The sequence below is a fragment of the Altererythrobacter litoralis genome, from assembly GCF_036324225.1.
Classification (GTDB): Bacteria; Pseudomonadota; Alphaproteobacteria; order Sphingomonadales; family Sphingomonadaceae; genus Erythrobacter; species Erythrobacter litoralis_A.
This window is the reverse complement of sequence record NZ_JAZDQV010000003.1, coordinates 72,400-126,085: the sequence shown is the minus strand read 5'-3', so window position 1 is coordinate 126,085 and position 53,686 is coordinate 72,400. Positions and strand designations below refer to the sequence as shown.

General features: G+C 62.4%; 63 protein-coding genes and 2 tRNA genes (2 of these 65 running past the window's edge). 28 read left to right on the top strand and 37 right to left on the bottom strand.

Going from position 1 to position 53,686, the window contains the following annotated elements; all coding sequences use genetic code 11:
- The 4 genes from VRS74_RS04310 to VRS74_RS04295 all read left to right on the top strand — a co-directional run.
- Window positions 1-764, top strand: the 3' portion of a protein-coding gene (locus tag VRS74_RS04310; protein ID WP_354144008.1) for a TrbI/VirB10 family protein. The gene continues 355 nt to the left of window position 1, outside the view; the window shows 764 of its 1,119 coding nt (coding positions 356-1,119); its start codon lies beyond the left edge, outside the window; it ends in the stop codon at window positions 762-764.
- A gap of 11 nt (window positions 765-775) precedes the next feature.
- The gene (gene virB11 / locus VRS74_RS04305) at window positions 776-1,774 is read left to right on the top strand and encodes a P-type DNA transfer ATPase VirB11 (RefSeq protein ID WP_354144007.1); all 999 of its coding nucleotides are present in this window, start codon (window positions 776-778) and stop codon (window positions 1,772-1,774) included.
- A gap of 76 nt (window positions 1,775-1,850) precedes the next feature.
- Window positions 1,851-4,004: an RNA degradosome polyphosphate kinase gene (locus VRS74_RS04300; protein ID WP_354144006.1), complete on the top strand. Its 2,154-nt coding sequence runs from the start codon at window positions 1,851-1,853 to the stop codon at window positions 4,002-4,004.
- The gene (locus tag VRS74_RS04295) at window positions 4,001-5,569 is read left to right on the top strand and encodes a Ppx/GppA phosphatase family protein (protein WP_354144005.1); all 1,569 of its coding nucleotides are present in this window, start codon (window positions 4,001-4,003) and stop codon (window positions 5,567-5,569) included. Before VRS74_RS04300 ends, VRS74_RS04295 begins: the two co-directional genes overlap by 4 nt.
- Window positions 5,570-5,575: 6 nt before the next feature.
- On the opposite strand, the gene VRS74_RS04290 is transcribed toward VRS74_RS04295, so the two are convergent.
- Complete coding sequence (locus VRS74_RS04290) at window positions 5,576-6,352, bottom strand: queuosine precursor transporter (protein WP_354144004.1); 777 nt, start codon at window positions 6,350-6,352, stop codon at window positions 5,576-5,578.
- Between the two features lie 61 nt (window positions 6,353-6,413).
- Here VRS74_RS04290 and VRS74_RS04285 point away from each other — a divergent pair.
- Window positions 6,414-6,490, top strand: a tRNA-Arg gene (locus VRS74_RS04285).
- Window positions 6,491-6,529: 39 nt separating this feature from the next.
- On the opposite strand, the gene VRS74_RS04280 is transcribed toward VRS74_RS04285, so the two are convergent.
- From VRS74_RS04280 to leuC, 10 genes are all read right to left on the bottom strand, one after another.
- Window positions 6,530-7,315, bottom strand: a complete 786-nt coding sequence (locus tag VRS74_RS04280; protein ID WP_435521369.1) for an NUDIX hydrolase — start codon at window positions 7,313-7,315, stop codon at window positions 6,530-6,532.
- A gap of 393 nt (window positions 7,316-7,708) precedes the next feature.
- On the bottom strand, window positions 7,709-8,038 hold the full coding sequence (gene grxD, locus VRS74_RS04275; protein ID WP_354144002.1) for a Grx4 family monothiol glutaredoxin: 330 nt from the start codon (window positions 8,036-8,038) through the stop codon (window positions 7,709-7,711).
- A 31-nt stretch (window positions 8,039-8,069) separates the two neighbouring features.
- The gene (locus VRS74_RS04270) at window positions 8,070-8,309 is read right to left on the bottom strand and encodes a BolA family protein (RefSeq protein WP_354144001.1); all 240 of its coding nucleotides are present in this window, start codon (window positions 8,307-8,309) and stop codon (window positions 8,070-8,072) included.
- 4 nt (window positions 8,310-8,313) lie between these two features.
- On the bottom strand, window positions 8,314-8,637 hold the full coding sequence (locus tag VRS74_RS04265; protein ID WP_354144000.1) for a DUF1476 domain-containing protein: 324 nt from the start codon (window positions 8,635-8,637) through the stop codon (window positions 8,314-8,316).
- A gap of 27 nt (window positions 8,638-8,664) precedes the next feature.
- Window positions 8,665-9,144 carry a cytochrome c gene (locus VRS74_RS04260; RefSeq protein ID WP_354143999.1) on the bottom strand — a complete coding sequence of 160 codons (480 nt, stop codon included), beginning with the start codon at window positions 9,142-9,144 and terminating at the stop codon, window positions 8,665-8,667.
- 24 nt (window positions 9,145-9,168) lie between these two features.
- Complete coding sequence (locus VRS74_RS04255; protein WP_354143998.1) at window positions 9,169-10,167, bottom strand: NADPH:quinone oxidoreductase family protein; 999 nt, start codon at window positions 10,165-10,167, stop codon at window positions 9,169-9,171.
- The gene (gene leuD, locus VRS74_RS04250; RefSeq protein ID WP_354143997.1) at window positions 10,164-10,781 is read right to left on the bottom strand and encodes a 3-isopropylmalate dehydratase small subunit; all 618 of its coding nucleotides are present in this window, start codon (window positions 10,779-10,781) and stop codon (window positions 10,164-10,166) included. Before leuD ends, VRS74_RS04255 begins: the two co-directional genes overlap by 4 nt.
- Window positions 10,781-11,617 (bottom strand): N-acyl homoserine lactonase family protein, encoded by an 837-nt coding sequence (locus tag VRS74_RS04245; RefSeq protein WP_354143996.1) that lies wholly within the window; start codon window positions 11,615-11,617, stop codon window positions 10,781-10,783. Before VRS74_RS04245 ends, leuD begins: the two co-directional genes overlap by 1 nt.
- 27 nt (window positions 11,618-11,644) lie before the next feature.
- Window positions 11,645-11,797 (bottom strand): isopropylmalate isomerase, encoded by a 153-nt coding sequence (locus VRS74_RS04240; protein WP_354143995.1) that lies wholly within the window; start codon window positions 11,795-11,797, stop codon window positions 11,645-11,647.
- Between the two features lie 39 nt (window positions 11,798-11,836).
- Complete coding sequence (gene leuC / locus VRS74_RS04235) at window positions 11,837-13,270, bottom strand: 3-isopropylmalate dehydratase large subunit (RefSeq protein ID WP_354143994.1); 1,434 nt, start codon at window positions 13,268-13,270, stop codon at window positions 11,837-11,839.
- 119 nt (window positions 13,271-13,389) lie between these two features.
- Here leuC and VRS74_RS04230 point away from each other — a divergent pair, with 119 nt between their 5' ends.
- Together VRS74_RS04230 and VRS74_RS04225 are read left to right on the top strand one after the other, a co-directional pair.
- Window positions 13,390-13,788: an acyl-CoA thioesterase gene (locus VRS74_RS04230; RefSeq protein WP_354143993.1), complete on the top strand. Its 399-nt coding sequence runs from the start codon at window positions 13,390-13,392 to the stop codon at window positions 13,786-13,788.
- A 17-nt stretch (window positions 13,789-13,805) separates the two neighbouring features.
- Complete coding sequence (locus tag VRS74_RS04225; protein WP_354143992.1) at window positions 13,806-14,327, top strand: sterol desaturase family protein; 522 nt, start codon at window positions 13,806-13,808, stop codon at window positions 14,325-14,327.
- A gap of 1 nt (window position 14,328) precedes the next feature.
- On the opposite strand, the gene VRS74_RS04220 is transcribed toward VRS74_RS04225, so the two are convergent.
- The 11 genes from VRS74_RS04220 to VRS74_RS04170 all read right to left on the bottom strand — a co-directional run bounded on the left by VRS74_RS04220 (window position 14,329) and on the right by VRS74_RS04170 (window position 18,979).
- Window positions 14,329-15,102 (bottom strand): DUF2189 domain-containing protein, encoded by a 774-nt coding sequence (locus VRS74_RS04220; protein WP_354143991.1) that lies wholly within the window; start codon window positions 15,100-15,102, stop codon window positions 14,329-14,331.
- Between the two features lie 103 nt (window positions 15,103-15,205).
- Complete coding sequence (locus VRS74_RS04215) at window positions 15,206-15,553, bottom strand: YbaN family protein (protein WP_354143990.1); 348 nt, start codon at window positions 15,551-15,553, stop codon at window positions 15,206-15,208.
- 14 nt (window positions 15,554-15,567) lie between these two features.
- Window positions 15,568-15,975 carry a SufE family protein gene (locus VRS74_RS04210; protein WP_354143989.1) on the bottom strand — a complete coding sequence of 136 codons (408 nt, stop codon included), beginning with the start codon at window positions 15,973-15,975 and terminating at the stop codon, window positions 15,568-15,570.
- Between the two features lie 24 nt (window positions 15,976-15,999).
- A complete protein-coding gene (locus tag VRS74_RS04205) occupies window positions 16,000-16,233 on the bottom strand; it encodes a hypothetical protein (protein ID WP_354143988.1) in 234 nt (77 codons plus the stop codon).
- Window positions 16,234-16,262: 29 nt separating this feature from the next.
- The gene (locus tag VRS74_RS04200; RefSeq protein ID WP_354143987.1) at window positions 16,263-16,544 is read right to left on the bottom strand and encodes a hypothetical protein; all 282 of its coding nucleotides are present in this window, start codon (window positions 16,542-16,544) and stop codon (window positions 16,263-16,265) included.
- Window positions 16,541-16,861: a hypothetical protein gene (locus VRS74_RS04195; protein WP_354143986.1), complete on the bottom strand. Its 321-nt coding sequence runs from the start codon at window positions 16,859-16,861 to the stop codon at window positions 16,541-16,543. Before VRS74_RS04195 ends, VRS74_RS04200 begins: the two co-directional genes overlap by 4 nt.
- Entirely contained in the window at window positions 16,858-17,187 is a 330-nt protein-coding gene (locus tag VRS74_RS04190; RefSeq protein WP_435521368.1) for a hypothetical protein, read from the bottom strand. The genes VRS74_RS04195 and VRS74_RS04190 overlap by 4 nt, the downstream gene beginning before the upstream one ends.
- Window positions 17,188-17,210: 23 nt before the next feature.
- Entirely contained in the window at window positions 17,211-17,588 is a 378-nt protein-coding gene (gene pspC, locus VRS74_RS04185) for an envelope stress response membrane protein PspC (protein WP_354143985.1), read from the bottom strand.
- Window positions 17,585-17,881, bottom strand: coding sequence for an envelope stress response membrane protein PspB (pspB, locus tag VRS74_RS04180; protein WP_354144146.1), 297 nt, complete (start codon window positions 17,879-17,881; stop codon window positions 17,585-17,587). The genes pspC and pspB overlap by 4 nt, the downstream gene beginning before the upstream one ends.
- A gap of 10 nt (window positions 17,882-17,891) precedes the next feature.
- Window positions 17,892-18,824 carry a phage shock protein PspA gene (pspA, locus tag VRS74_RS04175; RefSeq protein WP_435521367.1) on the bottom strand — a complete coding sequence of 311 codons (933 nt, stop codon included), beginning with the start codon at window positions 18,822-18,824 and terminating at the stop codon, window positions 17,892-17,894.
- Window positions 18,821-18,979, bottom strand: a complete 159-nt coding sequence (locus VRS74_RS04170; RefSeq protein WP_354143984.1) for a hypothetical protein — start codon at window positions 18,977-18,979, stop codon at window positions 18,821-18,823. Before VRS74_RS04170 ends, pspA begins: the two co-directional genes overlap by 4 nt.
- Before the next feature lie 163 nt (window positions 18,980-19,142).
- Here VRS74_RS04170 and pspF point away from each other — a divergent pair, with 163 nt between their 5' ends.
- The 9 genes from pspF (at window position 19,143) to rbfA (ending at window position 28,725) form a co-directional block, all read left to right on the top strand.
- Window positions 19,143-20,210, top strand: coding sequence for a phage shock protein operon transcriptional activator (pspF, locus tag VRS74_RS04165; protein ID WP_354143983.1), 1,068 nt, complete (start codon window positions 19,143-19,145; stop codon window positions 20,208-20,210).
- 146 nt (window positions 20,211-20,356) lie between these two features.
- Window positions 20,357-21,208, top strand: coding sequence for a hypothetical protein (locus tag VRS74_RS04160; protein WP_354143982.1), 852 nt, complete (start codon window positions 20,357-20,359; stop codon window positions 21,206-21,208).
- A 56-nt stretch (window positions 21,209-21,264) separates the two neighbouring features.
- The gene (locus tag VRS74_RS04155) at window positions 21,265-22,209 is read left to right on the top strand and encodes a hypothetical protein (RefSeq protein ID WP_354143981.1); all 945 of its coding nucleotides are present in this window, start codon (window positions 21,265-21,267) and stop codon (window positions 22,207-22,209) included.
- A 195-nt stretch (window positions 22,210-22,404) separates the two neighbouring features.
- Window positions 22,405-22,965: a ribosome maturation protein RimP gene (gene rimP / locus VRS74_RS04150; RefSeq protein ID WP_354143980.1), complete on the top strand. Its 561-nt coding sequence runs from the start codon at window positions 22,405-22,407 to the stop codon at window positions 22,963-22,965.
- A complete protein-coding gene (gene nusA / locus VRS74_RS04145; protein WP_354143979.1) occupies window positions 22,965-24,629 on the top strand; it encodes a transcription termination factor NusA in 1,665 nt (554 codons plus the stop codon). Before rimP ends, nusA begins: the two co-directional genes overlap by 1 nt.
- Window positions 24,610-25,377, top strand: coding sequence for a DUF448 domain-containing protein (locus tag VRS74_RS04140; protein ID WP_354143978.1), 768 nt, complete (start codon window positions 24,610-24,612; stop codon window positions 25,375-25,377). Before nusA ends, VRS74_RS04140 begins: the two co-directional genes overlap by 20 nt.
- Before the next feature lie 16 nt (window positions 25,378-25,393).
- Window positions 25,394-27,904 (top strand): translation initiation factor IF-2, encoded by a 2,511-nt coding sequence (gene infB / locus VRS74_RS04135; RefSeq protein WP_354143977.1) that lies wholly within the window; start codon window positions 25,394-25,396, stop codon window positions 27,902-27,904.
- Window positions 27,901-28,320, top strand: coding sequence for a PaaI family thioesterase (locus VRS74_RS04130; protein ID WP_354143976.1), 420 nt, complete (start codon window positions 27,901-27,903; stop codon window positions 28,318-28,320). The genes infB and VRS74_RS04130 overlap by 4 nt, the downstream gene beginning before the upstream one ends.
- Window positions 28,321-28,323: 3 nt before the next feature.
- On the top strand, window positions 28,324-28,725 hold the full coding sequence (gene rbfA, locus VRS74_RS04125) for a 30S ribosome-binding factor RbfA (RefSeq protein ID WP_354143975.1): 402 nt from the start codon (window positions 28,324-28,326) through the stop codon (window positions 28,723-28,725).
- A gap of 9 nt (window positions 28,726-28,734) precedes the next feature.
- On the opposite strand, the gene VRS74_RS04120 is transcribed toward rbfA, so the two are convergent.
- A complete protein-coding gene (locus VRS74_RS04120) occupies window positions 28,735-29,310 on the bottom strand; it encodes a YceI family protein (RefSeq protein WP_354143974.1) in 576 nt (191 codons plus the stop codon).
- A 160-nt stretch (window positions 29,311-29,470) separates the two neighbouring features.
- Here VRS74_RS04120 and VRS74_RS04115 point away from each other — a divergent pair, with 160 nt between their 5' ends.
- Window positions 29,471-30,310, top strand: a complete 840-nt coding sequence (locus VRS74_RS04115) for an enoyl-CoA hydratase (protein ID WP_354143973.1) — start codon at window positions 29,471-29,473, stop codon at window positions 30,308-30,310.
- On the opposite strand, the gene VRS74_RS04110 is transcribed toward VRS74_RS04115, so the two are convergent.
- Complete coding sequence (locus VRS74_RS04110; RefSeq protein WP_354143972.1) at window positions 30,307-31,911, bottom strand: AbgT family transporter; 1,605 nt, start codon at window positions 31,909-31,911, stop codon at window positions 30,307-30,309. The genes VRS74_RS04115 and VRS74_RS04110 overlap by 4 nt on opposite strands.
- A 124-nt stretch (window positions 31,912-32,035) precedes the next feature.
- On the opposite strand from VRS74_RS04110, the gene VRS74_RS04105 reads away from it, so the two are divergent.
- The 6 genes from VRS74_RS04105 (at window position 32,036) to VRS74_RS04080 (ending at window position 37,773) form a co-directional block, all read left to right on the top strand.
- Window positions 32,036-32,614 carry a thymidine kinase gene (locus VRS74_RS04105; protein WP_354144144.1) on the top strand — a complete coding sequence of 193 codons (579 nt, stop codon included), beginning with the start codon at window positions 32,036-32,038 and terminating at the stop codon, window positions 32,612-32,614.
- A gap of 24 nt (window positions 32,615-32,638) precedes the next feature.
- Window positions 32,639-33,322 (top strand): site-2 protease family protein, encoded by a 684-nt coding sequence (locus VRS74_RS04100; protein ID WP_354143971.1) that lies wholly within the window; start codon window positions 32,639-32,641, stop codon window positions 33,320-33,322.
- A complete protein-coding gene (truB, locus tag VRS74_RS04095) occupies window positions 33,322-34,221 on the top strand; it encodes a tRNA pseudouridine(55) synthase TruB (RefSeq protein WP_354143970.1) in 900 nt (299 codons plus the stop codon). Before VRS74_RS04100 ends, truB begins: the two co-directional genes overlap by 1 nt.
- 12 nt (window positions 34,222-34,233) lie before the next feature.
- Window positions 34,234-34,503 carry a 30S ribosomal protein S15 gene (rpsO, locus tag VRS74_RS04090; RefSeq protein WP_354143969.1) on the top strand — a complete coding sequence of 90 codons (270 nt, stop codon included), beginning with the start codon at window positions 34,234-34,236 and terminating at the stop codon, window positions 34,501-34,503.
- A 229-nt stretch (window positions 34,504-34,732) separates the two neighbouring features.
- Window positions 34,733-37,027 carry a polyribonucleotide nucleotidyltransferase gene (gene pnp, locus VRS74_RS04085; protein ID WP_354143968.1) on the top strand — a complete coding sequence of 765 codons (2,295 nt, stop codon included), beginning with the start codon at window positions 34,733-34,735 and terminating at the stop codon, window positions 37,025-37,027.
- 68 nt (window positions 37,028-37,095) lie between these two features.
- The gene (locus tag VRS74_RS04080) at window positions 37,096-37,773 is read left to right on the top strand and encodes a spermine/spermidine synthase domain-containing protein (protein WP_354143967.1); all 678 of its coding nucleotides are present in this window, start codon (window positions 37,096-37,098) and stop codon (window positions 37,771-37,773) included.
- A 102-nt stretch (window positions 37,774-37,875) separates the two neighbouring features.
- Here the strand turns inward: VRS74_RS04080 and VRS74_RS04075 are convergent, their stop codons facing one another.
- From VRS74_RS04075 to VRS74_RS04060, 4 genes are all read right to left on the bottom strand, one after another.
- On the bottom strand, window positions 37,876-38,688 hold the full coding sequence (locus VRS74_RS04075) for a DUF481 domain-containing protein (RefSeq protein ID WP_354143966.1): 813 nt from the start codon (window positions 38,686-38,688) through the stop codon (window positions 37,876-37,878).
- Window positions 38,685-38,822 (bottom strand): hypothetical protein, encoded by a 138-nt coding sequence (locus VRS74_RS04070; RefSeq protein ID WP_354143965.1) that lies wholly within the window; start codon window positions 38,820-38,822, stop codon window positions 38,685-38,687. Before VRS74_RS04070 ends, VRS74_RS04075 begins: the two co-directional genes overlap by 4 nt.
- Before the next feature lie 11 nt (window positions 38,823-38,833).
- Complete coding sequence (locus tag VRS74_RS04065; protein WP_354143964.1) at window positions 38,834-39,358, bottom strand: DUF1993 domain-containing protein; 525 nt, start codon at window positions 39,356-39,358, stop codon at window positions 38,834-38,836.
- Between the two features lie 66 nt (window positions 39,359-39,424).
- Window positions 39,425-40,108 (bottom strand): GcrA family cell cycle regulator, encoded by a 684-nt coding sequence (locus tag VRS74_RS04060; protein ID WP_354143963.1) that lies wholly within the window; start codon window positions 40,106-40,108, stop codon window positions 39,425-39,427.
- 102 nt (window positions 40,109-40,210) lie between these two features.
- Between VRS74_RS04060 and VRS74_RS04055 the strand changes: the two genes are divergently transcribed.
- Window positions 40,211-41,104 (top strand): ABC transporter permease, encoded by an 894-nt coding sequence (locus VRS74_RS04055; RefSeq protein ID WP_354143962.1) that lies wholly within the window; start codon window positions 40,211-40,213, stop codon window positions 41,102-41,104.
- A gap of 9 nt (window positions 41,105-41,113) precedes the next feature.
- Here VRS74_RS04055 and hspQ read toward each other — a convergent pair whose 3' ends face one another.
- Window positions 41,114-41,494 (bottom strand): heat shock protein HspQ, encoded by a 381-nt coding sequence (gene hspQ, locus VRS74_RS04050; protein WP_354143961.1) that lies wholly within the window; start codon window positions 41,492-41,494, stop codon window positions 41,114-41,116.
- A gap of 160 nt (window positions 41,495-41,654) precedes the next feature.
- Here hspQ and VRS74_RS04045 point away from each other — a divergent pair.
- Window positions 41,655-41,744, top strand: a tRNA-Ser gene (locus VRS74_RS04045).
- Window positions 41,745-42,118: 374 nt separating this feature from the next.
- Here the strand turns inward: VRS74_RS04045 and VRS74_RS04040 are convergent.
- Genes VRS74_RS04040 through VRS74_RS04030 form a run of 3 tightly spaced genes read right to left on the bottom strand, consistent with a single transcriptional unit; the run spans window position 42,119 to window position 44,348 of the window.
- Window positions 42,119-43,723, bottom strand: coding sequence for a recombinase family protein (locus VRS74_RS04040; RefSeq protein ID WP_354143960.1), 1,605 nt, complete (start codon window positions 43,721-43,723; stop codon window positions 42,119-42,121).
- A 2-nt stretch (window positions 43,724-43,725) separates the two neighbouring features.
- On the bottom strand, window positions 43,726-44,127 hold the full coding sequence (locus VRS74_RS04035) for a DUF2924 domain-containing protein (RefSeq protein ID WP_354143959.1): 402 nt from the start codon (window positions 44,125-44,127) through the stop codon (window positions 43,726-43,728).
- A complete protein-coding gene (locus VRS74_RS04030) occupies window positions 44,124-44,348 on the bottom strand; it encodes a DUF3489 domain-containing protein (RefSeq protein ID WP_354143958.1) in 225 nt (74 codons plus the stop codon). Before VRS74_RS04030 ends, VRS74_RS04035 begins: the two co-directional genes overlap by 4 nt.
- A gap of 201 nt (window positions 44,349-44,549) precedes the next feature.
- On the opposite strand from VRS74_RS04030, the gene VRS74_RS04025 reads away from it, so the two are divergent.
- Window positions 44,550-45,476 (top strand): ParB N-terminal domain-containing protein, encoded by a 927-nt coding sequence (locus VRS74_RS04025; protein ID WP_354143957.1) that lies wholly within the window; start codon window positions 44,550-44,552, stop codon window positions 45,474-45,476.
- A gap of 17 nt (window positions 45,477-45,493) precedes the next feature.
- Here the strand turns inward: VRS74_RS04025 and VRS74_RS04020 are convergent, their stop codons facing one another.
- The 5 genes from VRS74_RS04020 to ppsA form a co-directional block, all read right to left on the bottom strand.
- On the bottom strand, window positions 45,494-46,195 hold the full coding sequence (locus VRS74_RS04020) for an IS6 family transposase (protein ID WP_354143956.1): 702 nt from the start codon (window positions 46,193-46,195) through the stop codon (window positions 45,494-45,496).
- Window positions 46,196-46,205: 10 nt separating this feature from the next.
- The gene (locus VRS74_RS04015; RefSeq protein ID WP_354143955.1) at window positions 46,206-46,688 is read right to left on the bottom strand and encodes an NAD(P)/FAD-dependent oxidoreductase; all 483 of its coding nucleotides are present in this window, start codon (window positions 46,686-46,688) and stop codon (window positions 46,206-46,208) included.
- Between the two features lie 24 nt (window positions 46,689-46,712).
- A complete protein-coding gene (locus tag VRS74_RS04010) occupies window positions 46,713-47,126 on the bottom strand; it encodes a protein tyrosine phosphatase family protein (RefSeq protein WP_354143954.1) in 414 nt (137 codons plus the stop codon).
- Window positions 47,127-47,221: 95 nt separating this feature from the next.
- Window positions 47,222-48,151 carry a 1-phosphofructokinase family hexose kinase gene (locus VRS74_RS04005; RefSeq protein WP_354143953.1) on the bottom strand — a complete coding sequence of 310 codons (930 nt, stop codon included), beginning with the start codon at window positions 48,149-48,151 and terminating at the stop codon, window positions 47,222-47,224.
- A 113-nt stretch (window positions 48,152-48,264) separates the two neighbouring features.
- Entirely contained in the window at window positions 48,265-50,697 is a 2,433-nt protein-coding gene (ppsA, locus tag VRS74_RS04000; protein WP_354143952.1) for a phosphoenolpyruvate synthase, read from the bottom strand.
- A 183-nt stretch (window positions 50,698-50,880) separates the two neighbouring features.
- Between ppsA and VRS74_RS03995 the strand changes: the two genes are divergently transcribed.
- The gene (locus VRS74_RS03995) at window positions 50,881-51,621 is read left to right on the top strand and encodes an ABC transporter ATP-binding protein (protein WP_354143951.1); all 741 of its coding nucleotides are present in this window, start codon (window positions 50,881-50,883) and stop codon (window positions 51,619-51,621) included.
- Window positions 51,618-53,686, top strand: the 5' portion of a protein-coding gene (locus VRS74_RS03990; RefSeq protein ID WP_354143950.1) for an ABC transporter permease. It continues 295 nt past the right edge of the window; 2,069 of the gene's 2,364 nt are visible here — the first part of the coding sequence; it begins with the start codon at window positions 51,618-51,620; its stop codon lies off the right edge, out of view. The genes VRS74_RS03995 and VRS74_RS03990 overlap by 4 nt, the downstream gene beginning before the upstream one ends.

Here is a 53,686-nt window from a genome sequence, read left to right as displayed (position 1 = left end):
CGATTGACGAAAGCTTGCCGGTTGTTTCGGTTGCTCCCGCAATCAACCCCTATTCCAGCCCGACCATGGTGTTCGATGCCAGCGCGTCGAGCCAGCAATTTGAGGCGCCCGCAGGACCAGGCGCCGGTGCGGAAGTGGCGGCACCCGGCGCCACGGGCAATTCCGCATCCGATTTTGCCAGCCGCATCGGTGGCGTGGGCGGAGCCGCGGCGCAAGCGCGCGCGATGAGCAATCCCTCAACCACGGTGACACAGGGCACACTGATCCCGGCCGTGCTTGAAACCGCGATCGACACCGACGTGCCCGGCTTCGTGCGCGCGGTGGTGAGCGAAGATGTGCGCAGCTTCGACGGCACGCGCATCCTGGTGCCGCGTTCGTCGCGGCTGATCGGGCAGTACCAGTCAGGCCTGCAGGGCGGGCAAAAACGGGCCTATGTGATCTGGACGCGCTTGATCCGGCCCGATGGCGCTTCGGTCAATCTCGCTTCGCCTGCAGTCGGGTTCGACGGCACAACCGGGCTCAAGGGGGAGGTGAAATCGAACTTCTTCCAGCGCTTCGGTTCGGCGCTGCTGCTCTCGGTAGTGGGCGGGCTTTCCACCATCGCGTCGGGCGGTGCCTCTGTGGTGCTCGGCGGCGGGCAGTCTGCTGCCGCTGCTGCGGTAGAGCAGGACGGCAAGGTCGGTCCAACCGTGCGCGTGCGCCAGGGTGAGCCGATCCGCGTGTTCACCGCGCGCGATCTGGACTTCTCACAGGTAAGCGGCTGAGCGCGCATCGCATGAGTGCGGAAATCCATCCCTTGCCTTCCGATGGCCTCGGCCAAGGCGAGCGGAGCGTCTATCTCGATGCCTATCTCGCGCCGTTCCGTCGCTGGCTCGACCTGGACACGGTCACCGAGATCATGGTCAACCGGCCGGGCGAAGTGTGGATCGAGGATGCCGCCGATCCCGGCATGAAGCGGGTCGAAACGCCGGAAATCGACGATGCGCTGGTGCAGCGCCTGGCCGAGCAGGTCGCGCGGGTCAGCCACCAGGGGATCAACCGCGAGCATCCCTTGCTCGGGGCGACTCTGCCCGATGGTGCGCGCGTGCAGTTCTGCGGGCCGCCTGCGGCGCGCAAGCATTGGGCCATGGCGATCCGCCGCCACCGGCGGCTCGATTTGCCGCTCGATGCCTATGACGCGGGCCCGCTGTCCAAACCTGCCTCGCCTGCCATGCCGAGCCCCGAGGTTGAGCCGATCGCTTACCTGCGAGAAGCGATCCGGCAGCGCCGCACGATCCTGATCTCGGGCGGCACCAGCACCGGCAAGACGACATTCCTCAATGCCATGTTGCAGGAAATCCCGCGGAGTGAGCGCGTGGTGCTCGTCGAAGATACACCCGAGCTCAAGCTACCCGGCGCGAACGGTGTGGGCCTGGTGGCAGTGAAGGGCGAATTGGGCGAAGCGAAGGTTTCCGCCAATGAGCTACTGCAGGCAGCGCTTCGCCTGAGGCCGGACCGGATCGTGCTGGGCGAATTGCGGGGCGCAGAAAGCGTCAGTTTCCTGCGCGCGATCAACACCGGCCATCCCGGCAGCTTTTCGACCATCCACGCCAACAGCTTGCGCGGCGCGCTGGAACAGCTTTCGCTGATGGTGATGCAGACCGGGATCGGCCTCTCGCGCAGCGACACGATCGCCTATGCTGCATCGGTGATCGACGTGATTGTCCAGCTGGGCCGCGATGGGGAGGGTAAGCGCGGGATCACCGCGATCGCCGACAGCAGCGCCCTGATATAGAACGCATTCCAGCAAACGCGCAGGCGAAACCGGCTTCGACTCTGGCGCGGGCACAAGCTACACTGGTGAACCGATCATGAGCAGCCACCCGATCATCGAACTGCCGCAGACGGCACCACGCGAAGCGAGCGAGCTTTATTTCAACCGCGAGCTGAGCTGGCTTGCCTTCAACGAGCGAGTGCTCGCTGAAGCGTCGAACACAAGCTATCCGCTGCTGGAGCGGCTGCGCTTTCTTGCGATTTCGGGCAGCAATCTTGACGAATTCGTGATGATCCGCGTGGCGGGCCTTGCAGGCCAGGTGCAGCGCGGGATCGACCGGCCTGCCATCGACGGTCGCACTCCTTCACAGCAATTGGCTGCGGTGCGCGAACGCGTGGCGAGCGTGGCGGCGCGTCAGCAGCAGGTGTGGGAGGAGCTTCATGCCCTTTTGGGTGAAGCAGGCATCCATGTCGCCGACGAACGACGCGTCGATCCTGAAGCGCTGGAATGGCTGCGCGAGTATTTCCTCGAAGAGATCCTGCCGGTCATCACTCCGCAGGCGCTCGACCCCGCACATCCCTTTCCCTTCGTCGCCAATCGTGGTTTGGGGTTGCTGTTCACGCTCACGCGCAATTCAGACGGGCAACAGCTGATCGAAATGATCCTGATCCCTTCGGCCTTGCCACGTTTCGTACGCGTGCCCGGCGAAGCGTCGATCTACATCAGCATCACCAGCCTGATCTGCCGATTTGCCGACCATGTCTTCCCCGGCTTCACGATCCATGGCGATGGCCTGTTTCGCATCCTGCGCGACAGCGACATCGAAATCGAGGAAGAAGCCGAGGATCTGGTGCGGACTTTCCGCAGCGCGATCCAGCGTCGCCGCCGGGGGCGTGTGATCCAGCTTGAGATCGAGGTCGATTTCGACCCGGTCGCCGAGCAGGTGCTGCTCGAACAGACCGGGGTGAGCGATGCGCTCGTGCTCAAGAGCAAGGGGATCATCGGGCTCGACTGCCTTAACGAGATCGTCGACGCCGACCGGTCGGACCTGAAGTTCCTCAGCTACACGCCGCGCTATCCGGAGCGGATTCGCGAGCACGATGGCGATTGTTTCGCCGCGATCCGCGAGAAGGACATCGTGATCCATCACCCCTACGAAAGCTTCGAAGTGGTGGTGGACTTCCTGCGCCAGGCGGCGAGCGATCCCGATGTCGTGGCGATCAAGCAGACGCTCTATCGCGCGGGCAACCAGTCTGCGATCATCAACGCGCTGATCGCGGCTGCAGAAGAGGGCAAGTCTGTCACAGCGGTGGTCGAGATCAAGGCACGCTTCGACGAAGAGCAAAATTTGATGTGGGCGGCGAAGCTCGAGCGCGCCGGCGTGCAGGTGATCTATGGCTTCGTCGACTGGAAAACGCACGCCAAGGTGGCGATGGTGGTGCGGCGGGAGGAAGACGGCTTCCGCACCTATTGTCACTTCGGCACCGGCAATTACCACCCGGTCACTGCGCGCATCTACACCGACCTGAGCTTTTTCACTGCAGCTCCGGAATTCGGACGGGATGCGGCCAAGCTGTTCAATTTCGTCAGCGGCTATGTCGAACCGCGTAGCACCGAGGCGCTGGTGATTTCGCCGCTCAACTTACGTGACGAGCTTTGCGCCGCGATTGAACGGGAAATCGCACATGCCCGGGCCGGTCGGCCTGCGGCGATCTGGATCAAGTGCAACCAGATCACCGACCAGGCCATGATCGACCGGCTCTACGAAGCGAGCGAGGCAGGGGTCGAGATCGATCTGGTGGTCCGTGGGATCTGCTGCCTCAGGCCCGGCGTGGAAGGTTTGAGCGAGAACATCAGGGTCAAGTCGATCATCGGCCGCTTCCTCGAGCACGGCCGGATCTATGCTTTCGCCAATGGCCATCCGATGCCCAGCGGCGAAGCGAAGGTCTATATTTCCTCGGCCGACCTTATGGAGCGCAATCTCGATCGCCGTGTCGAAGCGATGATCCCGATCCTCAACCACACGGTGCATGACCAGGTTCTGCAACAGGTGTTGCTCGCCAACATGCTCGACACTGAACAGAGCTGGCTCCTCGCCCCGGACGGCAGCTATGCGCGCATAGTGGCGGAGGACCGGCCGTTCAACTGTCACCACTACTTCATGACCAACCCTTCGCTGTCGGGCCGCGGCGAAGCGCTTGACCCCGATGCCATTCCCAAGCTCGCGCTGCGCAAGGGGCGCGCGGCATGACGGCACGCCGGAGGCGGGGAGACCGGGCAGGGAGCTTTTCCGGCAGCGAAGCCGAACGGGCGATCATCGACATCGGCTCGAACTCGGTGCGCCTCGTCGTCTATGGCGGCACGATGCGTGCGCCGATGGTGCTGCTCAACGAAAAGGTAGTGGCTCAGCTCGGGCGCGAGATAGCCACCACGGGGCGGATGCCCGAGGATTCGATCGCGCTCGCCATGCGCGGCATCCGGCGCTTCGCGCTGCTGCTCGAAGACCTGGAAGTCGACGATGTCGAGACGGTGGCGACTGCGGCGGTGCGTGACGCGGAAAATGGAACTGAATTCCTCGATCTGGTGCGCGCGGCGGGTTTCGAACCACGCCTGCTCTCGGGTGAGGAGGAGGCAGGCGTCAGCGCGGACGGAGTGATCGGCGCTTTTCCCGGGGCCAGCGGCGTAGTGGCCGACCTCGGCGGGGGCAGCCTCGAACTGGTGCGGATTGCCGACGAGATGAGCGACACCGCGACTTCGCTGCCGCTCGGCACTTTGCGGCTCGGCGAGTACCGCGGTGAAGGCGAAGATTCAAAGCCGGCTGCAATGCGCAAGCGGTTGGGCGCTGCGATCAAGCGGAGCGGGTGGGGCAAGCCCACCGGCACGCCGTTGTATCTCGTCGGCGGGACCTGGCGCGCGCTGGCTACCTACGCCATGGAAGCGAGCAAATACCCGCTCACGGATCCGCACGCGCTCGACCTGGCACCGGCCGAAGCGCTGGCGTTCGCGCGCCACTTGGTGCGCGCCGATCCTGAAGAGCTGCGCAACAATCCGCGCGTCACGGCTACGCGCGCTGCGGTGCTTCCCGACGCTGCGGTGCTGTTGCAGGCGCTGCTTCGGCAGCTCGCGCCATCGCGTGTGGTCTTCTCATCATGGGGCCTGCGCGAAGGTCTACTCTACGGAAGGTTGCAGCCGCACCAGAAGGCACAGGACCCGCTGCTCGCGGGCATGGCGCATTTTGCCAGCCATCGCGGCGCCCCCCCGCAATTGGCAACCCGTGTGGCCGGATGGACGGTCGAAGCGGTGCCGACCGGTGCTGCGGGGACCGAGCGGGTGCGCCTTGCGGCTACAATGCTCGCGCTGGCTTCGATGCAGATCGAACCCAATTTGCGGATGGAACTTGCGATCGACTGGGCGCTTCAGAAACGCTGGCTCGCTCTGGATGCCGCGGGCCGTGCGCAGATGGCGGCGACGATTGCGGGGAACGGAAATCGGCTCGAACTGCCGCGTGAACTGAAACGGCTGGTCCCTCCCGAAGCGCTTGACGAAGCGCTCGATTGGGGTCTCGCGATCCGCCTCGCGCGGCGAGTGGGGGCGCGATCGCGCAAGTCACTGCAGGTCAGTCGTCTGCTGCGCGATGGGGAGCGGCTGGTGCTGCGGCTGCAGCATGGCCATCGCGATTTGTACGGCATTCCCGTCGAGAAGGACCTCGCCTTGCTCGCCGGGAGGTTGGAGCTTGAGCCGGCGGTGGAGATCGTGCCTGACGATACCGTCTGGGCACTGCCCGAGACAGGCGAGATTTTCCAACCGGTCAAATAGCGCAGGTCAGCCAGCGCGGGTCGTGGTGGCGAAGGGCGAGAAGTCGGTCTCGGTGTCGTAGAGATCGATCCCTTCACGCCGCTTGAGCGCACCCACGACCACATAGGTTACCGGCGTGAGCAATGCCTCCCATGCGGTCTTGATCAGCCATTGCGATATCACCACCTGCACCAGCGTTTCAGGCGGCCAGCCGGCCAGCCCCCAGAAGGCGAGCGGGTAGAAGATCAGGCTGTCGAGCCCTTGCCCGACCACGGTGGAGCCGATCGTGCGCATCCAGAGGAAGCGCCCCTTGGTCCAGAGCTTCATCTTGGCAAGCACGTAGGAATTGGCGAATTCGCCGACCCAGAACGCGGTCATCGACGCCAGCACGATGCGCCAGCTGTTGCCGAACACGTTCTCGTAATCGCTCTGGAACGGCCAGCCATCGGCGGGCGGTAGCGCCACGACTACCCAGGCCATGAAGGCCATGAAAAGCAGTGCGGCAAAGCCGGTCCAGATCACACGCCGCGCGCGGGCATAGCCATAGACCTCGGTCAGCACGTCGCCGATGATGTAACTGATCGGGAAGAACAATACGCCCGCGCCGAAGATCCATGTTTCGCCGCCGGGCAGCGAGATATAGCTCGGCTTGCTCGCGCCGATCAGGTTCGACAGCAGCAGGATCGCAACGAAAGCCGCCATGACCAGGTCGTAATAGCGGAAGCTCGCAGGAGCGCGGCTCGTCGCCTGGATCCCGTCGTTCGGGTCGGTATCAAACGCGGCGGCGGGGTCGGGTTTTTCCATCGCTGTGGGCTTTAGCTCGATTTGATTGCGCGGCAAAGCACGCTAATGCGGGCATCGGCGCGCGCCCGTAGCTCATCTGGATAGAGCGCGAGACTTCTAATCTTGAGGCAGCAGGTTCGAGTCCTGCCGGGCGCGCCAGATTTTCTCATGCCGCCGCGTCACGCTGCCTGAGGGCGACTATCCCCGTGCGACGCTTTCGAGCGGTTCGCCGACGACCGGATAGCCCAAATCCTCGCCGATATAGAGCCAGGGCTTGCCATCGCTTTCGCCAAGAAAAGGCGTGATGGTGCGCACCGGTATCGCTTCGGCCTGTGCCCGCGCCTCTTCGAAAGTGGCGAATTGCGCCAGCCGTTCGAGGTTGCGGCGAGTGGGAAAGATGACCTTGATGTCGCCGCTTTCGGCCGCGTCAAGCGCGCCTTGCGCCGTGGTCCAGAACAGATGCGTATTCTCGGACAAATCGGCTTCGATTTCGACCGCGCCGGTGCCCAGATTGGCGAGGTAGAAGCGCGTGTCATACACGCGGGGGATGCGCTCGTTCTTGGGGAACCAGCGCGCGAAAGGGGTGAGCTGGGCAAGGTCGAGCGACCATCCGAACTGATCGAGCACCGGTGCCAGCGCACCGGTTTCGAGCAGCAGCTCGCGTGCAGCGCGGGCGCGATTGGCATCGATTTCGCCGATGAGCCCGATCGCAAGGCCCGTTTCCTCGAGAGTTTCGCGCACAACCGCAATCTGGTGCGCTGCCTCGTCAGGGTCGAGCGTGCCGGCAAATTGCTGGCCCAGCTCGTAATCTGCGGCGTCCACCCGCCCGCCCGGGAATACCGCCATGCCGCCTGCGAAAACCATGTTGCGCGAACGGATCGTCATCAGGATTTCGGGGTGACCACCCGCCGGTCCGTTGCGGAAGATCACGACAGTGGCGGCCGGTATGCCGTCGGGCGATTGCGGGGTCGGTTCAGTCATCATGAGTCTTATGCGGGGAGTTGGCGGCGCTTGCCAACCGGCAAATGAGCGAGGTGTCGGGATTCTTGACAAGGTTAGCGAGACCTTGCTGCGCATTAACCATCGTGTCCTGCGGTAATCCTGGCTTCACCGATTCTGGCACGCTTGGTGCAAAGAGAAATGTACCCGAACAGTCTTCGATGAAAGAGGCAGCGCCCCAGTCTCCTGGTAATGCCTCCCCGAAAAAGAAAGCCGCCCCACAGGTACCCCCGGGGCGGTTTTTTTGTGCATGATCCAAAAACTGGCGGGATCGGCGAGCCAATAGCGAGCCGCCAGGGCGACCGCCCGTCCGCAGCGATCCGGCCTTCAGGCCGTATGAGCGAGGAAATCGCGCGCCCGGGGACGGGCGTGCGAAAATTATGAAGCTTTGGCGACCTGCTGCTCGTCGAGCATTTGCTGGAGTTCGCCAGCTTCGAACATTTCCATCATGATGTCGCTGCCGCCCACGAATTCGCCCTTCACATAGAGCTGGGGGATAGTCGGCCAATCGGAATAGGCCTTGATCCCCTGGCGGATCTCCATGTCTTGCAGCACGTCCACGCTTTCATAGGCGACGCCGCAATGATCGAGGATCGCTACTGCGCGGCTCGAAAAGCCGCACTGCGGAAACAGCGGAGTGCCCTTCATGAACAGCACGACATCATTGTCGTTCACGAGGGAAGAGATGCGCGAGTTGACGTCGGACATGATAGTCGGGACCTGCTGATGGTGGGTTTCGTCAGTCGGAAGTGGGTATGGCGGTGGTGAGTTGCAAGGCATGCAGCACACCGCCCATGCGCCCGCCAAGCGCTTCGTAGACCATCTTGTGCTGCTGAACCCGGTTCTTGCCCGCAAATTGCGGGGCAACGACCCGGGCTGCCCAATGGTCGTTATCGCCGGCGAGATCGGTCATTTCGACTTCGGCGCCGGGCAGGGTGGCCTTGATCATGGTTTCGATTTCGGCAGCCGACATCGGCATCGAGTCAGGCTCCGCCCATCAACTGGCGACGCGCCTCGACCGTCTTTTCCTCAAGCTTGGTGCGGATATCGGCTTCGCTTACGTCGCAGCCGGCAGCCGTGAGATCGCCCAGCAGCTTGCGCACGACGTCTTCGTCGCCAGCCTCTTCGAAATCGGCCTGCACGACGGCCTTCTTGTAGGCGTCGGTCTCTTCCTCGGTCAGCCCCATCAGCGCTGCGGCCCATTCGCCCACCAGGCGGTTGCGCCGCGCAGCGATCTTGAAGGCGGTTTCCTCGTCGAATGCGAACTTGGCTTCTTCGCCGCGTTCACGATCGTTGAAATTGGTCATCTTGAGATCCTTGTTTTATGCAAAGTTTCAGCCTTGTGGCTTTGCACGGAATGCGTCGTGGCACGCTTGGCATGCGGCTTTCGTGCTCGCAAGGGCTGTGTTGAAGGCTTCACGGTTATCGCTGCGTGCGGCGTCCGCCAGCGCAGCGGTTGCCGCCTGATATTCGGCAATCCGGGCTGCGAAAGCCTCCTCGTCCTGCCACACCGCTGGCAAGGCTTCCGTGCCTTCAATGCCAGCCGTCTCCGGCGCAAAGAGAGTTGGAAGCGCCTGTGCGAACCGCGCAAGGCCTTTGGTTGGCAGGGCAGCTTGCGTCAGCGGAGCGTCGGCATTGGCTGCAGCGCTCAACCGCGCGAGTGTGAAGACCGACATTGCCATTCCGCCCTGACGGGCAGCCACGAGGTCGCCGGGCGAAACGCTGGCCGGTTCGCTTGCTCGCGACTGTGGCGCCATCGCCGCCGCCATCAGCGCGGCGCACGCGCTGCCCAGGAAAATTGCCTTGCCCAGCATCGCCAACTCCCTTCGTTGCCGTCCTCAGTCCATGGTCACCACGAGCTTGCCCACCGCCTGGCGGCTTTCGAGCTTGGCGATCGCCTCGCCGCCGCGTTCGAGCGGGAAAGTCTCCGACACCAACGGGTCGATCTTGCCGTCCTTCATGAGTTGGAACAGCTCTTCGACCTGTTGGCGGAACTTGACGGGCTCGCGCGCTGTGAACGCGCCCCAGAATACGCCTGCGATGTCGCAGCTCTTCAGCAGCGTCAGGTTGAGCGGCATCTTGGCGATCCCGGCCGGGAAGCCGACCACTAGGAATTTACCTTCCCATGCGATCGACCGCAGCGCGGGTTCGGAATACTGCCCGCCGACGATGTCATAGACGATGTTTGCGCCTTCGGGCCCGCAAGCAGCCTTGAAGGCATTCGCGAGTTCCTTGGACGCATCCTTGTCCATCTCGCCTTTGGGATAGATCACCACTTCGTCGGCGCCTGCCTGGCGCGCGATCTCGCCCTTTTCCTCGGACGAAACCGCAGCGACGACGCGTGCGCCGAAGGCCTTGGCAAGCTCGACTGCCGAAAGGCCGACGCCGCCCGCCGCGCCCAGCACCAGAACCGTGTCGCCAGGCTTGATATGCCCGCGATCCTTCAGCCCATGGATCGTCGTGCCATAGGTCATCAGCAGGCTCGCCGCTTTCTCGAAAGGCACGCCTTCGGGAACGGGAAACATGCGCCCGGCATTGACCACCACCTTTTCCGCGAGCCCGCCATTGCCGATCCCGGCCATGACCTTGTCGCCGACCTTGTAGCCTTCAACGCCTTCGCCAATCGCTTCGATCACCCCGGCGATCTCGCCGCCCGGCGCGAAGGGGCGCGCGGGTTTGAACTGGTAGAGGTCGCGGATGATCAGCGTATCGGGAAAGTTGATCGCACAGGCCTTCACGTCCACCAGCACTTCGCCCTTGCCGGGGACGGGCGCATCAACCTCGTCCAGAGTGAGCGTTTCGGGTCCGCCGACTGCGTGCGTTCTCAGGGCCTTCATGCCTGTTTCTCCATTGCCATGTTTTCCGTACCTCTCTCGATCCAGGGCATAGCTTCGCCCCGGCGTTGTTCGAATGCTCCGATCGCCTCGTCGCGCGCCAGCGTCAGGCCGATTTCGTCGAGGCCGTTCAGCAGGCAATGCTTGCGGAACGGATCGATCTCGAAAGTGAAGCGGTCCTGGAACGGCGTCGTCACAGTCTGGCTTTCGAGGTCAATCGTGATCTCATCCGTCTGCGCAACTTCCATCAGCCGATCGACGGCTTCTTGCGGAAGCACCACGGTGAGGATGCCATTCTTGAAAGCATTGCCAGAGAAGATGTCGGAGAAGCTGGGGGCGATCACCGCTTGTATGCCCAGGTCGCCGAGCGCCCATGCGGCGTGTTCGCGGCTCGATCCGCAGCCGAAATTGTCGCCCGCGATCAGGATCGGCGAGTCCTTGTAGTGCGGGTCGTCGAACAGATTGCCTTCCTGCGCGCGCAAGGTTTCGAAGGCGCCGCGGCCCAGCCCTTCGCGGGTGATCGTCTTGAGCCATGCGGCCGGGATGATGACGTCAGTGTCGACGTTCTTCGCGCCGAAGGGATAGGCGCGGCCTTCGATAATGCGGACCTTGTCCATTACTTCTCTGACTCCGGGAAAGCGGGCAGGCGATCCAAATGGCGTGGATCGTGCTGGATGATCACTGTCGCGTCGAGCGATTTTGCCATCGCGTTGAATCGCTCGAACGAAGCGAGCGTGTCCGCGCGACTGGTGTTGAAGGAGGGCACGCCTCGGTTCGCGATCTGCTCTTCGAAGTGATAGAGATCGCCCGTCAGGAGCACGTCGCCCATGTCCGGAAGGCGGACGAGCAGGCTTGCATGGCCCGGAGTATGGCCGGGCATCGCCTTGAACAGCACGCTGCCGTCGCCGAACACATCGTGGTCATGCGGGACGACCGTGACATTTCCGGCGTCCTCGCCCAGCCACGGCGCGAAATGCCGGGGGTCCATCAGCGCATTGGGCTCGCTGGTCGATGTGACCGCAGCCCAGTCGCCTGCACCGATTACCAGTGTCGAGCCCGGGAATTCTGTGAGCTGGGCAGCGTGATCGAAATGGTAATGGCTCACGCCGACAAAATTGATCTGGTCAGGGCGCAGGCCCAGATCGCCGAGTTGATCGACGATCGATCGCTCCATCGAAAGCGTGCCGCCTTCCAGCACCACGGTCTTTCCGGCCAAATCCGATGAGAGACCGGCGTCCCAAAGCAGATAGCGGCCGCCATTGCGGACGAGGTAGCAGCCGACCACGAACTCGCGGCTTTCGCCATCGTAGAGATGCGCATCGGAGAATGACGAGGCGTCTGGCATTTCGATCTTGCCGCAATCGAGCCGCCACATTTCGAGATCGGGAGAGTCTTTCGCCGCCAGCGGCGCTGCGAACAGAACGGCCGCAATTGCTGGTATCATGGCTCTCATTCAACTCTCCCCTGCTTCGATTCCCGGTCAGTCGGTTTCCGGTTGCTCGCCCGAAGGAACGATCGGCTTGGGCTCGTCCTTCTTCTTGCGCTTGTTGGCATAGAGCAGCGCCGCAGCAATAGCGGCGGAGCCGATGGCGGCAGCACCGATGGCTGCCTTGGTCTTGGACTTCTTGTTCATGGTTTCTCTATGGTGCCGCCCCGCCGCGGGGGCAAGGGATCATGCGGTGAACTGGCGCACATCGACGAGATGCCCGGCCACTGCCGCTGCGGCTGCCATCGCGGGCGAGACGAGGTGGGTGCGTGCACCGGGGCCCTGACGACCCACGAAGTTGCGGTTGCTGGTAGAAGCGCAGCGTTCGCCCGGCGGCACCTTGTCCGGATTCATGCCCAGGCAGGCGGAGCAGCCCGGCTCGCGCCATTCGAAGCCCGCGTCGAGGAAAATCCGGTCCAGCCCTTCTTCTTCCGCCTGGGCCTTCACCAGGCCCGACCCCGGTACAACGATCGCCCATTTTACGTTCTGAGCCTTCTTGCGACCTTTCAGCACGGCGGCGGCTGCGCGCAAATCTTCGATCCGGCTGTTGGTGCAACTGCCGATGAAAATGTTCTCGACCCGTATGTCCTGCACGCGCTGGCCGGGCGTAAGGCCCATGTAATCGAGGCTTTTCTGCGCCGCGACCTGCTTCGAAGGATCGGCAAAGCTGGCAGGATCGGGCACCACGCCGCCGATCGCAACCGTGTCCTCGGGGCTGGTCCCCCAGGTTACGGTTGGCTCGACTTCTCCGGCATCGATCGTCACCGATTTGTCGAAGTTGGCGCCTTCGTCGCTGCGCAAGGTCTTCCAATAGGCGATCGCTGCATCCCATTCCGCGCCTTTGGGGGCGAGCGGGCGGCCCTTGAGATAGCGGAACACCGTTTCGTCGGGCGCGATCAGCCCGGCGCGCGCACCTGCCTCAATGCTCATGTTGCAGACTGTGAGCCGTTCCTCGACGCTCATCGCTTCGAACACGGGTCCGCGATATTCGATCACATAGCCGGTGCCGCCCGCTGCCCCGATCCGCCCGATGATGTGCAGGATCAGGTCCTTGGCGGTGACGCCGGGTCCGAGGCTGCCTGTGACCTTGATCTCAAGCGTCTTCGATTTCTTCAGCTGCAGTGTTTGCGTTGCCAGCACATGCTCGACTTCGCTGGTGCCGATGCCGAATGCGAGTGCTCCGATCCCGCCATGGCTTGCAGTGTGCGAATCCCCGCAGACGATGGTGGTGCCGGGCAGCGAGAAGCCCTGTTCCGGCCCGACGACATGTACGATCCCCTGCGCAGGCGCGGCGGCATCGATATAGCGGATGCCGAAAGCCGGGGCATTTGCTTCGAGCGCGGCAAGCTGCTGCGCGCTTTCGGGATCGGCGATCGGGATGCGCTTGCCTGCGGCATCGACGCGCGGCGTAGTCGGCAAATTGTGATCGGGCACCGCCAGCGTCAGGTCGGGGCGGCGCACCTTGCGTCCGGCGAGGCGGAGCGCTTCGAAGGCTTGCGGGCTGGTCACTTCATGGACCAGGTGCCGATCGATATAAATCAGTGAAGTGCCGTCATCGCGGGTTTCGACGACATGCGCGTCCCAGATTTTTTCATAAAGTGTGCGCGGTTTGCTGGCCATGGCGTTTCATTCCCTTGCGAGGGGCGATTAGCGACACATAAGCAACACTGGCAAGCCGAATAGGCTCCACGAAATCGATAGTCATGGAAAGGAAAGCTTTGCATGCTTAACTGACACACATGTCAGCAACGCCATTTGCCTTTCCGATCAAAGTCCTTCCCGAAGATATCGACTTCATGGGGCATGTGAACAATGCCCGCTATCTCAACTGGGTGCAGGACGCAGTGCTGGCGCATTGGCGCAAGCTGGCTCCGGCCGAGGAAGTCGCCAGCAAGGCGTGGGTCGCGCTGAAACACGAGATTACCTATCGCAAGCCCGCCTTTCTTGAGGACGACGTGATCGCGCAGACGGTGCTTGAGCAATTCCAGGGCGCGCGGGCATTCTATCTCACTGTGATCCGGCGCGGCGAGGAAGTACTGGCCGAAGTCAAATCGAGCTGGTGTTGCATCGATGCGCAGACTCTGCGTCCAGCACGGATCGATGAACATTTGCGCGAGTTCTTTTTCCCCGAAGCCTGATCGACTATATATCGACCATGCCTGACTGGATTACCGCCACGCTGATCGTTCTTGCCACCGTCGTCGCGATGGAATGGGTCGCATGGTCGAGCCATAAATATATCATGCACGGCTGGGGATGGGGCTGGCACCGCGACCATCACGAGCCGCATGACAAGACTTTCGAGAAGAACGATCGTTTCGCCTTGGTCGGTGCAGCAATGAGCATTTCGATGTTCGCGCTCGGATCGCCGTTGGTGATGGGCGCCAGCGCATGGTGGCCAGCCACATGGATCGGGCTGGGCATCCTTTTCTATGGGGTCATCTACACACTGGTCCACGACGGGCTGGTCCACCAACGCTATTTCCGCTGGGTGCCGAAACGCGGCTATGCGAAGCGGCTGGTCCAGGCACACAAGCTGCATCATGCCACGATCGGCAAGGAAGGCGGTGTCAGCTTCGGTTTCGTCTTTGCGCGCGACCCTGTGCGGCTAAAGGCCGAACTCAAGGCTCAACGCGAGGCAGGAATTGCCATGGTTCGCGAAGCCGAGATCGGCTGAATCAGGGGCCGACCGCGCGCCGATACAGGTGCCAGGTTGCGTGGCCGAGCACCGGCAGCACGACGAGCAGTCCCAGGAATAAAGGGATCATCGCGATAAACAGCGCCACTGCGATCCACGCCGCCCAAGCCAGCATAACGAAGGTGTTGGTGCGCACTGTGGCGAGGCTCATGATGATCGCGGTGAGGAAGTCGACTTCGCGGTCGACCAGCATCGGCAGGCTGATCACGGTGATCGAATAGAAGGCCAGTGCCATCAGCGCGCCTAACGCGCTCCCGACCACCAGCATCATCATTCCCGCTTGCGTCTGGAACAGCTCGAGCGATTCAGAGCCGATCCCGGATTCCGCCAGGAAAATCGCAAAAATGCCGTGCGCCACCATCAGCCAGAAGCCGAAGGCCACGAACACGATCACGCCCATGCTCAGGATCTGTTCGTCGCCGCGCCCGCGCAACGCACCAAGCACGGCGCTCCAACTCATCGGCAGCCCCGCCTCGCGGCGCCTGCTGACTTCATAGAGCCCGACTGCGACGAATGGCGCGATCAGCGGGAAACCGGCGGCCGCCGGGATCAGCCAGGCGGCCTCGCCCCAAGTGAAGAGCGCGTAACAGACGAATAGGCCAGCCCCGACATAGATGCCCGCGAAGAACAGGCCGAAGGCGGGCTGCGCTATAAAATCGTGCCAGCCGGCGGCGAGCGCGGCCCGAAGGTCGGCGAGTTCGAGATTGCTTGCCACGGTCGCGGGTGCGACAGGGGCCTGGCCCGTCATGCCCATGCGAGTTTCTCCCCTACCCTGCATGAATGCGTGAGCGGGAAGGTGCATCAACTCTCCGGAACCATCAAGTCCTTGCGATTCAAGTGGCTGGACGGCGGCCGCCCTATTCGTTGCGGGTCGCGATCCAGCTGCCCGCGACCACCAGGATCGCGATAGAAATCAAGTACCACGGGTGGCCCAGCGTGGCCCAGGTGAAGACCACGCCCGCCGACATTGCGGTTATTGCTGCCAGCTTGGCCGGGCGCGCAATCGCGCGGCGTTCTTGCCAGTCCTTAACCTGCGGGCCCCAATAGGGGTGGTCGAGGATCCTCTGTTCCCACGCCGGGTTGCTCCGCGCGAAGCAGAACACTGCGACCAGTAGGAAAGGGACGGTGGGCATGATCGGCAGGAACGCACCCAGCGCTGCCAGCCCCACTGCGATGATGCCCCCCGCCGCGTAAAGCGGGCGCATGTCAGCCCTCCTGCCTAAGCATTGGCGAGCCGTGCGGCATGTTCGCAGACCAGCGCGATCATGTTGGGCACGCCCTGTGTGCGGTTGGACGACAGCTGGTTGCGCAGGTCGAAAGGCTCAAGCGCGGCGGTGACGTCCATTGCGGCGATCTCGCGGGCCGGCTTGTCCTGAACCGCAGCAATTACCAGCGCCACGATTCCTTTTGTGATCGCGGCATTGCTGTCAGCCAGGAAATGCAGGCGGCCTTCGCTTTCGGTGGGGTATACCCACACGCTTGCCGAACAGCCGCGCACCAGCGTGGCATCGGTCTTGAGCGCATCGGGCATGGGATCGAGCGTACGGCCGAGTTCGATCAAAAGGCGATAACGTTCATCGCCTTCAAGAAACTCGTATTCTTCGTAAATGTCGGAGAGGCTGCGCATGCGGGGGCATCTAGGCGCTTTGGCTCACAAATCCACCCCGCTTGCGATCGCTTCCAGCTTCTTGATGCGTTCCTTGAGGTCGGCAATCTCGATCCGGGCGGCGCTGTTGCCTACACCGGCTTCGATTTCGCGCGGATTTGCATCGAGCTCGCGCTGCTTGAGTGCCAGCCAGCCCTGCCATGCCTTGAGCAAGGCGAAGGCGACCACGCACAGGCCCACCAGCGACGCGGCGGCGATGATCAGTGTCGGTTCGAACATTTCCCTCATGTCCTCCTTGAACCTGCGGCTTAATTGGCCTGCCCGTCACGCAGGGCTTCGATTTCGGCGGCTATCCGCCGCGTTTCCTGCGCGTTGATCGAATTGCCATCGGTGGCGATCCGCTCAAGCACCTTGATGCGCTCGCGCAAATCGTCGACTTCGCGCTCCAGCTGCTTTTCGCGTGCGCTGGGCAAGAGTGGTTGGTCCTGCTCGTCGCGACGAAGACGTCGGCTGCCGACGTGGCGCGCGCGCAGGACGCGGGACATCGCCACGATCAGCACGATCAGGACGATTGCCGACCACATGCTCATTGCACCTTGCCTTCGTCACGCAGGCGCTCGATCTCATGGGTCAGTTGATAGCCGCTGTCGGTCACGATGCGTTCGACATTGGCGAGCCGGTCCTTCATCGAGCCGAGTTCAGCGCGCAGCTGGGCATTTTCCTGGCTGATGAGCCTGACGCGCTCGACCGCATCCTCATTCTTCTGCGGGTAAACAGCCTTGCCCCAGCTGTTCTCCAGCGGATAGCCGTACTTCACCCTGATCCAGGTGTTGATGACCCACGCGAACGACATAGCGACTACGCCAATGCCCATCACTGCGGGAGTGATCACTCCAAAATCCATCATGCCTTCTCCCTGTTCCGATCGAGGCTCAGCGGTACGCCTGCATCGGCTTCGTCTACCCGGCGCGTATCGCGCAGCGCTTCGATCTGGGTTGCTATGTCATAGCCGCGGTCGGTGACGATGCGTTCGAGCACCTGCACCCGATCTTCGAGCCGTTGGACCTGGCTGGCGTATTGTGCTGCCCGTTCCGCAGTGTTCTGGGCGGTCGTGTCGATTTGCAGCCGGGCGATCTTTTCCTTGTGCTTGGTCCAGACGCCCATGATCGCGATGCTGCAACCCATGAAGATTGCGACGACCGGGATCATGGCTCCTACAACTCCAGCGTCCATTTCCTATCCCTCCCTTGCAATCCTTAGCGCAGGCGCTCGATTTCGGCGGTGAGGCGCGGGTTGCTGCTGACGTAATAGGTTTCGACATCGGCCAGCCGCCGGTCGACATCGCGGAAGCGGGCGCGGATTTCACGGGCGGTGCGCTGCGGGCTCTGCCGTACGCGCTGCCAGTACTGCTGTTCCTCCCGGTCGACATAGAGGTGCGGCGGCTTCTTGCTCAGTACCAGGCCGGCTACGAAATAGGCGGGTAGCAGGATCGGAGCGACCGTGAACAGCAGCAGCAGGAAGCCGAGCCGCACCCACAGCGCGTTCACACCGGTATAATCAGCGATCCCGGCGCAAACACCCATCAGCTTGGCATTGTGCTTGTCGCGATACAGCGTCGTGCGGGGGCTGTTCATTTCGAGCTTCCTTTCTTCTCGGCGAGCAGGTTCTCAAGCTCGCGCAGCTGCTGGTTGTCGATTTCGCGGTCATGGCTGAGCCGGGCCGGCTGGAAATCGGGGTTTTCGCTGGCGACTAGTCGCTCGACCGTGTCCATCCGTTCGTCGAGGCGCTTGGCGAGCTGGTACAACTCTTCCAGCAGCACTTCGTCATCGGCGGTGATGGTCGCGGCGGTTTTCCAGCGAGTGATGTAGTGCAGGATGATCCAGGGAAGTCCGACGAACAGCGTCGTCATAACGATGACAAGATCCATATCCACGGTATCAGTCCTCCTTGCTCGCGCCGTCCTTGCCCAGCGCACGTTTCATTTCTTCGAGTTCTTCGTCGATCTTGTCCGAGCCCGCGAGTGCGGCGATCTCGTCTGCCAGCGAAGGCGTGCCCGACTGGTCGGCGATCCGCAGCGCTTCGGCACGGCCTTCGGCATAATCGACCCGGCGTTCGAGCTGGTCGAAACGGGCTAGCGCTTCATCAGTGCGCTCAGTGCTCATCAGCGTGCGCAGCTTGACGCGGTTTTCGGCACTTTCGAGGCGGGCGGCGATCGCGGTCTGGCGGCTGCGGGCTTCGCGCAGGCGATGCTGCAGCTTCTGGATGTCTTCTTCATAGGCACGCAGCGCGTCGTCGAGCACGGCGATTTCCTGCTTGAGCTGGTCGGCCATGTCGCCGGCCTTCTTCTTCTCGACCAGCGCGGCACGGGCCAGGTCTTCGCGGTCCTTGCTGAGCGCCAGCTGCGCCTTTTCGCCCCAATCGGCCTGGAGCCGGTCAAGCTTGACGACGTGGCGATGCATTTCCTTCTGGTCGGCGATCGTGCGGGCGGCGCTCGCGCGAACTTCCACCAGCGTCTCCTCCATCTCGAGGATGATCATGCGGATCATCTTGGCCGGGTCATCGGCCTTGTCGAGCATGTCGTTGAAGTTGGCGGCGATGATGTCGCGGGTCCGGCTGAAAATGCCCATGAAGGCTACTCCGTTGAAGAAATTCGTGTCGTCGTTCGAGCGCGTGTTCGACTGGGTCGGGGTCGGGCTCTGCCGCAGGCGCTCAATCTCGGCATCGAGCCGCGAACGCCGCTGGGGGCGTTCGGGCGAAAGGTGTTGGGCCGGAGCATTGGCGCCGCGACTGGAATTGGCGCCATCGGGGTTGCTCGCGGGGGGGACTGAGCGCTCCGGCCCGAACGGGGAATTTTCAGGTGGCTTGGTCATGCCATCTCGACCAGCACGCTCTGGTCGCCAGTAGTGGCGGCGAAAGCGGGCGTTGCATGCATCTGCGTGCTGAGAGCGACGAAAGCGACCATCGCTGCGATGCTCGCCAGCGCAGCCTGTCCCAGCTTGGTCTGGAAGAAGCGGCGATCGTACATGGTTCATAACCTCCCTTGTGGTACCCTCGTGGTACGTCCATCGAACAGCAAAGGGCGTGCCAAACCGAAAAAGGAACGAAATTACAGATAGTTATGAATTTTCTCTGAGTGCCGCGTTGGTTTCGATTGCCAAAGTTTGGGAAATTTCACTATAGATTGGGGGATGGAGCGCGAAACCCAGTTTATCGGCCAATCGAGCGCCTTCTTCGACGCGGTAGAGCGCGCCAGCCGCGCTGCGCCGATGAGCCGCCCGGTCCTGGTCATCGGAGAGCGCGGGACCGGCAAGGAACTCATCGCCGAACGCCTCCATCGCCTTTCGACTCGTTGGGACGAGCCGCTGGTCACCATGAACTGCGCCGCGCTGCCCGAAACGCTGATCGAGGCCGAGCTTTTCGGGCACGAAGCAGGGGCTTTCACTGGCGCTACCAGAGCGCGCGCGGGAAGGTTCGAGGAAGCCGACAAAGGCACGCTATTTCTCGACGAACTGGGCACACTGTCGATGGCGGCACAGGAGCGGCTTCTGCGCGCGGTCGAATATGGCGAAGTGACGCGGATCGGCTCTTCGCGCCCGATAAGGGTCAATGTGCGGATCGTCGCGGCGACCAATGACGACTTGCCCGCATTGGCGGAGCGGGGCGAATTCCGCGCCGACCTTCTCGACCGGCTGAGCTTCGAAGTGATCACGCTGCCGCCATTGCGCGTACGTGAAGGCGATGTGCCGGTGCTTGCCGACTATTTCGGGCGGCGCATGGCGGCGGAGCTTGAATGGCATGCCTGGCCCGGCTTTGCACCACATGTCCATCGTCAGCTCGACGAATATCAATGGCCCGGCAATGTGCGCGAATTGCGCAATGTGATCGAGCGTGCGGTCTATCGCTGGGACGACCCTTCCGAACCGATCGCGCATGTCCAGTTCGATCCGTTCGATTCCCCGTGGAAGCCGTTCACTCCCAACCATCGCAAGGCGGATGGCGGGACTGCTCCTGCCGCTATGGCAAACGCCAATGGGTCGGCCGGTTCCGGCGCTGTTGCTCTAAGCGAACTCGACGCGGTCGACGATCTGCGTGCTGCGGTCGATGCGCATGAGCGCGCGATCCTGGAGCATGCGCTGGGCAAGCACCGCTGGAACCAGCGCCAGACTGCGAAAGCGCTGTCGCTGAGCTATGACCAGTTGCGCCACGCCATCAAGAAGCATGGCCTGATGCAGGAAGCGGACGACACTTCCGGCTGATTAGTGGCTTCGGCCAATGGTTAGCGACGTGGCCTTTCGACGTTAGGCATGTTCGTCGATCACATCGCTAAGCCAGTTTCCTTCTCCTGAAATTACCGCTGCCCCGGGCATTCAACTCGGCACAATTTCGGGAAGGGGACGGGATGATGTCACACTTATCCATTCGCAAGGCGGGAATTGCAGCCTGTTGCTCTGCTGCAGCGATGATCGGCGCGCCGCTGCTCGCCAATCATTCATGGGGCACATATGCGTGGAACTTCGATGGAGTGAACCCGGTCAGGGCACCGGTAGTCAACAACACGGACTCCGGCTGGAGCGGCTATGTCGAGACCGCGGTGGCCGACTGGAACGCCTCGCCCGCGATCGAGGCTCCGCTCGAATATGGCAACAATTCCTCGTGCAGTTTCGTCACCGGCACGATCCAGGTCTGCAATGGGAACTATGGCGGCAATGGTTGGCTGGGGCTCGCCAGTATCGCCATCTCTGGCGGCAAGATCGTGGCCGGGACCACCAAGCTCAACGATTACTACTTCGACCAGGATCGCTACAACACATACAGCTGGCGGCAACTAGTGACCTGCCAGGAGATCGGCCATGATTACGGGCTGGCACACCAGAACGAGAACTTCGCGACCGACGAGACCACGAGCTGCATGGAATATACCAGCAAGCCGCAGGACAATGAGCACCCCGACTTCCACGACTATGACCAGTTGCTGCTGATCTATCCTGCCGGGGGAGGTTCGCGCGGAGGAGATACCGGCGGCACCGGCGGCGGTGGCAAGGGCAAGGGCGGCGGTGGAGGAGGCGGCGGCAAGGGCAAAAACCGCGTTGTCCTGCCTGCAGTCGGCAACACGCCTTCGACTTGGGGGCGCCCGACCGAATTCCTTCCCAACGGTCGCCCACATGTGTTTGAACGCGAAGCCAGCGGATTAAAGTTCGTCACACATGTCACCTGGGCGCCGGACGAGGCGGGCGATCACGAGCATGACCATTGACCTGCCTTAGATTGATCGGGTCGCGCCGCATTTTGCCCTGAGCGGGAGATTAAGGTATGACCTCTCTGGGGATAGAGGTCGGCGCGTGCCCTGCACAATATGGGCGAACAGGCGGCGATCTCTTCGGCAAGGAAGGGAGTGATCCGATGAAAACCAGGACGAAGCTGGGGATGGTGGCGACCGTGTCGGCAATCGCCATGCTAGCGACCGTTGCGGATGCGCGGCATCAATGGCGCAAATATGAATGGGCCTATGATGGCACTGAAATAGATGCTCCGGTCATCGACAATACAAGCGGCGGCGGCTGGTCAACCCGCGTGGCAAAGGCCGTCAACGATTGGAACAAGTCCAGCCGGATCGAAGCCCAAATTCCTGTGCCGAAAGGAACCAATACCAACTGCAATTTCGTGCTTGGCCAGATCCAAGTCTGCAATGCAGACTATGGATCCACCGGTTGGTTGGGCATCGCCAGCATTTCGATCAATGGAAACGAGATCATCGCGGGCTACACCAAGCTGAATGATTACTATTTCAATCAGCCAAGCTACAACACCGAAGACTGGAAGCAGCTCGTCACCTGCCAGGAAATTGGCCATGATTATGGCCTCGCGCACCAGAACGAGAATTTCATGACCGACGCCACGGCGTCGTGCATGGAATATACCAGTTGGCCTGAAGGCAATACGACCCCCGATCAGCACGACTATGACCAGCTTGAAGCGATGTACACAGTCAGCGATGGCACGACAGGCGGAGGTGGGAAGGGCGGCAAGCCCGGCGGTAAACCGGCAACACTTCCCAGCGTTGGCAACACGCCTGATAGCTGGGGCAATCCGATCGAGTTCCTGCCGAATGGCAAGCCGCATGTGTATGAGCGCCAGTTCAAAAGCTACCGCGTTATTACGCATGTGACCTGGACGATCGAGGCGGCAGCCGAGCAGGGCGATCATCACGATTCTGGCCCTCGCCAACACAGCGGCGATCGCCACTTCGATTTCTGACTGCCTCGACAGCAAACTGAAGTGCGAAGGGCTCGGCACAATTGCCGGGCCCTTTGCTTTGGCGCTTGCGTTTTCCCCTTCGCGCTCCTATCTGGCCGTCATCCCGACATTGTCAAACAAGGTTTGGATGCTGGCGCCGCGAGGGGCCGGCCCGAAACGCCTTTGCAGTCAATGTCATGCAGGAATGGAGACCACGTGGCGGATATCGCGCGCCTTACGGAGATCATCGAGCCCGAAGCGAAAGCTCTCGGCTTCGATCTCGTACGCGTGAAGATGATGCCGTCGGAGGCCGGTGACGGCGGCATGGCGTTGCAGATCATGGCCGAGGATCCCGCGACCGGCCAGTTGATCATCGACCAGTGTGCCGCGCTGTCGCGCCGCGTGTCGGACGTGATCGACGCGGCGGAAGAACGTGGCGAAGTTCTGATCGAAGGGGCCTATCACCTCGAAGTCAGTTCGCCGGGAATCGACCGCCCGCTGACCCGGCCGAAGGACTTTGCCAACTGGGCCGGGCACGAAGCCAAGCTCAGCATGGACAAGGCCTGGGACGGCCAGCGTAGCCTGCGGGGCATCCTGCGTGGTATAGAGGGGGAAACCGTCACTCTCGAAGACCGCAAGGCAGGCGCAATTTCCGTGCCGCTCGGCATGATACATTCGGCAAAGCTGGTCTTGACCGACGAGCTGATTGCCGCCACCCGCCCGCTCGATACGAGCGGTGCTGAAGACATCGTTGAAGAAGAAGAGGCTGAAGACTGATGGCCACTGCAATTTCCGCCAACAAGGCCGAGCTGCTCGCGATTGCGAACTCGGTTGCTTCGGAAAAGATGATCGACAAGTCGATCGTGATCGAAGCAATGGAAGAAGCGATCCAGAAGGCGGCGCGCTCCCGCTACGGTGCGGAGAACGACATTCGCGCCAAGCTTGATCCGCAGACCGGCGACCTGCGCCTGTGGCGCGTCGTCGAAGTGGTCGAGGAAGTGGACGATTACTTTAAGCAAATCGACCTGAAGCAGGCGCAGAAGCTCGACAAGGATGCCAAGGTCGGTGACTTCATCGTCGACCCGCTGCCCCCGGTCGACCTTGGCCGCATCGATGCGCAGAGCGCGAAGCAGGTGATCTTCCAGAAGGTCCGCGATGCCGAACGTGAACGTCAGTACGAAGAATTCAAGGATCGTGCCGGCGAGATCATCACTGGCGTGATCAAGTCGGTCGAATTCGGTCACGTGATCGTCAACCTCGGTCGCGCCGAGGGCGTGATCCGTCGCGACCAGCAGATCCCGCGCGAAGCGGCCCGCGTTGGCGAGCGTGTGCGCGCGCTGATCACCAAGGTCGAGCGCAACAATCGCGGCCAGCAGATCTTCCTCAGCCGCGCACACCCTGACTTCATGAAGAAGCTGTTCGCGCAGGAAGTGCCCGAAATCTACGACGGCATCATCGAGATCAAGGCCGCCGCCCGCGATCCGGGCAGCCGCGCCAAGATCGGCGTGATCAGCCACGACAGCTCGATCGATCCTGTCGGCGCTTGCGTCGGCATGAAGGGCAGCCGCGTGCAGGCGGTGGTGCAGGAACTGCAGGGCGAAAAGATCGACATCATCCCCTGGAGCCAGGACACCGCCACTTTCGTCGTCAACGCGCTGCAGCCGGCCACGGTCAGCCGCGTCGTGCTCGACGAGGAAGACGGCCGCATCGAAGTCGTTGTGCCCGATGACCAGCTGAGCCTGGCGATCGGCCGCCGCGGCCAGAACGTGCGTCTCGCCAGCCAACTCACCGGTCACCAGATCGACATCATGACCGAGGAGGAAGCTAGCGAGAAGCGGCAGTCGGAATTCGCCGAGCGCTCGAAGATGTTCGAGGAAGAACTCGACGTCGACGAAACTCTCTCGCAGCTGCTGGTGGCCGAAGGCTTCGCCGATCTCGAGGAAGTCGCCTATGTCGAACTCGAGGAACTGGCTTCGATCGAAGGTTTCGACGAGGAACTGGCCGAAGAACTGCAGAACCGCGCCAAGGAAGCGCTCGAACGCCATGAGGAAACCGCGCGCGCCGAACGCCGCGAACTGGGCGTCGAAGACGATCTGGCCGAAATGCCGCACCTCACCGAAGGCATGCTGGTGACGCTGGGCAAGGCCGGCATCAAGACGCTCGACGATCTGGCGGATCTCTCGACCGACGAGCTGATCGCGAAGAAGCGCGAAGCGCCTCGCCGTCGCGGCAATGCCGATGGCCCGCCGATGCGGCGCCCCTCGGTGCGCGAGCAGGACAAGGGCGGTGTGCTGGGCGAATACGGCCTGACCGAAGAGCAGGGCAACGAGATCATCATGGCTGCCCGCGCGCACTGGTTCGAAGACGAAGAGGAAGCGGCGCCCGTCGCGACCCAAGAGGCACCAACTCAGGAGGCCGCCGATGCGGACTCCGAACAATGAGCGCCTGACGTCCGACATCGCTGACGCGCCCAAGGCACGGAACGCTTCCGAGCCTGCAAAGTCCTGCGCCGAACGCCGCTGTATCCTTTCGGGAGAGCATGGCGCGCGCGATTCGCTGCTGCGACTCGCGATCTCGCCCGCAGACAGCGCGGGTACGTGCCACGTACTTCCGGATCCGAATGCCAAAGCGCCCGGACGCGGTGCATGGATCGGCGTTTCGCGCGCCGAGCTTGAGACGGCGCTGGCCAAGGGGCGTTTGAAGGGCGCGCTGTCACGGGCCTTCAAGGGTGTACAGCTGGAGATTCCAGCTGACCTGCCTGAACTTGTGTCGCGGGCGCTGACACTTGCGCTGACCCAGCGGCTGGGGCTCGAATTGCGCGCCGGGCACGTTGTGCTCGGCGGCGAACGCATCGCCGAACAGGCGCGGCAGGGGCGGCTCGCACTGCTGCTTCACGCTGCCGACGCCAGCGAGGACGGGCGCAAGAAGCTCGACCAGGCATGGCGGGTAGGCCGCGATGCGGAGGGAAGCGGCGAGCGTGGCATCGTGTTGCCACTGGACCGGGCGGCTTTGTCTGTGGCATTGGGCCGCGACAATGTCGTCCACCTGGCACTGAACAACAGTGCCGCAGCGGAGCGGGTCCAGGGAGCTCTGGCACGCCTGCTGCATTATTCGGGGGGCAATCGGCCCGCCTTGGGCAATGGAGACCTGGCATCATCGGGTTGCCAGGACGAACAATTGAACGCGTGAAGGACGTACGAGCTAGATGAGCGACGAAGACAACAAACCTGCCCGTAAACCGCTTGGCCTCAAGCGGAACGTGGATGCTGGTGAGGTCAAACAGACCTTCAGCCACGGCCGCACCAACAAGGTGGTGGTCGAGGTGAAGCAGCGTCGCCGCCTGGTTGGCAAGCCTGGCGAAGTGGCACCTCCCCCGCCGCCGCCACCTCCTCCGCCTCCGGCGCCGGTCGCCGCTGCACCTAAGCCTGCACCCAAGAAGGCCGTCTCGGCTTCGGAAACCCCGCAGGAACGAGTTGCGCGCCTTCAGCGCGAGGCCGAGGAAGAACGCCTGCGGCTGACGGAAGAAAACCGCAAGCGCGAGGAAGAGGAAGCTCGTCGTTCGGCCGAGGAAGAGAAGCGCCGTGCCGAAGAGAACCGCAAGGCTGAGGAAGAGGCCGCCAAGCGGCGCGCCGAACAGGCCGAAGCAACCGTAGAGGAAGCGCTTGAGCCTGCTGAAGCGGATGACGAATCCACGCCCACGCCTGCGCCGCGCAAGTTTACTCCGGTCGAACGGCCCGAGGCGAAGCGACCTGAAAAGGTCGAGGTCAAGAAGAAGAAGGACGACAAGCCCGCTCGCCACGAACGCGGCGATCGCGGCGGCGACAAGCGCCGTTCGGGCAAGTTGACCGTCACCCGTGCACTCAATGACGACGAGGGCCGTCGCGCCCGTTCGCTCGCCGCGCTGAAGCGCGCCCGCGAGAAGGAACGCCGCTTGCATGGCGGTCCGTCCGCGCCGCGTGAAAAGCAGGTGCGCGACGTCGTCGTGCCGGAAGCGATCACTGTGCAGGAACTCGCCAACCGCATGGCCGAGAAGGGCGCCGACCTGGTGAAGGCGCTGTTCAACATGGGCATGATGGTCACCGTCAACCAGACGATCGACCAGGACACCGCAGAGCTGCTAGTCGAGGAATTCGGCCATAACATCACCCGCGTTTCGGAAAGCGATGTCGATATCGATACGTCGGTCGACGTCGATGCCGACGAAACGCTGAAGTCGCGCCCGCCGGTCGTTACGATCATGGGCCATGTCGACCACGGCAAGACCAGCCTGCTCGATGCGCTGCGCGGTACCGATGTGGTGAAGGGCGAGGCCGGCGGCATCACCCAGCACATTGGCGCATACCAGATCACGACCAAGGGCAAGGACAAGGTCACTTTCCTTGATACGCCCGGCCACGCCGCGTTCACCGAAATGCGCGCGCGCGGCGCCAATGTCACCGACATCGTGGTGCTGGTGGTCGCAGGCGACGATGCGATCATGCCGCAGACGATTGAGGCCATCAATCACACCAAGGCCGCTGGCGTGCCGATGATCGTGGCGATCACCAAGGCCGACAAGCCGGAGTACAACGCACAGAAGGTGCGCGAACGCCTGCTCGAACATGAAGTGATCGTGGAAGAAATGTCGGGCGACGTGCAGGATGTCGAAGTCTCGGCCAAGACCGGCGCGGGTCTCGACGATCTGATCGAGAAGATCCTGCTCCAGGCCGAATTGCTCGAACTCAAGGCGAACCCCGATCGCGACGCCGAGGGCACGGTGATCGAAGCCCAGCTCGACAAGGGCCGCGGCCCGGTCGCCACTGTGCTCGTCACGCGTGGCACGCTCAAGCGCGGCGATACCTTCGTGGTTGGCACCGAAAGCGGCCGTGTGCGCGCGCTGATCGACGACAAGGGCAAGCAGGTGAAGGAAGCTGGTCCGGCCGTTCCGGTCGAGGTCCTCGGCCTTGGCGGCGTGCCGATGGCCGGAGACCAGCTGACCGTGGTCGAGAACGAACAGCGTGCCCGCGAGGTCGCTGCCTTCCGCCAGCAGAAGGCGACCGAGAAGCGCACTACGCTCGCCCCGACCAATTTCGACACGATGTTCTCGAACCTCAAGAGCGACGTGATCGAATTCCCGGTGGTGGTGAAGGCCGACGTGCAAGGCTCTGTGGAAGCGATCGTCAACGCGCTGCACAATCTCTCGAACGACGAGATCAAGGTGCGTGTGCTGCATGCAGGCGTCGGTGCGATTACCGAAAGCGACGTCACGCTGGCTTCGGCATCGAATGCGCCGATCATCGGCTTCAACGTGCGTCCCAATCCCAAGGCGCGCCAACTGGTCGAACGCGAGAAGGTGCGGATGATGTATTACGATGTCATCTATCACCTGACCGAAGAGATCGCGAAGGAAATGGCGGGCGAACTCGGTCCGGAGCGGATCGAAACGGTCGTCGGTCGTGCCGAAGTCAAGCAGGTGTTCCCTGCGGGCAAGAAGGACAAGGCTGCCGGCCTGCTGGTGCTCGACGGGGTCATCCGCAAGGGGCTGCACGCACGCCTTACGCGCGAAGATGTCATCGTGTCGAAGACCACGATTGCGTCGCTGCGGCGCTTCAAGGACGATGTGGACGAAGTTCGCGCCGGCCTCGAATGCGGCGTCGTGCTGAGTGACACCAACGACATCAAGGCAGGCGACAACCTCGAAGTGTTCGAAGTCGAGGAGCGTGAGCGGACCCTGTGAGCGAAGCCGCCCACACCCAGCGCCACGCGCTTAACGCCGCCCATGCAGAATTGCTGGGTGTCGAGTTCGACAGCTTCGATCGGGAGCGCGAGGAAATCACCTTGCGCTTCCGCGCACCTGACAGCTTCATCACTCCGCGCGGCAGCGTGCAGGGTGGGCTGATCGCCGAGTTTCTCGACGAAGTTATGGGCTGGGCGCATGTCTGGGCGACCGATCATGCAGAAGCCCCGCTCAATCTCGACATCAACATGACCATCCTCAAGCCGGTTCTCGCCGGCGCGCTGGTGGGCAAGGGCAGGGTAATCCGGCGAGGGCGGCGCGCGATCTTCCTGGAAGGCGAGCTGTTCGATCCGGCCGGAACGCTGCTCGCCCGTGCGACCAGCACCGCCATCCCGACGCCGCGACCCGGGAGCTAGGCTATGGCGCGTCAGCAATTCACGCCTGAACAACACTCGGTCCGTGTGCTTAAGGTGGGCGAGCGGGTGCGGCACATCCTTTCCGAATTGCTCGCACGGCAGGAAGTGCATGACGAACGCGTTTCGGCCGCCAATATCGCGGTCACTGAAGTGCGCATGAATCCCGACCTGCGGAATGCGACAGCCTATGTGAAGCCGCTGCTGGGCAAGGATGAAAGCGAGATCGTCACCGCGCTGCGGCAGAACACAGCCTATCTCCAGCGCGAAGTGGCGAAACGGTTGGGGCTCAAGTTTGCACCCAAGCTGAAATTCCGCACCGACGAGAGTTTCGACGAAGCTGACCGGATCGAGCGCCTTCTGAACGATCCGAAGGTTGCACGCGACCTGGACGGGGACGACGATTAGGAAGCTGGGCTAAGCCCGGGGCACCATCCGTGCCTTGAGCTGGATATTGACCCACTTGCCCACGATCAGGCCGTAGGACCGCATCCCGAAATCATAGCGATTGATCTTTGTCTCTCCGGTCAGCGTGATCGCTTCGCCCGGCAGGGTTTGTGCCGGTGGATGATCGAACACGACCTGCAAAGTTACCGGCTGGGTCACGCCGCGCACAGTCAGTTCGCCCTTTACGCTGCCAGTGGTGGGCGAAGTGAAGGCAATCTGGCGACCGACGAAGTGCACTGCGGGGTATTTCTCCACCCAGAAGAATTTCTCCCCCTTGAGTCGGCCAAGCGTCAACTGGTCGGGCGCGGTGAGGGCCCGTGCGTCGATCGTCACATCGAGCGAGATGTCTTGCGGACGGGCATGGTCGAGCCGGATCGAGCCCGAAACTGACGGGAAACCCGCGCTCTTGCTGCCAATCCCGAAGAAAGGCACCTTTGCCGAAAGGCTGCTCGCGGCGCCATCAACGGCATAAAGCTGTCCTGCGGGCGCAGCCGCACCCAGCAGCATGGCGGCCAGCAGGGCCATGAGGGTGCGGGCCATGATCATGCTTGGATCATACGCCTTTCCCGGGGTGATCCGCAATCAGCTTGCGGCGAATGGCGCGGGGCCTGGGGCAGCAAGCGGCTGGACCGTGCGACCTCTATCGCGAGGATTGACGAAAGCGGCCTTCGCGCTCGATAGTCGAGCGAATGGGAAGGGGGCCTGAATGACTTTCGAGCGCATCCGATACGAGCAGCCGGCGCCCGGTGTGGCGCGGATCATGCTGGCACGAGCCGACAAGGCAAACGCCCAGGACAAAGCGATGCTCTACGAAATCGATGCAGCGCTTTCGCAGGCTGCGCGCGATGACGCGATCCGATGCATCGTGATCGGGGCCGATGGAAAGAACTTCTCATCGGGCCACGATTTGAAGGACGAAAGTTCGCTCGCCGAGTTTCCAACGGTGACGCAATGGGCGCAATTCGGCGATCCGGGGCAGGCGGGCCAGATGAACGCCGAACATGAGATGTACTTCGGGCTTTGCATGCGCTGGCGGAACTTGCCCAAGCCCACGATCGTGCAGGTGCATGGCCGGTGCATGGCGGGCGGCCTGATGCTGGTTTGGCCGTTCGATATCGTTATCGCCGCTGACGATTCCGTGTTCTCTGATCCGACAGTCGGCTTTGGCGTGAACGGCGTCGAATATTTCGCGCATGTGTGGGAACTGGGCCATCGCAAGGCCAAGGAATTGCTGTTTACCGGCGGCGATCTGAATGCCGAAGACGCGCTTCGGCTCGGTATGGTCAATCACGTCGTGCCCAAATCGGACCTTGAGGCCTTCACGCTGGCGATGGCGGAACGCATCGGAAACCGCCCGATGATGGGGCTGCGGCTGGCGAAGCTCGCCTGCAACCAAAGCCTCGACGCCCAGGGTTATTCCGCAGCGCTAGGCGCGGCGATGGGCTGGCAGCAGCTGGGGCATGCTAATGCCCGCCTCCTGCATGGATCTCCGGTCGATCCGGCAGGGGCGAGGCTTATCAGGGACGACTTCAGCGGCGAGAGCTAGCTGGTAACTGCTGCGCCCGCCGCCTCGGCACCCATCGGCAGCGGCGCAAATACTTGCGCGCCCGGCCCCAGCGGCAGGTCCAGCACGACCCAGCCGATCGTCAGCGCCACGCCCACGACCAGCAACCCCACCGAATAGGGCAGCATGGTCGCGGCCAAGCTTCCGAGCCCGAAGTCCTTTTGCCAGCGCTGGCAGAAGATCAGAATCAGCGGGAAATAGACCATCAGCGGGGTGATGATGTTGGTGGCCCCGTCGCCCACGCGATAGGCGGCGGTCGACATTTCCGGCGTGATCCCCAACAGCATCAACATCGGCACCATCACTGGAGCTAGCAGTGCCCATTTGGCGCTGGCCGAACCCACGAACAGGTTGAGCATGCCCGTCAGGACTATGATGCCCGCGAGCAGCGCCCAGGCTGGCAGGCCGGAAGAACGTAGCGCGTCGGCTCCTTCCACCGCCATGATCAGGCCAAGGTTCGACCAGGTGAACATCGCCACGAAATGCGCCGCAGCGAAAGCCAGCACGAGGTAGTAGGCAAGATCCTCCATCGAGCCTGACATCATCTTCACAAGGTCGCGATGGTTGCCGATCGTTCCGGCCGCGCGGCCATAGGCCCATGCGGCGAGCAGGAAGAGCAGGAAGAAGCCGCCGACCAGGCTCTGGTAGAGCGGGGTCAATCGTGCCTCTGGTGTGGCATCCTCATTGATCAGCGGCGTGCCCGGGCCGAAGGTGAAGACCAGCCACAGTCCGACGACCGCCAGCACTGCAAAGCCCGCATTGCGCAAGCCGCGGCGCTCCCCGCCTGTCAGCGGGCGATCGCTCGGTTCGTCGTCCGAGGGGCGACCGGCGCGCGCCGGGTCCCATGTTCCCAAACGCGGCTCGATGATCTTGTCGGTGACATACCAGATCACGGGCAGGAACACCGCGAACATCGCAGCGATGAAGTACCAATTGCCTGCGATATTGGCGGTGAAGTCGCCGAACACCGTTTCGACTGCCGCCTCGGTAATGCCGAACAGCAATGCGTCGAGCTGGCCCGGCAGCAAATTGGCCGAGAATCCGCCCGAAACACCTGCAAATGCCGCCGCAATGCCTGCAATCGGATGGCGGCCCGCAGCGTGGAAGATGATGCCTGCCAGCGGAATCAACACGACATAGGCCGCATCCGCAGCAAGGTTGCCCATCATCCCTACAGCGACGATGATCGGGGTGAGCAGTGCCTTGGGCGCGTCGCGCACGCCTGCGCGCATCGCGGTGCCGAACAGCCCGGCGCGCTCAGCCACGCCTGCACCTAGCATAACCACCAGCACATAGCCCAGCGGGTGAAAATGGGTGAATGTCTTGGGCATTTCGACCCAGAGTTTCTGGATGTTCTCCGCTGCCAGCAGGCTCTTGGCGGCGATCACTTGCGCGGCCCCGGTCTCGGGATCGATCTCGGTCGGGTGCGCGGCGGACCAGCCCAGCAGCGACGCGATGATCGAGATGACGATCAGGCCGCCGATCAGCCAGAAGAACAGAAATACCGGATCGGGCAGCCTGTTGCCGGTGCGCTCGATCCAACCCAAAATGCCGCGCGGTTGCGCAGTCGCCGATTCCCCCATGAAACTCCCCTAAATCTATCCGGTATTCGAACAGGCTCCGGATTGCCGGTGTCTGTATTCTGCCCTGTGAATGGAAAAGTCCCCAGTGCTGGTCTGGTTCCCGCGGCTCGCCTATCACCGGCGAATGGCCAAGCTCTATTTCTATTATGCCAGCATGAACGCGGGGAAAAGCTCTACCCTGCTCCAGGCTGCTTTCAACTATGGCGAGCGCGGAATGCGGGTTTCGCTATGGACTGCTGCGATCGATGACCGCCCGGGCTTCGGTGCGATCAGCAGCCGGATCGGGCTCGCCAGCGATGCGCACCGTTTCTCGCCCGAGACCGACATTCTCGAATGCGTGCTGCAGGAACATACCGAGGGAAGGGTCGACTGCGTGCTGATCGACGAAGCGCAGTTCCTTACCGAAGAGCAAGTCTGGCAATGCGCGCGGCTGGCCGATGAAAACGGTACGCCGGTGGTATGCTATGGCCTGCGTACCGATTTCCAGGGCAAGCTGTTTCCGGGATCGGCGGAATTGCTGGGAATTGCGGATTCGCTCGTCGAGCTAAAGGGCATTTGCCATTGCGGACGCAAGGCGACGATGAACATGCGCGTCGATGAGAGCGGCAAGGCGGTGAAGCATGGCGCGCAGACCGAGATCGGCGGCAATGACCGCTATGTCGCGCTGTGCCGCAAGCATTTCAGCCAGGCTCTGGCGGGCTGACCCGGCGCGCCCTATCTACAGGCGATGACAGAGACGTTCACCCTCGCGCTGGTGCTTATTCCATCGCTGGTTGTCGCGATCGTGTTCCACGAAGTCGCGCATGGCTATGCTGCATTGCTGCTCGGCGACACCACTGCGCGCGATCAGCGGCGGCTGACCTTGAATCCGATCAGGCATGTCGATCCCGTAGGCACACTGCTGGTGCCGGGCAGCCTCGCACTGATGGGCGCGCCGGTCTTCGGATGGGCCAAGCCCGTGCCGGTACGGCAGGATCGGCTCGACAATCCGCGCTATGGCATGATGGCAGTGGCTGCCGCAGGGCCGGGCACCAATTTCGTGCTGGCTGCGCTAGGTGCGGTCGCGCTGGGTTTGCTGGCGCCCACGCTTGCACCAGCGTTGGGTGAGCACCCGCCGTTGCTTGCACAAGGCCTGTTCTATTTCATCCTGATCAATGTCTTCCTTGGCATGTTCAACCTGCTGCCTATCCCGCCTTTCGACGGGTCGCACATCGTGGAAGGTCTGTTGCCGCGCCGATATGTGCACCTCTACGCGCGGCTGCGGCCCTATGGCATGCTGCTGTTCGTGGCGCTGGTCGCGGTGACGTGGTTCGCGCCGCAATGGGGCGTGCTGGAGAACACGATTGGCCCGCCGGTGAATTGGGCGCTTGAGAAATATTTGCACCTCGCCAGCGCCGTCTCGGGCAAGTGATGCCGCACGGCTGGCTGATCCTGGACAAGCCCCGAGGGCTAGGCTCGACTCAGGCGGTCGGCATGGTCAAGCGGGTGCTGCGCCAGGGTGGTCATGGCAAGGCCAAGGTCGGCCATGGCGGAACGCTCGACGCGCTTGCAGAGGGCGTGCTGCCGATCGCGCTGGGCGAAGCGACCAAGCTGGCCGGGCGGATGCTCGATGCGAGCAAGATCTACGATTTCACGATCCGCTTTGGCGAGGAGACCGACACGCTCGATACCGAGGGTCAGGTTGTGGCGACCAGCGATGTGATGCCTTCGCGGGTCGAGGTCGAAGCTATCCTGCCGCGCTTCACCGGCCCGATCGAGCAGGCCCCGCCCGCCTATTCCGCGATCAAGGTTGAGGGCAAGCGCGCCTATGATTTGGCGCGTGCGGGCGAAGAAGTGGAAATGAAGACCCGCGCGGTAACGATCCATTCGCTCGAACTGGTCGAAGCCGATGCGGGTTCGGCAACCCTGCGAGCTCATGTCTCGAAAGGCACCTATATCCGCTCGCTGGCGCGGGATATCGCCCACGCCCTTGGAACGGTCGGTCATGTCACCTATCTCAGGCGCACCAAGGCCGGTCCGTTCCTTCAGGAATCGGCGATTTCGCTGGACAAGCTGGAGGAAATCGCTAAGGGCGCGAGCCTTCAAGACCTCCTCCTGCCGCTCGAGGCGGGGCTGGACGACATCCCGGCCTTGCAACTCGATTCCGTTAGCGCGCAGGCGGTCCGCCAGGGCCGGGTGCTTACGGAGATGCCCCAAAGCGACGGGCTCTATCTGGCAAGGCTGGGCAATGTACCGGTGGCGCTGATGGAACTCACCGCTGGCACGGCCAAGGTCGTCAGGGGTTTCAACCTGCCAGATGTCGCTGAGTAAGAGAGAACAGACATGTCGGTTACCGCCGAAAAGAAGCAAGAGATCATCAAGGACAACGCCCGCGACAACAAGGACACGGGCAGCCCCGAAGTGCAGGTCGCGATCCTCACCGAGCGCATCCGCAACCTCACCGATCACTTCAAGGATCATCATAAGGACAACCACTCGCGTCGTGGCCTGCTGATGATGGTCAACAAGCGTCGCACCCTGCTCGCCTATCTCAAGAAGAAGGACGTTGAGCGGTACAACGCACTGATCCAGAAGCTGGGTCTTCGTAAGTAAGAGTTTCTCGAAGGGCGGCTCACAAGGCCGCCCTTCGTCTATTCGGGAAGATCGCACGAAAAGTTGAACCCGGTTTCGGGTTCGCGATCGGACCAACAAGCGGCCATCCTTCGCAATTCGGTGAAGGGGCCCCGGGGCATGAAAGGCCCCACACCGGACCGGGACGGCTTGCCCGGAAATGCAGGCCCCGCGCGGCAATATGGCCCCGCGGGTTCAAGAAGGAAAATCAATGTTCGACACGAAAACCGTATCGCTGGAGTGGGGCGGAAAAACCCTCACTCTGGAAACCGGCCGCATTGCCCGCCAAGCTGATGGCGCTGTGCTGGCCACCTATGGCGAAACCGTGGTGCTGTGCGCCGTGACCGCCGCCAAGAGCGTCAAGGAAGGCCAGGACTTCTTCCCGCTCACCGTCCACTACCAGGAAAAATTCTCGTCGGCCGGCCGGATCCCCGGTGGCTTCTTCAAGCGCGAACGCGGCGCGACCGAAAAGGAAACGCTGACCAGCCGCCTGATCGACCGCCCCGTGCGTCCGCTTTTCCCCGAAGGTTTCTACAACGAAATCAACGTTATCGCGCAGGTCTTCAGCTATGATGGCGAGTGCGAGCCCGATGTGCTGGCGATGATCGCCGCTTCGGCTGCGCTGACCATTTCGGGCGTGCCCTTCATGGGCCCGATCGGTGCCTGCCGCGTCGGCTTCGTCAATGGCGAATACGTGCTCAACCCGAAGCAGACGACCTCGCTTTCCGACGATGGCCGTCTCGACCTCGTCGTCGCCGCCACGCATGACGCGGTGATGATGGTCGAATCCGAAGCCAAGGAGCTCACTGAGCAGGAAATGCTCGGTGCGGTTGCCTTCGCCCACGACAACATTCGTCCGGTGGTCAAGGCGATCATCGAGCTGGCCGAAAAGGCTGCGAAGGATCCGTGGGAAGTCGCTTCGCAGGATGGCAACGATGACATGAAGTCGGCGATCAAGGCCATGATCGGCAGCGATATCGCTGCCGCCTACAAGCTGACCGACAAGTCGGCCCGTTCGGACGCGCTCAACGCCGCCCGTGACAAGGTCAAGGCGCATTACGCTTCGGAAGAATTCGACGGCCAGCAGCGCATGACCGCGATCAAGCTGACCAAGAAGCTCGAAGCCGAAATCGTCCGCGGCGCCATCCTGAAGGACGGCACCCGCATCGACGGCCGCAAGCTCGACCAGGTTCGCCCGATCGAAGCCATGGTCGGCGTGTTGCCGCGCGCTCACGGTTCGTCGCTGTTCACTCGCGGCGAGACCCAGGCGCTGTGCTCGACCACGCTCGGCACCAAGGACGCCGAGCAGATGATCGACGGCCTCGAAGGGCTGAGCTACGAACGCTTCATGCTGCACTACAACTTCCCGCCCTATTCGGTCGGTGAAGTGGGCCGCTTTGGCGCGCCGTCGCGTCGCGACACCGGACACGGCAAGCTGGCATGGCGCGCGCTGCACAATGTGCTGCCGAGCCATGAAGACTTCCCCTACACGATCCGCGTCTTGTCGGACATCACCGAGTCCAACGGCTCGAGCTCGATGGCGACCGTGTGCGGCGGCTGTCTCAGCATGATGGACGCCGGCGTTCCGATCGCGCGCCCGGTTTCGGGCATCGCGATGGGCCTGATCCTTGAAGGCAAGGACTTTGCGGTCCTGTCGGACATCCTGGGTGACGAAGACCACCTGGGCGACATGGATTTCAAGGTGGCTGGGACCGAAGCGGGCATCACCACGATGCAGATGGACATCAAGGTTGCCGGCATCACGCAGGAAATCATGGCGAAGGCGCTCGAGCAGGCGAAGGCCGGCCGTACGCATATCCTTGCTGAAATGCAGAAGGCTCTTGGTTCGGCTCGCACCGAAGTCAGTAAGCATGCTCCGCGCATCGAGACGATCCAGATCGACAAGTCGAAGATCCGTGACGTCATCGGCACCGGCGGCAAGGTGATCCGCGAGATCGTGGCCGAAACCGGCGCGAAGGTGGACATCGACGACGAAGGCGTGATCAAGATCAGCTCGTCGGACCTCGACCAGATCGAAGCCGCCAAGAAGTGGATCCTCGGCATCGTCGAGGAACCCGAAGTCGGCAAGATCTACAACGGCAAGGTCGTCAACATCGTCGACTTCGGTGCGTTCGTGAACTTCATGGGCGGCAAGGACGGTCTCGTCCACGTCAGCGAAATGAAGAACGAGCGGGTCGAGAAGCCGACCGACGTCGTGTCTGAAGGCCAGGAAGTGAAGGTCAAGGTGCTCGAGATCGACAATCGCGGCAAGGTCCGCCTGTCGATGCGGGTCGTTGACCAGGAAACCGGCGAAGAGCTGGAAGACACTCGCCCTCCGCGCGAACCGCGTGAACCGCGCGGCGATCGTGGCGACCGCGGCGACCGGGGTGATCGTCGCGGTCCGCGCGGCAATCGCGACCGTGGCCGTGGCGGCGACCGTGGCGGCCGTCGCGAACGCGGCGGTGACGACGGTGCGGCGCACGTGCCCGACTTCCTGAAGGACTGATCGTCCGTCAGGCGTAACATGAAGGGGCCGCCGGTTCGCCTGCGGCCCTTTTGCTTTGGAGAATTGCCATGCTTCCGCGCGAGACCCTTGCCACTGCCGAAATTCCCGGCGGCGACAAGCTGACGCTGGTCAGCCACGGGCGCGATTTCATCATCATGCTTGGCCGCGACGAGCTGATGGGCACGCGGATGCAGTTCAGCGAGGAACAGCTGGCGGAACTGACGCTTGATCGCGTCACTGCGCCCGCGCCGCGCGTTCTGGTCGGCGGCTATGGCATAGGCTTCACCTTCCGGGCCGCGCTGGCCAAGCTCGACGGGCGAGGCCGGGTGATCGTGGCCGAAGTCGTGCCCGAGATCCTCGATTGGGCAAGGGGACCGCTGGCGCATCTGACCGGCGACACGCTCGATGACCCGGCGGGCGAGATTGTAATCGCCGACGTCGCCGCGCTGATCGATGACGCGGTCGATGGCACCACACCGCGTTATGACGCGATCCTGCTCGACGTCGACAACGGCCCTGACGGGATCGTGCGCGAAGGCAACGAGCGGCTTTATACCCGCACCGGGATCGCGCGGATGCGCGATGCGCTCAATCCGGGCGGCGTGCTGGCGGTGTGGTCGGCGGCGCCCGACAACAAGTTTACCGTGCGGCTGAAGGATGCCGGCTTCGCGGTCGACGTGCAAACGGTGCGCGCCCGCCCCAACAACAAGGGGCCGCGCCACACGATCTGGTTTGCGCGCATTTGATTGCGCGCGCCGTCCGGCGCGCGACATCCTCGCTCATGCATCCTGACGGTCGCGTCGCTGCGGGCGGTCGCCCTTGCGATCGCTTTGCGATCGAGAATCCGACTAGAAATCGTAGATCAGCGTCATCCGGGTGAGCGTGTCGGTCTGGACGGCACCCTCGGGCGGATTGCTGTCATAGTCGATCGCGTAGGCAAAGCGTGCGGTCAGCTTGTCACTGACCTTGGCGTTGAGGCCCGTGACCAGATTGATGCTGGTGTTGCTCGAATCAACGATGATCGTTGTCGATCCGCCCGTCTCCGCGACTGCGTTTGTGTCATGGGTCAATTTCAGCCGGTCGGTGATGTTCCAGTCAAAATCCACGCCCAGTAGGCCGGCGATCCGGTTTTCGCTCTCTCCGCTGACGAAGTTGGTAACCCGATAGGCCGGGCCGATCTTACCTGAGAGCTGCAGGTCGGCTTCCTTGATGAACTGGTAGCCGACGCCGCCTGACACAGCATAGCGGGCGGAAAAGCCCTGGAGCCGGTCGCGTTCGTATTGTGCAAGCCCGTAAACGAACAGCTTGTCCGAGATGTTGTAGTTGGGTTCGTAGGCGAACAGGAACTGCTCGCGTGTCGTGTTGCCGTTCGAACGCTGGTAATCGGCGCGACCACGCAGCTTGTGCCGCCAGTCGATCCCTGTGCGGGTCAGCGCCAGGCTGGCGCTGAGTCCGGTGTTGGAGCTGTTGCCGGTAGCGCGCAGCGCGCCGAACTCGCCCTTGCCGTCCCAATTGTCGAACAGGCTCGCGTGGCGGATTTCGGCCTCCTTCGCTGCCTTTGCTTCCTCCGCTAGCCGTGCCTGATCGGCTTCGAAGGTGGCGAGGATGGCGTCGACTTCTTCGCTGTCAGCCGGATTGGTCTGGCGTGCGAGCGCAATCACTGCTCGCCTGTCTCCGGATCGCCTTTCTCGATTGCCGCATCGATCATGGCCCTGACGGGCGCAGGAAGCTCTGCTGCGGCAGCGACCGAGGACATCAGGCAAGCGAGCGCGAGGCCCGCGCGCAGGACAGTCATCGCAATTCTCGTCAGGCGTTGAAGCGCGGCACGCCCATATAGTCGCGCTTGCCGATCGGCACGCCCTTCATCCGCAGGATGTCGTAGAAGGTGGTTGCGTGGAAATAGAAATTGGGCTGGCTGAAGCTCAGCAGGAAGTTCTGTCCAGTGAACTCCATCAGTCGCTTTCCGCCGAGCACGAAGCCGACGGACTGGTCGGCCACAGCTTCGAGCTGTTCGGGCGCGACGCTGGCCAGTCCCTGCTGGGCTGCTGCGATCTGCGCGCGCATCGCATCCCAGCTGCCCGGGATGTCGGTGAAATCGGGCGAGAATTCGCCAGTCGGAAGCAGTTCGATGACGAAGGCCGAATGGACCCAGCAGCTGCGCACGTGCCACGGCAGCGGCCACATGGTCTCAGCCAGTCGCGCTTCGATCAGCTCGGCATCGTCAAGGCCATGTTCCTTGGCATGGGCTTCGGCCTTGTCGATCAGATTGGCGACGCCGCCGAGGATCTGCTGGCAGCTGGGAACGAATGCATCGTAAAGCGAAAGGGCCATGGTCGTTCTCTCCGTTTGCAAGAAGGCCCGGCAATCGCGTGACTGCCGGGCCTCGTATTGTCTGGCTCAGCGTACTCGCGGTCCGCCGAAAGGCAGCGGCGGAGGGGGGCGCCGTGCGCCGCGCGGCAGCTGTGCCTGATAGGCGCGCCCGCAATGTTCGACGCAATAGGGATAGCCGGGGTTCACCTGCTCGCCGCAGAAATGGAAATGGGGCTCGCCGGGATGGCCCATCGGCCAGCGGCAGACCTTGTCCGACAGGTCGAGCAGGCTGGTCTTGTCGGCGATCTCTGGGCTCGGCTTGGCCGGCACCAGTCGGCGCGGCGGCGCCGGAGGGATCGGTGCCTGCTGTTCGCCGGGGCCCTGGCGCAGGAAGCCGCCGGGGCCGACCGACACGATCTTGGGCAGGTCAGCCGTCGGATTGGGGATCGGCTGCGACGGGATTGCCGCGTGGCTTGCGCTCGCAACCGGCGAAGGCGCGCTTGCAACCGGTTTGGCTGCCGGCTTCGGGGCTGCAGGCTTGGCAGCGGGCTTCTTGGCCGTAACAGGCTTTGCTGCAGGCTTGTTCGCGGCTGCCTTGGGCTGCTCATTCGCCTTTACAGGCGACGGGCGGGACTTGAGCCCCAGCCGGTGCGCCTTGCCGATCACCGCATTGCGGCTAACGCCTCCCAATTCGTCGGCGATCTGGCTGGCGGTAGCGCCGCCTTCCCACATCTTCTTCAGCGTTGCGATACGCTCGTCAGTCCAACTCATCGAAATTCCAGTTCCTGTTCGCTTGCCCCGGCGTCGTCCGCCAGTGGGGCGATCGTATCGCCCGACTTGTCACAGCCGTCGCATCGCACTAGTCGCCCAAGCATGGCCGATCAAGCACCTGCAGCCAGCCCCGATCCGGAGGCACCCCTCGATAGCGAAGCATCGGGCGAGGGGACCCGTTTTCCGCCCCGCGGTGAATCGGTGATTACCGGGATCAACCGCATCGGGCTGTGGAGCCTCTATATGAAGGAGGTGCGGCGGTTTCTCAAGGTCCAGACGCAGACAATCTGGGCTCCTGCAGTCACTACGCTGCTGTTTCTCGTGATCTTCACTGTCGCGCTGGGGCGCGAAGGGCGGATGGTGCTCGGCGTGCCCTTCGCCAGCTTTGTCGCGCCGGGGCTGATCGTGATGGGCATGATGCAGAATGCCTTCGCCAATTCGTCCTTCTCGCTGCTTTCGGGTAAGATCCAGGGGACCATCATCGATTTGCTGATGCCGCCGCTCTCACCCGGAGAGTTGATGACCGGCATCGTCGCCGCAGCGGTAACCCGCGCGGTGATGGTTGGCTGCACCGTGGCCGCGGCCATGTTGCTGTGGCCGGGCGTGCATCTAGGGGTCGAGCACTGGTGGGCGGTGATCTGGTTCGGCCTGATGGGCTCGATAATGCTAAGCGTGATGGGCCTCGCCACCTCGATCTGGTCTGAGAAATTCGACCACAATGCGGCGATCACCAATTTCGTGATCGCGCCGCTGTCGCTGCTGTCGGGCACCTTCTACGTAATCGACAACCTGCATGGCGTATTCCAGGGGATCAGCCGCGCCAACCCGTTCTTCTACGTGATTTCGGGCTTCCGCTATGGCTTCCTGGGCGAAAGCGATATTGGCGAAGGAAGCGGCCCGATCGCGCAGGCCGCGATCGGGCTTGGCGTGCTCAACCTGGCGATGGCCTATGTCGTGTATCACGTGCTCAAGTCCGGCTGGAAGCTGAAGGACTGAGCCTAAGCCTTAGTGGGTCAGCGCGCGCCGCATGCGGTAGCGCCCGCCATCGAACTGTTCGAACAGCTGCGCGATATGCGGATGGTCGATCGGGCCGCCGCTCGTGTCCCGCAACAGGTTCTGCTGGCTGACATAGGCGACATAGGAACTGTCCTCATTCTCCGCCAGCAAGTGATAGAACGGCTGGTCGCGATCCGGACGGATCTCTTCGGGAATGGCTTGGTACCATTCCTCGCTATTGGCAAAGACAGGGTCGATATCGAAGATGACCCCGCGAAAATCGAACACGCGGTGGCGCACGATTTCACCTATCCCGAAGCGGGTTTTGACGTGGCGCGGGGCATCAATATTGCGGCCCGCCTGGCTGGAAAAGAACACAGCGCGATCCATAGTAGGCAGGATATGGGTTTTTGCGGGTGCGAAACAAGATGTGCGCGATGCATCGTCCCCAGTTTTGGCACGAATTGGGGCTTGGCAAGGGGCGGGGCTTCGGCTAACCGGCGCGCTCGCTTCGACCGGGGGCCTAGGCCCGCAAGCGCACTCGACATGCGGAGAGGTGGCAGAGTGGTCGAATGCGCCGCACTCGAAATGCGGTATAGGGGTAACTCTATCGAGGGTTCGAATCCCTCCCTCTCCGCCACCGACCCCCGGAACAGGTCTCTCATTACAGGGTCCTGATATAAGCTGCGGAAGTGTGGGCACTAAACAGGACAATTCCAACACTAGGCGGCATTTCACGAGCGGTTCCTGGCCATATCAGGGCGGATTTACGCGGGCTGTCTCTGGCCCGATCGCCATCGGTTGGGTTTCCCTGTTAATAAGGGAAAGAACAGGGAAAAATGTAAATTTGAGGCCTCAAACAGGCCTTTTGCGGTGATTTTGCTCAATCTGCTGCAGATTTAAGCGCGCAATTACAGCGTCTTGGAGGCGCAAAATACCCCTTTCCCTGTTCTTCACCAGAACAGGGTATTTAATCGCGATAACAGGGAGCGATATCGTCCGTAACAGGGCCTGTTATGGCGCAGAACAGGGCGCGCCCGAGAGCTCAAAACCAAGCGCTTTGCGCTGCTTGTCCCAGCATAGCGGTAGGTTTGTCTTGACCAGTCGCTCGAGGTTGAGACCGGCGGGCTGGCGGCCCTCGACGATGGCGCGCTGGATATCGGGCGCAAGGAAAACGAGGCGCTGGATGCGGTTGTCATAGGGTGAGGCGGGAGCTGCCTCGACGAGCGGCATGCCGCGCTCGCTTGATGCCATGGCATTTGCACGCCGCAAGGCAGCGATGAGTGTTCGGTCGCGCTGGCGCGGACTGCGCCTGCCGAGAAGGATGTGGCGCTTACCGCCGCGCAGCGGCAGAGCGAGTTCGAGCGCAATGACGGTCCGCTTGCTGTTGGCGGAGATCATCTCTTCTCCGTCCGCGGCTGTGCTGTGCAGGTCGACCGAGCGATCGCCAGCCAAAGTAATGAGCATGCCGCGTTCGGTGAGGCGTACCTCCTCCAGTACGCTCATGGGATCTGCGAAGCGCGGCAGCCAGCGTTCGAGCGTATCTCTTATCAAGGCATCAAGCCTGGGGCCGGGCAGTCGCCGGATGATATCATCATCAGCTACGCGCTGGCCCTGCTGAAGCGAGGCGGAGACATAGTAGGGGTAGAGCGTGCCATGGCGATTGCGGGCGAAAGCAGGGGTCATGGCTTCGCCGGCTGCATCGAACAGTCTGCCCATAAGCGGCGCCCGTGCGACTGAGCGCTCTTTGGACTCGCCGCGCCTCCTCGAGTTGGCATCGAGCTGGTGCTGAACCTTACCGAAAAGGTCCTGCTCGACGATCGCTTCGTGCTCTCCCTGGTGAACTTCGCTTTTGTGGGTGATGAGACCGAGATAGGTCTTGTTGCGCAGCAGATGGAACAGCGCGCCGCGGCTGAAATGTCCGCCGCCCAGCACCTTGCCTTTTTGCGTCACATGGCGCTTGGAGGTGATGCCTTCTGCTTCAAGCTCGCGCTGCAGTGTGTAGACCGACCCCAGCGCGAGATAGCGGGTGAAGATATGGCGTACCCGCTCGGCCTCCTCGCTATTGACCCTTAACGTACGTGATCCCGACTCGGGGATATCGTAGCCCAGCGGCGGAAGCCCGCCCATCCACATGCCGCGGGCCTTGGAGGCGGCGATCTTGTCGCGGATCCGCTCGCCGGTGACCTCGCGCTCGAACTGGGCAAAGGAGAGAAGCACATTGAGCATCAATCTGCCCATCGAGCTCGTGGTGTTGAACGACTGGGTGACCGACACGAAACTGACGTCATGCTTCTCGAAGATCTCGACGATGCGGGCAAAGTCGGTGAGCGAGCGGGTCAGCCGGTCGATCTTGTAGACCACCACGACATCGATATCACCGGCTGCGATGTCAGCAAGCAGACGCTTCAACCCCGGTCGTTCCATGCTGCCGCCGGAGTAACCGCCATCATCATATTGTTCAGGCAAGAGTGTCCAGCCTTCACCGGCCTGGCTCTGCACATAGGCTTCGGCGGCAACGCGCTGCGCATCCAGCGAGTTAAAATCCTGCTCGAGCCCTTCCTCGGAAGACTTGCGGGTATAGACTGCGCAGCGGATCGTATCTTTCCTGGTGCCCATCCTTATTGCCTCAGACCAAAGAAACGGGGGCCGTTCCAGCGCATCCCGGTGATCGCGCGGGCGGTGGCCGAGAGCGAAGGGTAGAGCTCTCCATCCCAGCGAAACCCTTCCTCCTCGACCACGACTTCGACCCGCTTGCCTTTCCAGCTGCGGGTAAGGCGCGCGCCGATGCCCAACTCCTTGCCTTCGGGTTCAACCGGACCTGCGCGCGCGAGCGCTTTCCTTGTCTCGTTATCGAGACCGCCGTGCACTTCGGCCTGGACGCGCCATGCAAGCTGCAGGCGCATGATGGGAAGCGAACGCAGCTGCGGAGGGGCGCCGTAGCGCTGCCTCCACAGGTCGCGCAGCTTTGCCAGATCCAACGCGGCGATCCGCTCGACGAGCGCATCTATGTCCTCGCTCATGATGTACGGCCTGCATGATAGCGGCGCGCACCGCTCGCCTTCTCGCTGGTAATGACGAGGCCGCGCTTCCTGAGCGCGCCGGCCATCGCGCCGCGCACCGAGTGCTGCTGCCAGGCTGTGGCCTCCATCATCTCGGCAATGCTGGCACCGTTCTTGCGCATCAGCAGTGCTTCAAGTTGGTCGAGCTTGCTTGGCGTCTTGGTTGAAGTGGTATCGGTCATTGTTTGTCTCCGGTGTTGCAGCGGCCGGGAATGGCCGCCGTCACCGGGACAAGCCCGAAAGGCCGGGCGCAGGGGACAGCAATGCTCAGCTTCGGGCCGAAGTCCAGTCGAAAGCGCGCCAGATCAAGGAACGCGAGGCTGTGGAAAGAAAGCGGATAACGTTCGCTTCCCGTATTACTTGTGTTCCTGTATAGTTCCAGCATGAACAAACCGATGAGTCCGGCAGCCTCTCCTGCCGATCGCCGGCTTCAGGTCACTTATCGTGACCCCGATAGCCTTGTTCCCGATCCCCGCAATGCGAGGACGCACCCCAAGCGGCAGATCGCGCAGATCGTCCAGTCGATCCGTGCCTTTGGGTTTACCAACCCAATCCTTGCTGACCCGCAGGGTAACCTTATTGCCGGGCACGGCCGCTTGCGCGCGGCGAAGGAGATGAGGCTCGAGACTGTCCCCGTCATAGAACTCGAGGGTCTGAGCGAAGCTGAGAAGAAGGCACTCAGACTTGCTGACAACAAGATCGCGCTCAATGCTGGATGGGATCTAGAGATCCTCAAGCTCGAGCTGGCCGATCTCTCGTTGCCCGAGATAGACATTGACCTTGGCCTGACGGGGTTCAGCCCCGGCGAGATCGACGTTGTGCTAGGCGAGACGCCTGACCCTGATGACGAGGTCATTCCTGCCGTGCCGCAAAGCCCGCGCGTCCAGCCCGGCGATATCTGGCAGCTGGGCGAACACAGGGTGGCCTGCGGCGATGGCCGCGATGTTGCTTTCCTGAGGGAACTGGTCGGCGAAGGATCAAAGATCGACTGCGCGTTCCTCGATCCGCCCTATAATGTGAAGATCAACGGCCATGCCAATGCGAAAGGCCGCCACCGCGAGTTCGCCATGGCTTCGGGCGAGATGAGCGAAGACCAGTTCCGTGGCTTTCTGGCAGACACACTCGGTGCCTGCGCCAAGGTCTCTCGTAATGGCGCGGTGCACTTCGTGTGCATGGACTGGCGTCATATGGACGATGTCACTGCTTCGGTTGAGGACATCTACTCTGACCTGCTCAACATCTGCATGTGGAACAAGAGCAATGCAGGAATGGGCTGGCTTTGTCAGCTTAACTTCTCCGATACGCATTGATGCGCGATCATGAAAATTCATCCACTTGAAGCGGATGCGGCTTGCCATTCCGCCATTGCACGGTCTCTGAAGGTTCGCATGGTCTTGCGGGAAGTGAGATGACGCTGGATGGCGAAGGTAGTGTAGATTGCTGAGTGGGTTGAAACGAAACGCTGAGCCTGTCCCTGGGACTTGAAGCGTTGCATCTTTCGCTCTCTTCGTCGGACAGGCAGGTGTGAATTTTCTGCGCGATTGTTCTCCTGCAACCGACCTGGTTGGTGGCGGGCGAGAGCACCCAATTCGCGAAGCGCGGCTCTGTACGAAGCGAGACCATCCGTCACGATGGCCTCAGGTACGAAGCCTTGGTTCTTGAGCAGTTTCCGCACGAGTTTCAACGCGGCTCTCTTGTTCCGTCGCTTCTGGACGAGGACATCTAGAACCTCTCCCTCCTTGTCGACGGCGCGCCACATAAACATCCGTTGGCCGCCAATCTTCACGACCATCTCGTCTAGATGCCAGACGCAATCGGCTCTTCCACGCTTCTTTCTGATGTTGGATGCAATGACTGGACCGAACTTGTCGGCCCAGCAGCGAACGGTCTCATAGGACACATCAATCCCGCGCTGAGCGAGCAGATCCTCGACGTCGCGCAAGCTCAGGGTGAAGCGAAAGTACAGCCAGACTGCATATCGGATCACATCCGGCGGGAAGCGGTGTCGTTTGAATGAAATGGGCTTCATGCCGGTTCCACTACGCGGCGAAGCGTCGCAGGTGGAGACTGTTTGGCGTTAGACTGACAGCACCCTGCCAGGTATAGGGCGCGAGGTCATAGCGATAGTTGGAGGTCACGCCATGTTTGCCCAGCGTTTCCTCCAGCCCGGCAATCTTCTCCCACGCCAGCCGGATGCCCGGAGCCACGATCAACAGCTCGTAGCGGATCGTCGAACCGTCCTGCAGCGTGACCTGATTGTTCTCGGGCTGGAAACTGGCGGCGGCGGCCTTGATCCAATCCACGCCCTTCGGCATGACCCTGCTCATCGGGCGCAGCGTGACTTCGGGTTCGAAAACGCCTGCCCCCACCATGGTCCAGCCCGGCTGGTAGGCATGGACTTCGGATGGCTCGATGATCGCAATATCGAGCGAAGGTCGGCGCTTGAGCATCGAGGCAGCGGTAGCGATCCCTGCGGCGCCCCCGCCGACAATCACGACTTCATGGGATTGCGAAATGGGCATGGAAATTCTCCTGACTTGGGACGCTCAATCTCCCAGTCGGCCTGCGATGGTAGACAGGTCATATCCGGCAGCACTCGCAAGGCCCAGCCGGTCGGACGCGCTGCGCCCTTCGGGATTGGCGAGCGTTTCCAGTGTGATCGAGCGCGTCCCGGTGCGGCAATAGGCCATAACAGGGCCATCTGCGGCTTGGCGAACAGAGCGAAAGGCATCGATCGCGGCATCGGGGAATTGGCCGCCGCTGACGGGAATGTGATGGAAAGCAAGGCCCGCGCTCTCCGCCGCGGCGCGCATTGCATCGACGCCCGGCTGTCCGTCGTCTTCGCCATCGGGCCGATTGCAGATCACGGCTACGAAGCCCTTCCGGGCCAGTTCCGCCATATCCCCCGGCTGCAATTGCGGTGCGACGGCAAATCCGGGTTCAACCTGGCGAATGTCCATCAGAGCCTCCTTAGAAAATCATGTTGAAACGAGCATATCTGCACAAGACCATAGCGCAAGCTTGCTGAGGCGGCGCCAGCCAGGCATGCAATCCGCTAACCCGCTGCAAGCTGCGCAAAAATTCCCTGTGTATCTTCGGCGCGGGCCAGGCCCGTTCCGGCAGTGATCAGGGCGGCGGTGCCGCCAGCAATGCCGAGACGGAAAGCGTCGAATTCGTTTCGCCCATTTGCCAGGCCATACACCATGGCAGCTACGAAGCTGTCGCCCGCACCCACCGCACTGGCGGTTTCAACCTGTGGCGCCTCGCAGCGCCATACTTCGTCTGCGCTAGCGAGAATGCCGCCATCCTCGCCCATGGTCACGGCGACAAGCCGCGCGCCGCCCTGCCTCGCAACGGATTGCGCGGCCTTGCCGATTGCTTCGGGAGTGGTCAGGCCCTTGCCAATCAACTGCTCGAATTCCTTCAGGTTGGGCTTGATCAACTCATGCCCTCCAGCACTCACCCCTTCCTTGAGCGCTGCCCCCGAAGTATCGAGCACAGTGCGGATCCCACGCCGATGCGCCTTGGTCGCGGCCCGCGCATAGAAGGCGGTCGGCATGCCGCGCGGAAGCGATCCGCTCATGACCAGATAGTCGCATTGCAGCGTATCGATCCGGTCAAGGCAGTCCTGCCATTCGCTCTCTTTAACTTCGGGGCCGGCAGGGACGACGCGGAACTCCTTGCCGCTGCCCTGTTCGAGGATAGTGGTGCTGACCCGCGTATGGCCTTCGATCGCCACTCGCTCGCGCACAAGCTGGTGCAGGTCCAGCAGGGCATCGAGCGCGATCCCTGTCGAGCCGCCCGACAAGTAGATGCAGCGCGCATTGCCGCCCATCCGCACGAAGACGCGCGCGACATTGATCCCGCCGCCACCCGGATCGGCCTGTTGCGGCGGCGCGCGCAACTTGTCGGTCGGCTCAAGCTTGTCGACCACATATGCCAGGTCGATAGTGGGATTGAGCGTCAGTGTAGCGATATTCATCATGGCGCAGCGGCACCTCGAAGGCTTGCACTTTGCCGTGCACGGGACATCGGCAGCGAAGCGGGGTTTCTCCGAAGCTTACCCATTTGTCCGGCTCTGGCCAGTCCCGAACCGGGTCACCGCACTGCCTTGGCGCCAAATACCACCTTGCTCTCATGGTTTGCCTTGCCGAGCGCCTCTTCGGCATGGACGACGTGCCTCTTCACCGCCACGAAACTGTCAGGCGTGACCGAGATCGAATCGATGCCGCTTTCGACCAGGAACTCCGCAAATTCCGGATCGTCGCTCGGTGCCTGGCCGCAGAGACCCACAGCTGTGTCGCAATCATGCGCCTCGGCGATCACGCGGCGGATCATCCAGCGTACCGCCGGGTCGCCCGCTTCGAATTCATCGGCAAGCAGGTCGGAGTCGCGATCGATGCCAAGCACCAACTGGCTCAGATCGTTGCTCCCGATCGAGAAACCGTCGAACCGCTCCGCAAAATCGCGCGCCAGGATCACATTGCTGGGCACTTCGCACATCATCAGCACCTCAAGCCCGCCTTCGCCTTTGGCGAGTCCGTTCTTTTCCATTTCGGCAAGCACTTGGTCTGCCTCGCCCGTCGTGCGGCAGAACGGCACCATCACCGCGACATTGGAAAATCCCATTTCCTGCCGCAGCTTGCGAATGGCCCGGCACTCGAGCGCAAATGCCGTTCGGAACAAAGGCGATGCATAGCGCGAAGCCCCGCGGAAGCCGATCATGGGGTTTTCCTCGACCGGCTCGAAGAAGCGGCCGCCAACCAGATCGGCATATTCGTTTGTTTTGAAATCGCTGAAGCGGATGATCACGCGCTTGGGGTGCATCAGCGCCGCGATGCGCGCCAAGCCCAAGGCCAGCTGTTCGACGTAATATTCCGCGGGTTCCGCATATCCGCGCGTCAAGCGCGCGATCTGGTCGCGTTCGCCGCGATCCTTCACGCGGTCGGGCTCCAGGAGGGCCATCGGATGCACTTTGACATGGTTGGCGATAACGAATTCCATCCGCGTTAACCCGACCCCATCCGCCGGAAGCTTCCACCAGCGATAGACTGCGGCGGGATCCGCCAGATTGAGCATCACCTGCGTGTGGGTTTCCGGAATACCGGACAGGTCGATTTCCTTCGCGTGGATCTCGGCTCGGCCTTCATGGACAAGTCCGGTTTCACCCACGGCACAATTCACCGTCACCACCTGGCCGTCGGCAAGTTTCGTGTTCGCATCCCCGCAACCGACTATCGCCGGGACACCCAGCTCCCGACTGACGATGGCGGCATGAGATGTGCGCCCACCATGGTCGGTGACGATCGCTGCTGCTCGCTGCATGATCGGTATCCAGTCCGGGTCAGTGAACCCGGTAACCAGGACGGCGCCATCCACGAATCTGTCGATCTCGCTCGCATCCTCGATCCGGCACACAGGCCCGCTTGCCGCAAGCGAACCTATCGCCTGCCCACGCGCGAGCACACGCCCCGCGTTCCTGACCTCCACTTCGCGCAGCAGATCGCTCCGCTCATGCACGCGCACAGTTTCCGGGCGCGCCTGGACGATGAAGAGTTCACCATCGGGTCCGTCCTTGGCCCATTCCATATCCATCGGGCAGCCATAATGCCGCTCGATCGTCAAAGCCCATCGAGCCAGCAAAAGGATCTCCCTATCGCCCAGCACCAGCCGCTCGCGATCATGATCCAAGGTAGCTCGCGACTGCGTGCCTTTGCCATTTTCGGCATAGACAAGCATCCGCTGCTTGGTGCCGCATTGCTTCTTTATGATCGGCACTAGCGCCGGATCGGCCAGCAATGGCTTGAACACATGGTATTCGTCGGGCTCGACATTTCCCTGCACCACATATTCTCCCAGCCCCCAAGCGGCGCTGATGAGCACAACCTTGTCGAAGCCAGTCTCGGTATCGATCGTGAACATCACGCCTGACCCGGCGCTGTCCGAGCGGACCATGCGCTGCACCCCGATCGACAGCGCAACCGCATCATGGCCGAAGCCCTTCAACTCGCGATAGGCAATCGCGCGATCAGTAAAGAGCGAAGCGAAACAGCGCCTGCATGCATCGAGCAGTTCGGCTTTACCGCGAATATTGAGGAAGCTTTCCTGCTGCCCGGCAAAGCTCGCGCCGGGCAAGTCCTCTGCCGTGGCGCTCGAACGCACGGCCACGCCCGCTTCGTCCCGGCCGTCGCGTGCTGCAAGTTCGCGATAGGCCGCAGTGATGGCGTGCGAGATATCGTCAGGCCATTTGGCATCGAGGAACGCGCCACGGATTGAAGCCCCAACGTCGCTTAGAGTCGCCTGCCGAGAGTGGAATTCCTGCATCTTTTCCGAAATCAGTTTGTCGAGCCGGCTTGCGGCAAGGAAACGCCGATATGCCGCTGCAGTGGTGGCAAAGCCCGGCGGGACGTTGATCCCCTTGTCGGCCAGAGACCCGATCATCTCACCGAGCGAAGCGTTCTTGCCGCCAACAATCGGGACGTCGTCCCGCGTCAGCGTCTCGAACCACCGTATTGTCTGATCGCTACCCATCGCCCCTCCAATGGAAATTCTCCGCGCACCCGGCGGAAGTTAAGCTAGATGCGCGAAGCCCCGCCGGTCACTACGCAATCCTCCCGAGGCGGGAGCAAAATGCAGGCCCGTGCACCGGTAACGATCTGGCCAATGCGGGAATTTCCGTAGCGCTGGCATCGATCAGGCTGCTAATGCATACAAATGCAGGGCCCGCCACAAGCCGACCTGACGGGAGGACATCCGCCTGCCTTCACGGGCAGGGGGTTGCGCAAGACCTACATCACCGGCGAAACGCAGGTACATGCACTGCGCGGGGTGGATTTCGAGATCCGCAAAGGTGAAGTGCTCGTGCTGCTTGGCCCTTCGGGTAGCGGCAAGTCGACTCTGCTCAACATCGTCGGCGGGCTCGACCGGCCAACCGAAGGCACTCTTCACTACGAAGACGTCGAGCTGACCGCACTTGACGATGCCGATCTCACTCGCTTCCGGCGGCGGCAGATCGGTTTCATTTTCCAATTCTACAACCTGATCCCCAGCCTGACCGCTGAAGAAAACGTGCGGTTGGTCACTGACATTGCAGAGAACCCGATGGACCCGGCACGGGCGCTCGAACTGGTTGGCTTGGCAGAGCGGCGCGCGCATTTCCCCGCGCAGCTTTCGGGCGGCGAACAGCAAAGGGTGGCGGTGGCGCGCGCGATCGCCAAGCAACCGGGCGTGCTACTGTGCGACGAGCCCACCGGCGCGCTCGACAGTGAGACCGGGGTACGTGTTCTTGAAACGCTCGATCGTGCCAATCGCGAGCTCGGCACGACCCTGATCCTCATCACCCACAATGCCGGCATCGCCGCCATGGCGGATCGCGTGTTCCATTTTCTCGACGGGCAGATCGCCCGGATCGAGGAGAATAGCCGCCGCATCGCTCCCTCGGAGATCAGCTGGTGAAGGCGCTCGATCTCAAATTGTTGCGCGACCTGTGGCATATGCGCGGGCAGGCGCTGGCCATCGCCGTCGTGCTGGCCGCGGCCTCGGCCACCTTCATCCTGTCGATGGGTGTCCATGGTTCGCTCATGATGACGCGCGACGCCTATTACGCCCGCAATCATTTTGCCGATGTGTTCGCGCAGATGACGCGCGCGCCGCGAAGCGTGGTTGACCGTGTCGCGCAGATTGATGGCATCCAGCAGGCGCAAGGTTCGATCATCCAATATGCGATCCTAGACATGCCCGGCCGCGTCGACGCCGTGCGCGCACTGATGCAATCGGTCGACGATCGCGGGCAGGACCAGCTTAACCGCATGACGCTAAAGGCGGGCCGTATCCCTTCGCCCGACCAGCCAGGCGAAGTCGTGGTGGACGAGGCCTTCGCGCAGGCCAATGATATCGGCCCCGGAAGCGAGGTTGACGCGATCATCTATGGCAACAAGCAGCGGCTCAAGATTGTGGGCGTTGGCTTGGCCCCAAACTATATCAATGCGCTCGCCCCGGGTGACATCATTCCCGATGACACGCGCTTCGGGATCTTCTGGATGGGCCAGAAGGCGCTCGAAGCTGCGACCGATCGGACCGAGGCGATCAACTCGCTATCCGTATCGCTGCAGCACGGTGCATCTGAAGCCGATGTGATCCGGGGGATCGACCGCCTGCTCGAACCCTATGGCGGCACGGGCGCCTATGGCCGTGAAGACCATTTGAGCCACCAGTTCCTGCAGAGCGAGCTCGACCAGCTGGAAGCCATGGTGAAAGTCATTCCGCCGGTCTTCCTGCTGGTGTCGACCTTCCTCGTCTATATCGTGCTGGGTCGCATGATCCGCACCCAGCGGTCGCAGATCGGGCTGCTCAAGGCATTCGGCTATTCCGGAGCGGCAATCGGCTGGCACTACCTCAAGTTCGCGCTCGCCGTTGCCGCGCTGGCCACGCTGATCGGCAGCGGGGCGGGCATATGGATGGGGCGCGCGATGACGGCGCTCTATGCCGAATATTACCACTTCCCTTTCCTGCGCTTCAGCTTCGACCCGCTGGTCTTCGTCGGGGCCGCCGGGCTGGCAATCGGCTCGGCAGCGCTTGGCGCAATTAACGGCGTATGGAACGCGGCGCGGCTCAGCCCGGCGGTAGCCATGTCGCCGCCGCCACCCCCTATCTATCGCGCCGGAGCGATAGAGCGGCTTGGGCAAAAGGCCGGTTTCTCCGCCATCGGCCATATGATCGCGCGACATATCGCACGCTGGCCCGCCCGGTCCGCGCTGACTGTGAGCGGCGTGGCGATCTCGATGGGCCTGCTCTTCTCGACACTGCAATTCATCGATTCGAGCCAATACATGCTCGAGAGCTATTTCTTCCGTTCGCAGCGGCAGGACATCTCGGTGACCTTCACGGAACCGCGCAACGAAGTCGTGCTCTACGAACTGCGCCAGATGCCGGGCGTCTTGCGGGTCGAACCGATACGAGGGCTAAGCGTGGAAATGCGCAACGGCAACCTGCGCGAGCGGACCGCGCTGGAAGCGACGCCACCAGATTCGATCCTCACCGCGCGGATCGACCAGGACGGCGCGATGATCGATATGCCGCCCGGCGGCCTGATGCTGAGCCGGCAACTCGCCCGCCAGCTGGATGTGCAGGCAGGGGATCTGGTGCGGGTCAAGATGCTCGGCGGGCGACGAACCGAGGCCGTGTTGCCAGTCGGTGCGGTGGTGGACGAATTCATCGGCACGCGCGCCTATGCCACCGACAGTACCATCGGCGAACTGGCCCGCGATGGCGCGCCGGTGGGCGCTGCGCTCCTGCTGATCGACCCGTTGCAACGCGAGGCGCTCTTGACCGAGCTCAAGGCGATGCCTGCCACGCTCAGTATTGGTGACCGCGACATGGAGATGGAGCGTTTCACCACGATGATCGACGACAATATCAACACCATGGTCCTGTTCTACATTGCCTTCGCCTCTGCGATCGCGGTGGGGGTGGTGTATAACAGCGCGCGGATCCTGTTCTCCGAACGGGCGCATGAATTGGC

Bases quoted from the DNA above. Each gene is read 5' to 3' on its own strand.
- virB11 (WP_354144007.1), top strand. From the start codon at position 776: ATGAGTGCGGAAATCCATCCCTTGCCTTCCGATGGCCTCGGCCAAGGC.
- VRS74_RS04300 (WP_354144006.1), top strand. From the start codon at position 1,851: ATGAGCAGCCACCCGATCATCGAACTGCCGCAGACGGCACCACGCGAA.
- VRS74_RS04295 (WP_354144005.1), top strand. From the start codon at position 4,001: ATGACGGCACGCCGGAGGCGGGGAGACCGGGCAGGGAGCTTTTCCGGC.
- VRS74_RS04290 (WP_354144004.1), bottom strand. From the start codon at position 6,352: ATGGAAAAACCCGACCCCGCCGCCGCGTTTGATACCGACCCGAACGAC.
- VRS74_RS04280 (WP_435521369.1), bottom strand. From the start codon at position 7,315: ATGATGACTGAACCGACCCCGCAATCGCCCGACGGCATACCGGCCGCC.
- grxD (WP_354144002.1), bottom strand. From the start codon at position 8,038: ATGTCCGACGTCAACTCGCGCATCTCTTCCCTCGTGAACGACAATGAT.
- VRS74_RS04270 (WP_354144001.1), bottom strand. From the start codon at position 8,309: ATGCCGATGTCGGCTGCCGAAATCGAAACCATGATCAAGGCCACCCTG.
- VRS74_RS04265 (WP_354144000.1), bottom strand. From the start codon at position 8,637: ATGACCAATTTCAACGATCGTGAACGCGGCGAAGAAGCCAAGTTCGCA.
- VRS74_RS04260 (WP_354143999.1), bottom strand. From the start codon at position 9,144: ATGCTGGGCAAGGCAATTTTCCTGGGCAGCGCGTGCGCCGCGCTGATG.
- VRS74_RS04255 (WP_354143998.1), bottom strand. From the start codon at position 10,167: ATGAAGGCCCTGAGAACGCACGCAGTCGGCGGACCCGAAACGCTCACT.
- leuD (WP_354143997.1), bottom strand. From the start codon at position 10,781: ATGGACAAGGTCCGCATTATCGAAGGCCGCGCCTATCCCTTCGGCGCG.
- VRS74_RS04245 (WP_354143996.1), bottom strand. From the start codon at position 11,617: ATGAGAGCCATGATACCAGCAATTGCGGCCGTTCTGTTCGCAGCGCCG.
- VRS74_RS04240 (WP_354143995.1), bottom strand. From the start codon at position 11,797: ATGAACAAGAAGTCCAAGACCAAGGCAGCCATCGGTGCTGCCGCCATC.
- leuC (WP_354143994.1), bottom strand. From the start codon at position 13,270: ATGGCCAGCAAACCGCGCACACTTTATGAAAAAATCTGGGACGCGCAT.
- VRS74_RS04230 (WP_354143993.1), top strand. From the start codon at position 13,390: ATGTCAGCAACGCCATTTGCCTTTCCGATCAAAGTCCTTCCCGAAGAT.
- VRS74_RS04225 (WP_354143992.1), top strand. From the start codon at position 13,806: ATGCCTGACTGGATTACCGCCACGCTGATCGTTCTTGCCACCGTCGTC.
- VRS74_RS04220 (WP_354143991.1), bottom strand. From the start codon at position 15,102: ATGGGCATGACGGGCCAGGCCCCTGTCGCACCCGCGACCGTGGCAAGC.
- VRS74_RS04215 (WP_354143990.1), bottom strand. From the start codon at position 15,553: ATGCGCCCGCTTTACGCGGCGGGGGGCATCATCGCAGTGGGGCTGGCA.
- VRS74_RS04210 (WP_354143989.1), bottom strand. From the start codon at position 15,975: ATGCGCAGCCTCTCCGACATTTACGAAGAATACGAGTTTCTTGAAGGC.
- VRS74_RS04205 (WP_354143988.1), bottom strand. From the start codon at position 16,233: ATGTTCGAACCGACACTGATCATCGCCGCCGCGTCGCTGGTGGGCCTG.
- VRS74_RS04200 (WP_354143987.1), bottom strand. From the start codon at position 16,544: ATGAGCATGTGGTCGGCAATCGTCCTGATCGTGCTGATCGTGGCGATG.
- VRS74_RS04195 (WP_354143986.1), bottom strand. From the start codon at position 16,861: ATGATGGATTTTGGAGTGATCACTCCCGCAGTGATGGGCATTGGCGTA.
- VRS74_RS04190 (WP_435521368.1), bottom strand. From the start codon at position 17,187: ATGGACGCTGGAGTTGTAGGAGCCATGATCCCGGTCGTCGCAATCTTC.
- pspC (WP_354143985.1), bottom strand. From the start codon at position 17,588: ATGAACAGCCCCCGCACGACGCTGTATCGCGACAAGCACAATGCCAAG.
- pspB (WP_354144146.1), bottom strand. From the start codon at position 17,881: ATGGATCTTGTCATCGTTATGACGACGCTGTTCGTCGGACTTCCCTGG.
- pspA (WP_435521367.1), bottom strand. From the start codon at position 18,824: ATGACCAAGCCACCTGAAAATTCCCCGTTCGGGCCGGAGCGCTCAGTC.
- VRS74_RS04170 (WP_354143984.1), bottom strand. From the start codon at position 18,979: ATGTACGATCGCCGCTTCTTCCAGACCAAGCTGGGACAGGCTGCGCTG.
- pspF (WP_354143983.1), top strand. From the start codon at position 19,143: ATGGAGCGCGAAACCCAGTTTATCGGCCAATCGAGCGCCTTCTTCGAC.
- VRS74_RS04160 (WP_354143982.1), top strand. From the start codon at position 20,357: ATGTCACACTTATCCATTCGCAAGGCGGGAATTGCAGCCTGTTGCTCT.
- VRS74_RS04155 (WP_354143981.1), top strand. From the start codon at position 21,265: ATGACCTCTCTGGGGATAGAGGTCGGCGCGTGCCCTGCACAATATGGG.
- nusA (WP_354143979.1), top strand. From the start codon at position 22,965: ATGGCCACTGCAATTTCCGCCAACAAGGCCGAGCTGCTCGCGATTGCG.
- VRS74_RS04140 (WP_354143978.1), top strand. From the start codon at position 24,610: ATGCGGACTCCGAACAATGAGCGCCTGACGTCCGACATCGCTGACGCG.
- infB (WP_354143977.1), top strand. From the start codon at position 25,394: ATGAGCGACGAAGACAACAAACCTGCCCGTAAACCGCTTGGCCTCAAG.
- rbfA (WP_354143975.1), top strand. From the start codon at position 28,324: ATGGCGCGTCAGCAATTCACGCCTGAACAACACTCGGTCCGTGTGCTT.
- VRS74_RS04120 (WP_354143974.1), bottom strand. From the start codon at position 29,310: ATGATCATGGCCCGCACCCTCATGGCCCTGCTGGCCGCCATGCTGCTG.
- VRS74_RS04115 (WP_354143973.1), top strand. From the start codon at position 29,471: ATGACTTTCGAGCGCATCCGATACGAGCAGCCGGCGCCCGGTGTGGCG.
- VRS74_RS04110 (WP_354143972.1), bottom strand. From the start codon at position 31,911: ATGGGGGAATCGGCGACTGCGCAACCGCGCGGCATTTTGGGTTGGATC.
- VRS74_RS04105 (WP_354144144.1), top strand. From the start codon at position 32,036: ATGGCCAAGCTCTATTTCTATTATGCCAGCATGAACGCGGGGAAAAGC.
- VRS74_RS04100 (WP_354143971.1), top strand. From the start codon at position 32,639: ATGACAGAGACGTTCACCCTCGCGCTGGTGCTTATTCCATCGCTGGTT.
- truB (WP_354143970.1), top strand. From the start codon at position 33,322: ATGCCGCACGGCTGGCTGATCCTGGACAAGCCCCGAGGGCTAGGCTCG.
- rpsO (WP_354143969.1), top strand. From the start codon at position 34,234: ATGTCGGTTACCGCCGAAAAGAAGCAAGAGATCATCAAGGACAACGCC.
- pnp (WP_354143968.1), top strand. From the start codon at position 34,733: ATGTTCGACACGAAAACCGTATCGCTGGAGTGGGGCGGAAAAACCCTC.
- VRS74_RS04080 (WP_354143967.1), top strand. From the start codon at position 37,096: ATGCTTCCGCGCGAGACCCTTGCCACTGCCGAAATTCCCGGCGGCGAC.
- VRS74_RS04070 (WP_354143965.1), bottom strand. From the start codon at position 38,822: ATGACTGTCCTGCGCGCGGGCCTCGCGCTCGCTTGCCTGATGTCCTCG.
- VRS74_RS04065 (WP_354143964.1), bottom strand. From the start codon at position 39,358: ATGGCCCTTTCGCTTTACGATGCATTCGTTCCCAGCTGCCAGCAGATC.
- VRS74_RS04060 (WP_354143963.1), bottom strand. From the start codon at position 40,108: ATGAGTTGGACTGACGAGCGTATCGCAACGCTGAAGAAGATGTGGGAA.
- VRS74_RS04055 (WP_354143962.1), top strand. From the start codon at position 40,211: ATGGCCGATCAAGCACCTGCAGCCAGCCCCGATCCGGAGGCACCCCTC.
- hspQ (WP_354143961.1), bottom strand. From the start codon at position 41,494: ATGGATCGCGCTGTGTTCTTTTCCAGCCAGGCGGGCCGCAATATTGAT.
- VRS74_RS04040 (WP_354143960.1), bottom strand. From the start codon at position 43,723: ATGGGCACCAGGAAAGATACGATCCGCTGCGCAGTCTATACCCGCAAG.
- VRS74_RS04035 (WP_354143959.1), bottom strand. From the start codon at position 44,127: ATGAGCGAGGACATAGATGCGCTCGTCGAGCGGATCGCCGCGTTGGAT.
- VRS74_RS04030 (WP_354143958.1), bottom strand. From the start codon at position 44,348: ATGACCGATACCACTTCAACCAAGACGCCAAGCAAGCTCGACCAACTT.
- VRS74_RS04025 (WP_354143957.1), top strand. From the start codon at position 44,550: ATGAACAAACCGATGAGTCCGGCAGCCTCTCCTGCCGATCGCCGGCTT.
- VRS74_RS04020 (WP_354143956.1), bottom strand. From the start codon at position 46,195: ATGAAGCCCATTTCATTCAAACGACACCGCTTCCCGCCGGATGTGATC.
- VRS74_RS04015 (WP_354143955.1), bottom strand. From the start codon at position 46,688: ATGCCCATTTCGCAATCCCATGAAGTCGTGATTGTCGGCGGGGGCGCC.
- VRS74_RS04010 (WP_354143954.1), bottom strand. From the start codon at position 47,126: ATGGACATTCGCCAGGTTGAACCCGGATTTGCCGTCGCACCGCAATTG.
- VRS74_RS04005 (WP_354143953.1), bottom strand. From the start codon at position 48,151: ATGATGAATATCGCTACACTGACGCTCAATCCCACTATCGACCTGGCA.
- ppsA (WP_354143952.1), bottom strand. From the start codon at position 50,697: ATGGGTAGCGATCAGACAATACGGTGGTTCGAGACGCTGACGCGGGAC.
- VRS74_RS03995 (WP_354143951.1), top strand. From the start codon at position 50,881: ATGCAGGGCCCGCCACAAGCCGACCTGACGGGAGGACATCCGCCTGCC.